This is a genomic window from Pseudomonas syringae pv. cilantro, assembly GCF_001293775.1.
GTDB classification, from domain to species: Bacteria; Pseudomonadota; Gammaproteobacteria; order Pseudomonadales; family Pseudomonadaceae; genus Aquipseudomonas; species Aquipseudomonas syringae_P.
The window spans coordinates 1-57,671 of record NZ_LGLN01000086.1 but is presented as its reverse complement, the minus strand read 5'-3'; the positions used below and the strand labels follow the sequence as shown (position 1 = coordinate 57,671).

38 protein-coding genes and 1 riboswitch (1 of these 39 running past the window's edge) are annotated in these 57,671 nt (G+C 60.6%); of the genes, 23 read left to right on the top strand and 15 right to left on the bottom strand.

Features of this window, described 5'->3' with window-relative positions:
* Positions 1-2,507: the 5' portion of a trifunctional transcriptional regulator/proline dehydrogenase/L-glutamate gamma-semialdehyde dehydrogenase gene (gene putA / locus ABJ99_RS24130; RefSeq protein WP_054087940.1), read on the bottom strand. Its footprint begins 1,447 nt before the window's first position; 2,507 of the gene's 3,954 nt are visible here — the first part of the coding sequence; the start codon lies at positions 2,505-2,507; its stop codon lies beyond the left edge, outside the window.
* 432 nt (positions 2,508-2,939) lie between these two features.
* On the opposite strand from putA, the gene putP reads away from it, so the two are divergent.
* Positions 2,940-4,427, top strand: coding sequence for a sodium/proline symporter PutP (gene putP, locus ABJ99_RS24125; protein WP_054087939.1), 1,488 nt, complete (start codon positions 2,940-2,942; stop codon positions 4,425-4,427).
* A gap of 82 nt (positions 4,428-4,509) precedes the next feature.
* Here putP and ABJ99_RS24120 read toward each other — a convergent pair whose 3' ends face one another.
* The gene (locus ABJ99_RS24120; protein ID WP_054087938.1) at positions 4,510-5,181 is read right to left on the bottom strand and encodes a polysaccharide lyase family 7 protein; all 672 of its coding nucleotides are present in this window, start codon (positions 5,179-5,181) and stop codon (positions 4,510-4,512) included.
* A gap of 319 nt (positions 5,182-5,500) precedes the next feature.
* On the opposite strand from ABJ99_RS24120, the gene ABJ99_RS24115 reads away from it, so the two are divergent.
* The 3 genes from ABJ99_RS24115 to ABJ99_RS24105 are packed head-to-tail and all read left to right on the top strand — an operon-like array spanning position 5,501 to position 8,541.
* Positions 5,501-7,639 (top strand): EAL domain-containing protein, encoded by a 2,139-nt coding sequence (locus tag ABJ99_RS24115; protein WP_054087937.1) that lies wholly within the window; start codon positions 5,501-5,503, stop codon positions 7,637-7,639.
* A 31-nt stretch (positions 7,640-7,670) separates the two neighbouring features.
* Positions 7,671-8,195 carry a M48 metallopeptidase family protein gene (locus tag ABJ99_RS24110; protein WP_054087936.1) on the top strand — a complete coding sequence of 175 codons (525 nt, stop codon included), beginning with the start codon at positions 7,671-7,673 and terminating at the stop codon, positions 8,193-8,195.
* 49 nt (positions 8,196-8,244) lie between these two features.
* The gene (locus tag ABJ99_RS24105) at positions 8,245-8,541 is read left to right on the top strand and encodes a winged helix-turn-helix domain-containing protein (RefSeq protein WP_054087935.1); all 297 of its coding nucleotides are present in this window, start codon (positions 8,245-8,247) and stop codon (positions 8,539-8,541) included.
* 121 nt (positions 8,542-8,662) lie between these two features.
* Here the strand turns inward: ABJ99_RS24105 and ABJ99_RS24100 are convergent, their stop codons facing one another.
* Positions 8,663-9,121, bottom strand: coding sequence for a GNAT family N-acetyltransferase (locus tag ABJ99_RS24100; RefSeq protein WP_007252006.1), 459 nt, complete (start codon positions 9,119-9,121; stop codon positions 8,663-8,665).
* A gap of 224 nt (positions 9,122-9,345) precedes the next feature.
* On the opposite strand from ABJ99_RS24100, the gene ABJ99_RS24095 reads away from it, so the two are divergent.
* Positions 9,346-10,101: a substrate-binding periplasmic protein gene (locus ABJ99_RS24095; RefSeq protein WP_054087934.1), complete on the top strand. Its 756-nt coding sequence runs from the start codon at positions 9,346-9,348 to the stop codon at positions 10,099-10,101.
* On the opposite strand, the gene yccS is transcribed toward ABJ99_RS24095, so the two are convergent.
* From yccS to aceE, 5 genes are all read right to left on the bottom strand, one after another.
* Positions 10,064-12,262 (bottom strand): YccS family putative transporter, encoded by a 2,199-nt coding sequence (gene yccS, locus ABJ99_RS24090; RefSeq protein ID WP_054087933.1) that lies wholly within the window; start codon positions 12,260-12,262, stop codon positions 10,064-10,066. The two genes, ABJ99_RS24095 and yccS, sit on opposite strands and share 38 nt — an antisense overlap.
* A 136-nt stretch (positions 12,263-12,398) precedes the next feature.
* On the bottom strand, positions 12,399-13,577 hold the full coding sequence (locus tag ABJ99_RS24085; RefSeq protein WP_054087932.1) for a BaiN/RdsA family NAD(P)/FAD-dependent oxidoreductase: 1,179 nt from the start codon (positions 13,575-13,577) through the stop codon (positions 12,399-12,401).
* A 296-nt stretch (positions 13,578-13,873) separates the two neighbouring features.
* A complete protein-coding gene (dbpA, locus tag ABJ99_RS24080; RefSeq protein WP_007252001.1) occupies positions 13,874-15,253 on the bottom strand; it encodes an ATP-dependent RNA helicase DbpA in 1,380 nt (459 codons plus the stop codon).
* 377 nt (positions 15,254-15,630) lie between these two features.
* On the bottom strand, positions 15,631-17,280 hold the full coding sequence (gene aceF / locus ABJ99_RS24075; protein WP_054087931.1) for a dihydrolipoyllysine-residue acetyltransferase: 1,650 nt from the start codon (positions 17,278-17,280) through the stop codon (positions 15,631-15,633).
* 142 nt (positions 17,281-17,422) lie between these two features.
* On the bottom strand, positions 17,423-20,068 hold the full coding sequence (aceE, locus tag ABJ99_RS24070; protein ID WP_054087930.1) for a pyruvate dehydrogenase (acetyl-transferring), homodimeric type: 2,646 nt from the start codon (positions 20,066-20,068) through the stop codon (positions 17,423-17,425).
* 384 nt (positions 20,069-20,452) lie between these two features.
* Here aceE and glnE point away from each other — a divergent pair, with 384 nt between their 5' ends.
* The 8 genes from glnE (at position 20,453) to ABJ99_RS24030 (ending at position 30,523) form a co-directional block, all read left to right on the top strand.
* On the top strand, positions 20,453-23,410 hold the full coding sequence (gene glnE, locus ABJ99_RS24065) for a bifunctional [glutamate--ammonia ligase]-adenylyl-L-tyrosine phosphorylase/[glutamate--ammonia-ligase] adenylyltransferase (RefSeq protein ID WP_054087929.1): 2,958 nt from the start codon (positions 20,453-20,455) through the stop codon (positions 23,408-23,410).
* 129 nt (positions 23,411-23,539) lie between these two features.
* A complete protein-coding gene (waaF, locus tag ABJ99_RS24060) occupies positions 23,540-24,574 on the top strand; it encodes a lipopolysaccharide heptosyltransferase II (RefSeq protein WP_054087928.1) in 1,035 nt (344 codons plus the stop codon).
* 2 nt (positions 24,575-24,576) lie between these two features.
* Positions 24,577-25,641, top strand: coding sequence for a lipopolysaccharide heptosyltransferase I (waaC, locus tag ABJ99_RS24055; RefSeq protein ID WP_054087927.1), 1,065 nt, complete (start codon positions 24,577-24,579; stop codon positions 25,639-25,641).
* Positions 25,641-26,762 carry a glycosyltransferase family 4 protein gene (locus tag ABJ99_RS24050; RefSeq protein ID WP_054087926.1) on the top strand — a complete coding sequence of 374 codons (1,122 nt, stop codon included), beginning with the start codon at positions 25,641-25,643 and terminating at the stop codon, positions 26,760-26,762. The genes waaC and ABJ99_RS24050 overlap by 1 nt, the downstream gene beginning before the upstream one ends.
* Positions 26,762-27,568 (top strand): lipopolysaccharide core heptose(I) kinase RfaP, encoded by an 807-nt coding sequence (rfaP, locus tag ABJ99_RS24045; protein WP_054087925.1) that lies wholly within the window; start codon positions 26,762-26,764, stop codon positions 27,566-27,568. The genes ABJ99_RS24050 and rfaP overlap by 1 nt, the downstream gene beginning before the upstream one ends.
* Positions 27,568-28,302, top strand: coding sequence for a lipopolysaccharide kinase InaA family protein (locus tag ABJ99_RS24040; RefSeq protein WP_054087924.1), 735 nt, complete (start codon positions 27,568-27,570; stop codon positions 28,300-28,302). Before rfaP ends, ABJ99_RS24040 begins: the two co-directional genes overlap by 1 nt.
* A complete protein-coding gene (locus ABJ99_RS24035; protein WP_054087923.1) occupies positions 28,299-29,078 on the top strand; it encodes a lipopolysaccharide kinase InaA family protein in 780 nt (259 codons plus the stop codon). The genes ABJ99_RS24040 and ABJ99_RS24035 overlap by 4 nt, the downstream gene beginning before the upstream one ends.
* Positions 29,078-30,523 (top strand): lipopolysaccharide kinase InaA family protein, encoded by a 1,446-nt coding sequence (locus ABJ99_RS24030; RefSeq protein WP_054087922.1) that lies wholly within the window; start codon positions 29,078-29,080, stop codon positions 30,521-30,523. The genes ABJ99_RS24035 and ABJ99_RS24030 overlap by 1 nt, the downstream gene beginning before the upstream one ends.
* 9 nt (positions 30,524-30,532) lie before the next feature.
* Here the strand turns inward: ABJ99_RS24030 and ABJ99_RS24025 are convergent, their stop codons facing one another.
* Positions 30,533-36,679, bottom strand: a complete 6,147-nt coding sequence (locus ABJ99_RS24025) for a membrane-targeted effector domain-containing toxin (RefSeq protein WP_054087921.1) — start codon at positions 36,677-36,679, stop codon at positions 30,533-30,535.
* Between the two features lie 301 nt (positions 36,680-36,980).
* Between ABJ99_RS24025 and ABJ99_RS24020 the strand changes: the two genes are divergently transcribed.
* Genes ABJ99_RS24020 through ABJ99_RS24010 form a run of 3 tightly spaced genes read left to right on the top strand, consistent with a single transcriptional unit; the run spans position 36,981 to position 40,948 of the window.
* On the top strand, positions 36,981-38,735 hold the full coding sequence (locus tag ABJ99_RS24020) for a carbamoyltransferase family protein (protein WP_054087920.1): 1,755 nt from the start codon (positions 36,981-36,983) through the stop codon (positions 38,733-38,735).
* Positions 38,728-39,633: a glycosyltransferase family 2 protein gene (locus ABJ99_RS24015; RefSeq protein WP_054087919.1), complete on the top strand. Its 906-nt coding sequence runs from the start codon at positions 38,728-38,730 to the stop codon at positions 39,631-39,633. The genes ABJ99_RS24020 and ABJ99_RS24015 overlap by 8 nt, the downstream gene beginning before the upstream one ends.
* Positions 39,634-39,646: 13 nt before the next feature.
* The gene (locus ABJ99_RS24010; RefSeq protein ID WP_080378301.1) at positions 39,647-40,948 is read left to right on the top strand and encodes a glycosyltransferase family protein; all 1,302 of its coding nucleotides are present in this window, start codon (positions 39,647-39,649) and stop codon (positions 40,946-40,948) included.
* Between the two features lie 17 nt (positions 40,949-40,965).
* Here the strand turns inward: ABJ99_RS24010 and ABJ99_RS24005 are convergent, their stop codons facing one another.
* Complete coding sequence (locus tag ABJ99_RS24005; RefSeq protein WP_054087918.1) at positions 40,966-41,595, bottom strand: BUD32 family EKC/KEOPS complex subunit; 630 nt, start codon at positions 41,593-41,595, stop codon at positions 40,966-40,968.
* 306 nt (positions 41,596-41,901) lie between these two features.
* On the opposite strand from ABJ99_RS24005, the gene ABJ99_RS24000 reads away from it, so the two are divergent.
* The 5 genes from ABJ99_RS24000 to hldE all read left to right on the top strand — a co-directional run bounded on the left by ABJ99_RS24000 (position 41,902) and on the right by hldE (position 48,842).
* The gene (locus tag ABJ99_RS24000) at positions 41,902-43,011 is read left to right on the top strand and encodes a capsular polysaccharide export protein, LipB/KpsS family (RefSeq protein ID WP_230081081.1); all 1,110 of its coding nucleotides are present in this window, start codon (positions 41,902-41,904) and stop codon (positions 43,009-43,011) included.
* 212 nt (positions 43,012-43,223) lie between these two features.
* Positions 43,224-45,020 (top strand): lipid A export permease/ATP-binding protein MsbA, encoded by a 1,797-nt coding sequence (msbA, locus tag ABJ99_RS23995; protein WP_054087916.1) that lies wholly within the window; start codon positions 43,224-43,226, stop codon positions 45,018-45,020.
* Complete coding sequence (locus ABJ99_RS23990) at positions 45,020-45,916, top strand: GNAT family N-acetyltransferase (protein ID WP_054088049.1); 897 nt, start codon at positions 45,020-45,022, stop codon at positions 45,914-45,916. Before msbA ends, ABJ99_RS23990 begins: the two co-directional genes overlap by 1 nt.
* Positions 45,917-45,932: 16 nt before the next feature.
* Positions 45,933-47,345 (top strand): PIG-L deacetylase family protein, encoded by a 1,413-nt coding sequence (locus ABJ99_RS23985; RefSeq protein WP_054087915.1) that lies wholly within the window; start codon positions 45,933-45,935, stop codon positions 47,343-47,345.
* Between the two features lie 75 nt (positions 47,346-47,420).
* Positions 47,421-48,842, top strand: a complete 1,422-nt coding sequence (gene hldE / locus ABJ99_RS23980) for a bifunctional D-glycero-beta-D-manno-heptose-7-phosphate kinase/D-glycero-beta-D-manno-heptose 1-phosphate adenylyltransferase HldE (RefSeq protein ID WP_054087914.1) — start codon at positions 47,421-47,423, stop codon at positions 48,840-48,842.
* 68 nt (positions 48,843-48,910) lie between these two features.
* Here the strand turns inward: hldE and ABJ99_RS23975 are convergent, their stop codons facing one another.
* The 4 genes from ABJ99_RS23975 to ABJ99_RS23960 are packed head-to-tail and all read right to left on the bottom strand — an operon-like array spanning position 48,911 to position 52,272.
* Positions 48,911-49,867 (bottom strand): hypothetical protein, encoded by a 957-nt coding sequence (locus tag ABJ99_RS23975; protein ID WP_054087913.1) that lies wholly within the window; start codon positions 49,865-49,867, stop codon positions 48,911-48,913.
* Positions 49,868-49,903: 36 nt separating this feature from the next.
* Positions 49,904-50,719 (bottom strand): aldo/keto reductase, encoded by an 816-nt coding sequence (locus ABJ99_RS23970; protein ID WP_054087912.1) that lies wholly within the window; start codon positions 50,717-50,719, stop codon positions 49,904-49,906.
* Positions 50,716-51,891 (bottom strand): NAD(P)/FAD-dependent oxidoreductase, encoded by a 1,176-nt coding sequence (locus ABJ99_RS23965; RefSeq protein ID WP_054087911.1) that lies wholly within the window; start codon positions 51,889-51,891, stop codon positions 50,716-50,718. Before ABJ99_RS23965 ends, ABJ99_RS23970 begins: the two co-directional genes overlap by 4 nt.
* Before the next feature lie 48 nt (positions 51,892-51,939).
* The gene (locus ABJ99_RS23960; RefSeq protein ID WP_007251975.1) at positions 51,940-52,272 is read right to left on the bottom strand and encodes an SMR family transporter; all 333 of its coding nucleotides are present in this window, start codon (positions 52,270-52,272) and stop codon (positions 51,940-51,942) included.
* Positions 52,273-52,341: 69 nt separating this feature from the next.
* Between ABJ99_RS23960 and waaA the strand changes: the two genes are divergently transcribed.
* Positions 52,342-53,622, top strand: coding sequence for a lipid IV(A) 3-deoxy-D-manno-octulosonic acid transferase (gene waaA, locus ABJ99_RS23955; protein ID WP_054087910.1), 1,281 nt, complete (start codon positions 52,342-52,344; stop codon positions 53,620-53,622).
* A 182-nt stretch (positions 53,623-53,804) separates the two neighbouring features.
* On the opposite strand, the gene ABJ99_RS23950 is transcribed toward waaA, so the two are convergent.
* Positions 53,805-55,244 (bottom strand): TolC family outer membrane protein, encoded by a 1,440-nt coding sequence (locus tag ABJ99_RS23950; RefSeq protein ID WP_054087909.1) that lies wholly within the window; start codon positions 55,242-55,244, stop codon positions 53,805-53,807.
* A 162-nt stretch (positions 55,245-55,406) separates the two neighbouring features.
* Positions 55,407-55,511, top strand: a riboswitch (TPP riboswitch).
* 155 nt (positions 55,512-55,666) lie between these two features.
* Between ABJ99_RS23950 and thiC the strand changes: the two genes are divergently transcribed.
* Positions 55,667-57,556, top strand: coding sequence for a phosphomethylpyrimidine synthase ThiC (gene thiC, locus ABJ99_RS23945; protein ID WP_054087908.1), 1,890 nt, complete (start codon positions 55,667-55,669; stop codon positions 57,554-57,556).
* Positions 57,557-57,671: the final 115 nt, after the last annotated feature.

The window sequence follows — 57,671 nt, the reverse complement described above, 5'->3', positions numbered from 1 at the left end:
ACGGTTTCGCCACGGCCCGGCAGCAGTTGCAGCACGCCTTCCGGAATCCCGGCTTCCAGCAACAGGCGCACGGCCTGGGCTGCGATCAATGGCGTTTGCTCGGCAGGCTTGGCCAGCACCGGGTTACCGGCGGCCAGTGCCGCAGCGACCTGACCACTGAAGATCGCCAGCGGGAAGTTCCATGGGCTGATGCACACCACCGGGCCCAATGGACGGTGGCCGTCGTTGGTAAAGTCGTTGCGTGCCTGCACCGCGTAGTAACGCAGGAAGTCCACGGCTTCACGCACTTCGGCGATGGCGTTGGCAAACGTCTTGCCCGCTTCACGCACCAGCAGGCCCATCAGCGGTTGAATCTCGGCTTCCATCAGGTCGGCCGCGCGCTCCAGAATCGCCGCGCGCTCGGCAGGCGGTGTGGCTTGCCAGATCGGGCCAGCGCTCAGGGCGCACTGAATGGCGTTATCGACATCTTGCAGCGAGGCTTCCTGCACATGGCCCACTACGTCACGCGAGTCCGACGGGTTCAACGCTGCTGTCAGGCTGCCTGCGCCGGCCGGGCAGCCAAGCATCGGCGCTGCTTTCCAGTCGTTGTGCGCGGTCGCCAGCAGCGCCGAAGACAGCGAAGCCAGACGGTGTTCGTTGGCCATGTCGATGCCGCTGGAGTTGGCGCGTTCTGTGCCATACAGGTCGCGCGGCAGCGGAATGCGCGGGTGCGGCAGGCCGAAACCGCCTTCCTGAGTCGCCATGCGTTCGATCTGGCTGACCGGATCGGCGACCAGTTCCTGAATGGAAATCGAGTGATCGGCAATGCGGTTGACGAACGAGGTGTTGGCGCCGTTTTCCAGCAGACGACGCACCAGATAGGCCAGCAGGGTTTCGTGAGTGCCGACCGGTGCGTACACGCGGCACGGACGATTCAGCTTTCCGTCGGCGACTTTGCCTACCACCTGCTCATAGAGAGGTTCGCCCATGCCGTGCAGGCACTGGAATTCGTACTGGCCGGGGTAATAGTTCTGCCCGGCGATCTGGTAGATGGCCGCCAGGGTGTGGGCGTTGTGTGTGGCGAACTGCGGATAGATGACTTCCGGCGCTGCCAGCAGCTTGCGGGCGCAAGCGATGTAGGAGACGTCTGTGTACACCTTGCGGGTGTAGACCGGATAGCCTTCCAGCCCTTCGACCTGAGCGCGCTTGATCTCGCTGTCCCAGTACGCGCCTTTTACCAGACGGATCATAAGGCGATGGCGACTGCGACGAGCGAGGTCGATGACGTAATCGATCACATACGGGCAGCGCTTCTGGTAAGCCTGAATTACGAAACCGATACCGTTCCAGCCGGTCAGCTGCGGCTCGAAGCACAGCCTTTCGAGCAGGTCCAGCGACAGCTCCAGGCGGTCGGCTTCTTCGGCGTCGATGTTCAGGCCGATGTCGTACTGTTTGGCCAGCAGCGTCAGCGACAGCAGGCGCGGGTAGAGCTCATCCATCACGCGCTCGTACTGGGCGCGGCTGTAGCGCGGATGCAGTGCCGACAGCTTGATCGAAATGCCCGGGCCTTCGTAGATGCCGCGGCCATGTGAGGCTTTGCCGATCGAGTGGATGGCCTGCTCGTAGGAGGCCAGGTATTTCTGTGCGTCGTGTTCGGTCAGCGCGGCCTCACCGAGCATGTCATAGGAGTAGCGGAAGCCTTTGGCCTCGAAGCGACTGGCGTTGGCCAGCGCTTCGCCGATGGTTTCGCCGGTGACGAACTGCTCGCCCATAAGGCGCATGGCCATGTCGACGCCTTTGCGGATCATCGGCTCGCCGCTTCTGCCTATGATGCGGCTCAGCGACGAGGTCAGGCCTGCTTCATTGTGCGTGGCGACCAGCTTGCCGGTCAGCAGCAGGCCCCAGGTTGCCGCGTTGACGAACAGCGACGGGCTGTTGCCCAGGTGCGGCTGCCAGTTACCGTTGCTGATCTTGTCGCGAATCAGTGCATCGCGCGTGCCCTTGTCGGGAATACGCAGCAGCGCTTCGGCCAGACACATCAGGGCGACGCCTTCCTGAGACGACAGCGAAAACTCTTGCAGCAGACCCTGGACGATACCGGCGCGGCCGCCAGCACTCTTCTGGTTACGCAGCTTTTCGGCAATCGACGCAGCCATCTTGTTGGTGGCTTCCGCCACTGGCGCAGTCAGGCGTGCCTGCTCAAGCAGCATCGGCACCACTTCCTGCTCCGGGCGACGGTAGGCGGACGTGATCGCTGCGCGCAACACCGATTGAGGCTGAATGCTTTCGGCGAAATCCAGGAAGCATTGCAGCCCGGCGTCTTCTGCCAGCTCGCCGCGGTCTTCGTTGTCCCGGGCGGCCGAACCGTCGAGTTCCAACAGGGTTGCACCACTCTCCAGCTTTTCCAGGTAATTGAAAATCGCCTGCTTGATCAACCAGTGCGGCGTACGGTCGATGGATTGGGCGGCGGCTTTCAATCGCTCGCGGGTCGGGTCGTCGAGCTTGACGCCCAGCGTGGTGGTGGCCATGTCTTGTCCTCGTTATAGCCACTCTCGGGTGGCATCGGCTTTGACGCAGATTAGCCGTGCAACGGGGTAAGGTGCAACCGAGTGCAACCCTGATTGCAGAATATTTTGTGACATAAGCGCCGAATGGCCGGGTAATACCGGACTATGCTCAAGGTTATTGCGCCTTTTTTTGTGGATCAGGTCAAATGCGCCCTAAAATAGGGCGAAAATGCACAAGCATCAGGTTTTTTGTAACAGGTGCAACTTGTGCAATGAAATGGGTTGCACCTTGTTCGGTTTGTTTCATAGGATTCGACCCTTCGGTGCAACCGTAACTGTCATTCGCTAGCGAATCAGTCAGCGCGGTGTCGGATGCATAGCAGCGGACGTACTGAATTCAGTGCGTCCTTGCGCATCAGGTGCCAACATAAAAACAATGCCAAGGCAGAACTCATGAGTGTCAGCAACCCTACCTTGATCACGTTCGTGATCTATATCGCAGCAATGGTCCTGATCGGCCTCATGGCTTATCGCTCGACCAATAACCTTTCGGATTACATTCTCGGCGGGCGCAGTCTGGGCAGTGTGGTCACTGCACTGTCGGCCGGTGCTTCGGACATGAGCGGCTGGCTGTTGATGGGTTTGCCAGGGGCGATTTACATGTCCGGCCTGTCGGAAAGCTGGATCGCCATCGGGCTGATCATCGGCGCCTACCTGAACTGGCTGTTCGTGGCTGGCCATCTGCGTGTGCAGACCGAGCACAACGGCGACGCGCTGACGCTGCCGGATTATTTCAGCAGCCGCTTCGAAGACAACAGTGGTGTGCTGCGCATCATTTCGGCTCTTGTGATTCTGGTGTTCTTCACCATTTACTGCGCTTCGGGCATCGTCGCAGGGGCGCGTCTGTTCGAAAGCACCTTCGGCATGTCGTATGAAACCGCCCTGTGGGCCGGTGCTGCGGCAACCATTGCCTACACGTTCGTCGGTGGCTTTCTGGCGGTCAGCTGGACAGACACCGTGCAGGCCACGCTGATGATTTTCGCCCTGATCCTGACGCCGATCATCGTTCTGCTGGCGACGGGCGGTGTTGATGCCACGTTCCTGGCGATCGAAGCGAAAGACCCGACCAGCTTCGACATGTTCAAGAACACCACCTTCATCGGCATCATTTCCCTGCTCGGCTGGGGGTTGGGCTACTTCGGCCAGCCACACATTCTGGCGCGCTTCATGGCGGCGGATTCGGTCAAGTCGATTGCCAACGCCCGTCGTATTTCCATGGCCTGGATGATCCTGTGCCTGGGCGGTACGGTGGCGGTAGGCTTCTTCGGCATCGCCTATTTCTCGGCGCACCCGGAGGTTGCCGGGCCAGTGACTGAAAACCCGGAGCGGGTGTTCATCGAGCTGGCCAAGTTGCTGTTCAATCCGTGGGTTGCCGGCGTGCTGCTCTCTGCGATTCTGGCTGCGGTCATGAGCACGTTGAGCTGTCAGTTGCTGGTGTGTTCCAGCGCGCTGACCGAAGACTTTTATAAAGCCTACCTGCGCAAGGGCGCTTCGCAGGTCGAGCTGGTCTGGGTCGGTCGTGCCATGGTGCTACTGATTGCCATCATCGCCATTCTGCTGGCTGCCAATCCTGAAAACCGCGTGCTGGGCCTGGTGAGTTACGCCTGGGCCGGTTTCGGCGCCGCGTTCGGCCCAGTGGTGCTGATTTCAGTACTGTGGAAAGGCATGACGCGCAACGGCGCATTGGCAGGGGTGATTGTCGGTGCTGCCACCGTGGTGTTATGGAAACAGTTCAGCACTATGGGCCTGTATGAAATCATCCCCGGTTTCATTCTGGCCAGTATCGCCATCGTCGCGTTCAGCCTGATCGGCAGGCCGGCATCGGCGTCGATGCAGGCCCGCTTCCTCGCGGCCGAGCAGGACTTCAAGGCCAATCGCTGATAGAGCTCCGCTGACATCAAAACGGCCCGCCTTCCAGTGAAGAGCGGGCCGTTTTCGTTTGAGCCTGAGTGCCGGGTGTCACTCAGCCTTTATTGTGGTCGATGTCCAGGTTGTAGAACGTGGCCTTGCCGCCTTCCGAGGTGTAGCCAGTATTGTCCTGGGTATAGACGCCGGCCTTGAAATACAGCGGCTTGTCGCTCCAGGTCTTGCTGATGCGCTTGCTCCAGTCGATATCGTTGATGCTGACGGTCAATTTGCCACCCTTGCTCAGGTGAATGACGTAATTGAAGGTCTCATTCAGCTTCACGCCTTTGGCAATCGTGTAGACCTTGCTGTCGTCGTCATCGTAGCGATTACGGACTTTGGCAACGATCTCGCCTGCCTTGGTGTCTTCACTGTATTGGTATTCGATTTTCAGGAGCGGCTCGGTACTTTCGTAGGCATGAATCTGCCCAATCACGATCTTGCCTGACGACGGCACCTGATCGACTTCCAGCTTGGCGTTCAGGTAATTATCCGCATCGGTGTAAAGCCAGTTGCGCACCGATCCGTCCGGCCAGGTTTCTCGTAGTTCTGTGCGCGAGTATTTAGCGTTTTCCGTCTTGGTCCCGGTAACCGGAGACCAGAACACAATAGCCTTGGACGTCGATTTGAAATATTTCCCGTCATAACCCTTGACCAGCTGAGAGGTTTCGATGGTCTTGGGTGGGGAGTCCACCGGGATGCTGAGATTCCAATATCCAAGATCAATCATTAGCGGTCCTTCCGTACATGTCTTTTGCCAGCGGGAGAGATCGCTGATGTGTTGCGAGAGTTTTCGCTCCTTTTATACGGCGTGTAGGACAATTTGTTAACGAAAAATTGTCGAACGAATGACGTCAAAGTGCTGTCACTTTTTCTGCAGGGCAGGGATTTAAAGGCCTGTAGAGAATGACCGTTAGTCGGTTAGATCGAACTTTTGCGGTGGGGAAGAGGGGCCTTGCTTCTGCTTTTGGCGAGACGGGGCTAGAGTTGGAACCAAAGTATGACGGTCGTCCTGAGACTCAGGCGTCATGCCCACACAGAGAAGCAGCATGGAACGCGTGCCACCCCAGCCAGACGATGGCTCTTCAGTTTTATTGGTTGTAGATGATTATCCGGAAAATCTGGTAACGATGTGCGCTGTTCTGCAGAGAACCGACTGGCGCATCGTGACCGCCAGCTCAGGTATCGAGGCACTGACGGTGCTTCTTGAGCAGGAAGTGGATCTGGTCTTGCTGGATGTGCAGATGCCGGGCATGGACGGCTTCGAAGTTGCACGTCTGATGCGCGGCAGCCAGCGCACCCGGCTGACGCCGATTATTTTTCTGACCGCCAACGAGCAGACTCAGGACGCCGTTCAGAAGGGCTATGCGAACGGCGCAACGGATTATCTGTTCAAACCCTTCGACCCCAATGTCCTCAAGCCCAAGGTACAGACGCTGCTGGAGCAGCAGCGCAATCGCCGTGCGCTGCAACAGCTCTCGCACGAGCTGGAATCGGCGCGGACCTTCAATGCATCGGTGCTGGCCAACGTGGCCGAAGGCATTCTGGTGGTTGATGAGTCGGGCCTGATCAGCTTCGCCAACCCCGCAATCTGCCAGTTGCTGAACGCGTCGGTCGATCAACTGTGCGGCACCCATGTGCTGGACTACGTCATCGAACCGTATGTCGGGGACTGGCTGGAGTCAGGTTTCTACAAGCACTACCGTAACGCCGACACCTATCGCGTGCATGATGCCGTTCTGCGCACCTTGCAGGGTTCGCAGTTACCGGTTGCGCTGTCCTGTGCCGCGTTGCCTCCCGAGCAGAAGGCCATGGTTCTGACCGTGCTCGATATGTCGGTGGTCCGCGACCTTTATCAGCAACTGGAAAAACAGGCCGTCACCGATGCGCTGACCGGCCTGCTCAATCGCCGTGGGTTATACCAGGCAGTTGAAGGCATGCTGCTGCGCAATGAGAAAGCGGACAAATACCTGGTCGTGCTGTTCATGGACCTCGATGGCTTCAAGCAAATCAATGACTCGCTTGGCCACGATGCCGGTGATCAGGTGTTGCTTTGGGTCGCCGAGCAGTTCAAGGAGTGCATGCGGCCTTATGATGTGCTGGCGCGTGTCGGGGGCGATGAATTCACCGTGGTCATCGATGGCCTGGACTACCCCGAACAGGCGGCAAAAATTGCCGAAAAGCTGATCGAGCGAGTGTCCAGCAAGCGTCAGGTCGACGGTGTCGATATCGCACTGGGTGCCAGCGTGGGGATTGCCACCTACCCGGACTGCGGTTCGAATCTGGACGGTTTGCTGCGTGCCGCAGACATCGCCATGTACGAGGCCAAGCGGGCCGGTCGCAAGCAATACCGTTTCTACGACCAGAACATGAATGGACGCGCGCGCTCGCGGTTGATGCTGGAAGAGAGCGTGCGCACGGCCATCGACGGCAAGGATTTTTCGGTGGTCTACCAGCCGCAGATTCATGTCGCTGACGGGCGGCTGCGCGGTTTCGAGGCTCTGCTGCGCTGGCAGCATCCTGCGGTTGGCGAAGTGCCTCCGGCGCTGTTCATCCCTTTGCTTGAAGAGACGCGGCTGATCAACCGGCTGGGCAGCTGGATTTTCGATCAGGGCGCCGAACAACGGCAGGCCTGGAGTCGGGTGTTTGCTTCTGATGTCGTGGTCAGCGTCTGTGTCAGCCCCACGCAGTTCTGCATGCCCAACCTGGCCTCGGAGCTCAAACGGGCCATGGATCGTTTCGAGCTGGCGCCGGGCCAGCTGGAAGTGGAAATCACTGAGAGCTCGCTGGTCAATAACCTCTCGCACAGCCATAAGCAACTGGCGCTGCTGCATGATGTGGGCGTGCGTGTCGCGCTGGACGATTTTGGCACCGGCGATTGCTCGCTGTCGCATCTGCGTAATCTGCAACTGGACACGCTCAAACTCGACCGGCGTTTTGTCGCCAATATCGTCGGCTCTAGGCGCGAGTCTGCACTGGCCAGCAGCATTATCGACCTGTGTCGTAATCTCGACATGCTGGTGATTGCCGAGGGGGTCGAGACCCGCGAGCAATACCAGTGGCTGGCCGATAATGGTTGCCAGGTCATGCAGGGGTTTTTGATCGCTCATCCGATGGTTGCCGAAGACGCGCTGGGTTTTCCGGGGCACGTGGAGATGTCGGCCTTGAAACACAATGGATTGCTGTAGAATGGCGTCTTTCTGAACAGTGTCAGGCGCTATGACCGCATCCAGCCGTGCCCCGCTCAAATACCTGCAAGCCTACCCGCAGGCCTTGCAGGATCAGGTGCAGCAGTTGATCGATCAGGGGCGACTGGCCGAGTATCTCGAGCAGCGCTATCCCGCGCGGCATCAGATCCAGAGCGACAAGGCGCTGTATGCCTACGCTCTGGCCCTGAAACAGGACCATCTGCGCAACGCCCCGGCCATCAGGAAAGTCTTGTTCGATAACCGTCTGGACCTGACCCATCGCGCGCTCGGGCTGCACACCAAGATATCCAGGGTGCAGGGCGGTAAGCTCAAGGCCAGTAACGAGATTCGTGTTGCGGCCCTGTTCAAGGAAGCGCCACCGGAGTTTCTGAAAATGATCGTCGTGCATGAACTGGCGCATTTTCGTGAGTCCGATCACAACAAAGCGTTTTACCAGCTGTGTGAACACATGCTGCCCGGCTATCACCAGCTGGAATTCGACCTGCGCGTCTATTTGACTTACAACGAGTTGCAAGCTTCAAGCGGTAAGTTTTGAGCTACAAGCTCAGAGCTGGACGTTGAATGCATTTAAAAAGGATTCATCGATGGAGATCAGTAAGACAAAAAGCAGCTTCTATCGTCGTCTGTATGTGGCGTACCTGATTGATTCAAAGCTCGCCTGCAGCGTACCGGAACTGATCGCAGTAACCGGCATGCCCCGCCGTACAGCGCAGGACACCATCAGCGCGCTATCCGACCTGAACATTGAGTGTGAATTCGAACAACAGGAAGGTGCCCGCAATCACGCAGGCGCTTATCGCATTCGCGACTGGGGCGCCATTGACAAGACCTGGATCGCCCGCAATCTGACCGGCATCAAAGACGTGCTCGGGTATCCCTGAGAAGCAGCCGTGAGCTTGCAGCTAGCCGCTGCCGCTAGGGTCTGTTCCCGTTTCATCGCGGCCGCGTCGGAGTCTGTTTTGCCGCGAGGCAAGGCAGGAGACACGANAACGGGAACAGACCCTAGTCCAGATCGCGACGCATGCCGATGTGGGGGATGTCGTCTTCCAGGTAGATCTCGCCAATCGGGTCAAAGCCGTAACGGCTGTAATAGCCTTGCAAATGGGCCTGAGCCGAGAGGTAAATCGGCTGATCCGGCCACTTGCGTTCGGCGTTTTCCAGTGCCTGAACCATCAGTTCATGGCCAATCCCGCGGCTGCGAATCGAAGGTGCTGTCACAACCCGGCCAATGGTCACGTCGCCGCCTTGCTGGATCGGGTCCAGCAAGCGCAGGTACGCGACCAGCTTGTCTGCCTGCCAGGCCATCAGGTGGCAGGTATCGCCTGTCAGGTCCTGCCCATCCACGTCCAGGTACACACATTTTTGCTCGACCACAAACACTTCGGCACGCAATTGCAATATCGCGTATAGCTGTTGAATGCTCAGCTCAGTGTGGTGTTTGCAGATCCATTCGATAGACATGTTGCAGACTCGCAGGGAAACCAGAAGCGAAGTCTAAACGTATCTTGCGCCATTCCCAATAAACACTGCGAAAGTCTGCCGGCGGCTGACAGAACATGTGCCCCGTGCATGTTGTCTATTGAGTGCTTCGGGCCTTCAATATAAGTTTTCTTGCACGCTAATGAATGGCGGTTTTGCGGCCGATAGGTTGGAATCGGGCATGCCGCCCTGTCAGGAACCTGAGCATGACGCAGTGGCTTCGAGCAGTTGGCTTGCTGGTTTTTTTGCTGATGGCTTCTGCCAGCGCAGCGGAGAGGCTGCGGCTTGTCGCTGATCCCTGGCCTCCGTTCACTGATGAGTTGCTGCTCAATGGTGGCCTGGCGACCGATATCGTCAGCACCGCCCTGCGTCGCGCCGGCTATGTGACGCTGTATGAACAGGTGCCATGGGCGCGGGCTCTGCTGGGGTTGAGTGAAGGCCGACACGATGTGCTGATCAATGCGTGGTTCAGCGAAGAACGCACCAAAGTCGGCCAGTTTTCTGCGGAGTACCTGCTCAATCGCATTCGCTTCATCAAGCGCAAGGATTCGACCATCAGCAGCTTGTCCCACGAGCAGTTGCATCAATACATGATCGCCGTGGTACGTGGTTACGCTTATTCGCCGGCGTTCGACAGCGACAAACTACTGAAGAAAGTCCCCGTACAGAACTTCTCTACGGCGGTGCGCATGCTGGCTGCCGCACGGGTCGACCTCACGCTGGAAGACGAATACGTCGCCCGTTACAACCTCGCGCTGGAAACTGACGAGGTTCGCAACCGGGTCGAATTCATTCCCGGTTCATTGAGCGAGAACAGCCTGCACATTCTGGTCAGCCTGAAAAATCCGCTTCACGAAAAGATCGTCGCCGATTTCGACCGTGAAATCGCTGCCATGAAAGCTGATGGCAGCTACGAAGAGTTACTCAGACTGCACGGTCTGCAACAGTCTCCGGAGCTTTGATCAGGTGTGCGGCGAGGGTCCGTAGCGGCGCCAGCTGACGACAGATCAGCGCTAGCTGCGCCTGCACCAGACGCTGACTCTCATCCATTTCTTCCGGCAATTGCTCCAGCTCGGCGGCCAGGGCTTCTTCCGCATCACTATGCACGGCAACCGGCTGTTTCTCGGCCAGGCTCTGGGCGATCTCGTCGATACTGGCCGCCAGTGTTGCGCCGGCGCCATCGATCAGGTGCTCGTGGACGTCACTCGGCAACTGCGTGTCGCGGTGTGCGCCCAGGCCTGACAGATAGCTCAACAGCGTGTGCGACAGCACCAGAAAGCGAAAGCCGACGTCGGCCTCCTTGCGGAAGTGTCCGGGCTCCATAAGCATGTTGGCCAGCGTGGTCGACAGTGCGGCATCGGCGTTGTGTGCATTGCGTCGTGCCAGGCGATAAGCCAGATCATCACTCTTGCCCTTGGCGTATTGCTGCATGATCTGGCGCAGATAGATGCTGTTGCACGTCAATGTGTTGGCCAGCACTTTGTTCAGGCGCCGTCCCTGCCAGTCCGGCAGGAACAGGAACACCGCGAGGCCTGCGATCAGGCTGCCCAGCAGGGTGTCGAACAGGCGCGGCAGAAACAGGCCGTAACCGTCGCCGACCTGATTGAAGCAAAACAGCACCATCACCGTGATAGCGGCGGTCGACAGGGTGTAGCGCGTGGTGCGGTTGACGAAAAACACCACCCCGGCGAGCACCGCGCACATCGATTGCAGAATCGGGCTGGTGACCAGATCGAACAGCACCCAGCCCACCGTCAGGCCAATCGCCGTACCGATGATCCGCTGCCCGAGCTTGCGCCGGGTCGCGCCATAGCTGGGCTGACAGACGAATACCGTGGTCAGGATGATCCAGTAGCCTTGCGACGGGTGAATCAGGTGCACCATCGCGTAACCGATGCTCAGTGCCAGTGGCAGGCGCAGGGCGTGACGGAACAGCAGCGAGGTCGGCGTCATTTGCAGGCGCAGGCGCGTCCAGACATCCTTGAGGTTGCGCGGCGAGCGGTCCAGCAGGCTGCTGTCGGTGGCGTCGGCGACGGCGTCCGGGTTACTGGCGTCGCTGATCAACCGGTCCAGCGTGCCGAGGTTGGTCGCCAGGGCGCGCAATGAGCGCAGCAAGCCACGCCACGCCGGGTTGCTCTGGATGCGCAGGTGCTCCAGCGAGGCCTGCAGGTCCTCCATGGCTTCGGCGAAGCTTGGGTCATACACGAACGGCTGCCGCAGCTGGATGGACTCTGAGAGCGCCTGACAGGCCACACCTTGCTGACGCAGCAGGCGCTGGCAACGGAACAGCACGTCGCTGTGGAAAAACGCATCGGCCAGCGAGTTGTAAGGGTAGTGCGACGAGCTGGCGCGCTCGTGAATGTCCTGAGCGATGAAATACAGCTTCAGGTAGCGGCTGACTTTGGAGCCGGGGCGGCCGCTGCCGACGCGGTGCAGGATGATTTCCTTGGTAGAGTTCAGCGCGGCGACCACTTTGCCGTTCTGCTGCGCCAGTTCCAGACGACGGGCCTCCACGTTGAGCGTGCGAATCGGTTCAAACAGGGTCGACTTGAGTTTCAGGTACTGGCCCAGCTCACGAAACAGCCGCGCCAGCGCCTGCTGCACCGGCTGGTTGGAAAACAGCATCTGCCACAGCACCGACAGCAGGCCATACCACGCGGCCCCGGCGACCAGCAGCATCGGCTCGTGCCAGAAGTCAGTAACCTCACCGCCGCGCTGATCGACACCAATCATGGTGTACACCGACAGAATCAGCGTGCCATAGGCAATCGCGCCATAGCGTTCGCCCAGCGCGCCGAGCATGGTCAGGCCAAAGCTGGCCAGCGCCAGTGAGCAGACGAACAGCCAGGGGTAGGGGAATAACAGTTCGACGGCGAGGGCGGCGATGCTGAAACACACCAGCGTCACGGCCAGCGCGTTGAGTCGGCCCTGCCAGCTGTCGTCGGTTTCCGCCAGGGCGCAGGCGATAATCCCCAGAAACAGCGGGATCAGCAGGGCCATCTCGTTTTGATACCAACACAGCAGCATGCTGCCGGTCAGTGCGATGAAGACCCGAACGCTATAGCTGAATTTATCCAGCGCCCACAATCGACGGAATGTATGACGGAGAGATTTCGATGCCATGGATAAGCTGTCGGCCCTGTTCGCAATTGATCGATCGTGCAGGAGGATATGTACAGCCCAAATGGCTGGCTGTACATCGGCCTCGCAAAAATTTTCTACGGTTCGCTGTGTCGCGATGTTATTTCACGTGGTTACGTCAGACGTATTGCGCGGCTGCGTAAGCCGATGCCCAGGCCCACTGAAAATTGAAACCGCCCAGATGACCGCTGACGTCCAGCACTTCGCCCACGAAGTAAAGGCCGGGTGATTTCAGCGATTCCATGGTCTTGGAGGACACTTCACGGGTGTCGATGCCGCCCAGTGTCACCTCGGCCGTGCGATAGCCCTCGGTGCCTGCCGGAACCACCTGCCAGCTCGCCAGCTTTTCGGCGATCTCGGCCAGTTCGGCGTGGGTGTACTGCTTCATGGGTTTCGACGCAAACCAGTGTTCGGCGATCAGGTTGGCCATTTTCTTGGTGAAAATCTCGCCCAGCAGGGTTTTCAGCTCACTGTTGGGGCGCTCGGCTTGTTGCTGGGCGAGCCAGGCGGGCACGTCGTGATCGGGCAGCAAGTTGATTTCGACGGTGTCGCCGGGCTGCCAGAACGAGGAAATCTGCAAAATGGCCGGGCCACTGAGACCGCGATGGGTGAACAGGATGTTTTCCCGGAAGCTGGTGTCGTTGCACGTGACCAGACAATCCACCGAGGTGCCCGAAAGTTCGGTGCACAGGTCCTTGAGCTGATCGGTGATGGTGAACGGCACCAGCCCGGCGCGGGTCGGCAGCAGCGTGTGGCCGAACTGCTTGCCGACCTGATAACCAAAGCCGGTCGCGCCCAGCGTCGGAATCGACAGCCCTCCGGTGGCAATGACCAGTGATTGGCAGTTCAACGGGCCGAGCGTGGTGTGCAGGCTGTAGCCGGCGTCGGTTTTTTCGATCTGCTGCACCGAGGTGTCCATGTGCAGGCTGACACCGGCCTGCCGGCATTCTTCCAGGAGCATTTCCAGAATGTCACTGGACTTGTTGTCGCAGAACAACTGCCCCAGCTTTTTCTCGTGATACGGCACGCCATGTTTGGCAACCATCGCGATGAAATCCCACTGGGTGTAACGGGCCAGTGCCGATTTGCAGAAATGCGGGTTCTGCGACAGGAAATTGGCCGGTTCGGTGTACATATTGGTGAAGTTGCAACGCCCGCCACCGGACATAAGGATCTTCTTGCCGGGCTTGTTGGCGTGGTCGATCAACATCACCTTGCGCCCGCGAGCAGCGGCGGTGAACGCACACATCAAACCTGCGGCGCCAGCGCCAATGATTACAACGTCAGTAACGGGCACAGCGTGTTTCCTCGATCTGTAGGTCACGATCGTTCCCATGCTCCGCGCTAAGCTATACACAAGCCTGTTTTTGATTCTGGCCGAAGGCCGTGGGAGCGAACTTGTTCGCGAAAGGGCCGGTATGTTCTCCGAAGATTTATCGTCTGAACTACCGTCTTCGCGAACAGGCGAAGCGTCGCCCGGTCCGCTCCCACGCCCTGCGGGCAGAAGCCTGAAAACCGCTTTTTCGGGCCCTTCGGGGCCTGTATATGACGCTCGGCGCGGAGTGTAGGGACTATCAGGGTCAATGATAAACTTTACAAAATCCGCACGCGCAACGACTTGCCTTTGATCTTGCCGTTGTTCAGACGCTCCAGCGCCTGTTTGGCCATGCTGCGTTCGACGGCGACATAGGCCTGGAAGTCAAAGATCGCGATTTTGCCGACCTGGGTGCCCGGAATGCCGGCTTCGCCGGTCAGTGCGCCAAGGATATCGCCCGGACGCAGTTTGTCCTTGCGGCCCGAGCCGATGCACAGCGTCGTCATGGCCGGCAGCAGTTTGCCGCCTTCCTTGATGCTCAGGTTGTCGTACTGCTGCCAGTTCAACGGGGCTTTCTGTAATTCTTCGATGGCGCGGGCGCGCTGGCTTTCCGACGGCGCCACGAGGCTGACCGCGATGCCTTTCTCGCCAGCACGACCGGTACGGCCGACGCGGTGAATGTGGATTTCCGAATCACGCGCCAGCTCGACATTGATCACCATGTCCAGCGCATCAATGTCCAGACCACGTGCGGCCACATCGGTGGCGACCAGTACCGAGGTGCTGCGGTTGGCGAACATCGCCAGCACCTGATCACGATCACGCTGTTCCAGATCGCCATGCAGACCGACTGCAGACATGCCCTTGGCGGTCAGGTGATCGACCACTTCCTGAACCTGCTGCTTGGTGAAGCAGAACGCCACGCAAGACGTCGGGCGGAAATGGCCAAGCACCTTGACCACGGCTTCCAGACGCTGCTCCGGGGAAATTTCGTAGAAAATCTGCTCGATCTGGCTGTCGGCATGCAGCGCTTCGACTTTCACGGTTTGCGGATCGCGCATGAACTTCGACGACAGCTGCTTGATGCCGACCGGGTAGGTGGCCGAGAACAGCAGGGTCTGACGACGTTGCGGGGTCTGCTCGATAATGTCGGCGATGGAATCGTAGAAACCCATGTCCAGCATGCGGTCGGCTTCATCGAGAATCAGCGTGTTCAGACCGTCCAGCACCAGCGAGCCTTTGCGCAAATGCTGCTGAATACGGCCGGGCGTGCCGACGATGATGTGCGCGCCGTGTTCCAGTGAGCCGATTTGCGGGCCGAAAGACACGCCGCCGCAGAGGGTCAGCACCTTGATGTTGTCTTCCGAGCGCGCCAGCCGACGGATTTCCTTGGCCACCTGATCCGCCAGCTCGCGGGTCGGGCACATGACCAGTGCCTGGCAGCCGAAGAAACGCGGGTTGATCGGGTTGAGCAGGCCGATACCGAAGGCCGCCGTCTTGCCGCTACCGGTCTTGGCTTGCGCGATCAGGTCCATGCCCTTGAGGATCACCGGCAGGCTCTGCGCCTGAATCGGCGTCATCTCGGCATAACCAAGCGACTCCAGGTTAGCCAGCATGGCAGCGGACAGGGGCAGAGAATTGAAAGCGGTGTTAGTCACGACGGTGGACCTGCAAAACAAAAATGTCGCGCAGTGTATCACCCGTCAGCCAGACCTGGCACCGACCGCTCGTAATCGTACGCAGAGTGGCCTGAACGGCATGCCCACGCCGTAATACAGGAGTCCTGAAATTCTTGAAAGCGAGGCCTCTGCCCGAAGGGCGTGGGAGCGGACCGGGCNCGATGCATTTTCGGCGAGCAGAACGACCCTTTCGCGAACAAGTTCGCTCCCACGGCCTTCGGCCAGAATCAAAAGAGGACTTGATGCAACGACAGGTCCAGACAAAAAAATCCCCGCTGGAGGGCGGGGTTGAGGTTCGAGCGTGGCAGCTCGCAAAGGGGTATTGCCAGGCCCGCCGTGTGGCGGGCCTGGCTGGCTTACAGCAGGATTGTGCGGATGTCCGCGAGCAATTCGCTCAAGCGCTTGGTGAAGCGGGCAGCGGCTGCGCCGTTGATCACGCGGTGATCGTAGGACAGCGACAGGGGCAGCATCAGTTTCGGCTGGAAGGCTTTGCCGTCCCAGACGGGCTGGATGGTTGCCTTGGAAACACCGAGGATCGCCACTTCCGGCGCGTTGACGATCGGCGTGAAGCCGGTGCCGCCAATGTGGCCGAGGCTGGAGATGGTGAAGCACGCGCCCTGCATGTCGTTTGCGGTCAGCTTCTTGTTACGCGCTTTTTCAGCCAGTGCGGCGGCTTCGGCTGCCAGTTGCAACAGGCTCTTCTGATCGACGTCGCGGATGACCGGGACCAGCAGACCGTCCGGGGTGTCCACGGCAAAACCGATGTGCACATACTTCTTGCGGATCACGGCCTTGCCGCTGGGTGCCAGCGATGCATTGAAGTCCGGCAGTTCCTTGAGCAGATGTGCGCAGGATTTGAGCAGCAGCGGCAGCACGGTCAGCTTGACGCCAGCTTTCTCGGCAGCACCTTTCTGCGCGACACGGAAAGCTTCCAGGTCAGTGATATCAGCCTGGTCGAATTGCGTGACGTGCGGAATGTTCAGCCAACTGCGGTGCAGACCCGAGGCGCCCAGTTGCATCAGGCGAGTCATCGGCACTTCTTCGATTTCACCGAAACGGCTGAAGTCGACTTCCGGGATCGGCGGGATGCCAGAGCCGCCGCTTGCGCCGCCAGCTGGAGCTTCTTTGGCCTTCTGCATCATGGCTTTGACGTAAACCTGAACGTCTTCTTTCAGCACTCGACCGTGCGGGCCTGTGGCGCTGACCGCGCTCAGCTCGACGCCGAATTCGCGGGCCAGCTGACGAACCGCCGGGCCTGCATGAACCTTGGCGCCGTCTTTGGCCGGTGCGGCCGGAGCCGGTGCAGCGTCGGCTTTCGGCGCAGGAGCAGCGGCCGGAGCAGCCGCTTCAGCCTTGGCCGGTGCGGCCGCCGGTGCGCTGGTGGCTGGAGCCGGGGCAGCAGCAGGCGCAGCGCCTTCGACTTTCAGCTTCAAAATCAGGTCGCCGGTGCCGACTTCCTGATCCAGTTTGACTTCGATGCTTTCCACAACGCCTGCGGCCGGAGACGGGATCTCCATGCTGGCCTTGTCGGACTCCAGCGTGATCAGCGACTGATCAGCCTGAATGGAATCGCCGACCTTGACCATCAGTTCGATGATCTTGGCCTTGCCCGACGAACCGATGTCCGGAACATGAATGTCCTGAACGGTCGCGGCAGCCGCCGGAGCGGGCTCGGCTGCAGGAGCCGGAGCGGCTTCGGCAGGCTTTTCAGCAGCGGCAGGAGCAGCTGCTGCGGCCGGTTCGGCAGCAGGAGCGGGCGCGGCAGCGGCTTCGCCTTCCACTTCCAGCTCGAACAGCTCGTCGCCTTCTTTCAGGCGGTCGCCCAGCTTGACCTTCATGGCCTTGATGACGCCAGCCTTGGGAGCCGGGATTTCCATGCTCGCCTTGTCCGACTCAAGGGTCAGAACACTCTGGTCGGCTTCGATACGATCGCCAACCTTGACCATCAATTCAATGACTTCACCTTCACCGTTGCCGATGTCGGGTACGCGAATTAACTCACTCACTATGTCTCTCCTTAGGAGAACCTGTTCACTCACGAATACGCTGGTTCAGTTACAACGAAACAGCGTTGGATGCTCATTTACGCTGAGTAAATTCCGCATCCTCGGCTGTTTACGCTCTGATCAGCGCTCTTGAAGCAGACTCTTAGCAGTCCAGTGGATTGCGTTTTTCAGGATCGATGCCGAACTTGAGGATGGCTTCCGCCACGACTTTAGGTTCGATATCGCCACGATCAGCCAAGGCTTCCAGGGCTGCCAGCACCACGAAGTGACGATCGACTTCAAAGAAGTGACGCAGCTTCTTGCGGCTGTCGCTACGGCCGAAACCGTCGGTGCCCAGGACTTTGTATTCCTTGGTCGGAACCCACTGACGAATCTGGTCAGCGAACAGTTTCATGTAGTCCGTCGAAGCGATGACCGGGCCTTTGCGACCGTTGAGGCACTGCTCGACGTAGCTCAGCTCCGGCTTCTGGCCAGGGTGCAGGCGATTGTTGCGCTCTACCGCCAGACCGTCGCGGCGCAGTTCGTTGAAGCTGGTCACGCTCCACACGTCAGCGCCGATGTTGAACTCGTCACGGAGAATCTTCGCCGCTTCGCGAACTTCACGCAGGATGGTGCCCGAGCCCAGCAACTGGACGTGGTGCGCCGCTTCCTTGGTGTCTTCTTCGAGCAGGTACATGCCCTTGACGATGCCTTCTTCCACACCGGCCGGCATGGCGGGCTGGGCGTAGGATTCGTTCATCACGGTCAGGTAGTAGAAAACGTCCTGCTGTTCTTCGAACATCCGGCGCATGCCGTCCTGGATGATCACTGCCAGTTCGTAACCGTACGTCGGGTCGAAGGTGCGGCAGTTCGGGATGGTCGACGCCAGGATATGGCTGTGACCGTCTTCGTGCTGCAGACCTTCGCCGTTCAGCGTGGTACGGCCGGCGGTGCCGCCAATCAGGAAGCCACGGGTGCGGCTGTCGCCAGCGGCCCACGCCAGGTCACCGATACGCTGGAAACCGAACATCGAGTAGAAGATGTAGAACGGAATCATCGGCTGGTTGTGGCTGGAGTACGACGTACCGGCAGCGATGAAGGAGGACATGGCGCCCGCTTCGTTGATGCCTTCTTCGAGAATCTGGCCTTTCTTGTCTTCGCGGTAGAACATCACTTGTTCTTTATCGACTGGCTCATAGAGCTGGCCGACCGACGAGTAGATGCCCAACTGGCGGAACATGCCTTCCATGCCGAAGGTACGGGCTTCATCCGGAATGATCGGTACGATGCGCTGACCGATTTCCTTGTCCTTGACCAGTTGCGTCAGGATGCGCACGAACGCCATGGTGGTGGAAATTTCACGGTCGCCCGAGCCATCGAGGATGGCCTTGAGGGTGTCGAGCGGCGGGGTCGGCAGGCTGAAGCTCTGCGCGCGACGCTGTGGCACGAAGCCACCCAGCGCAGCACGACGCTCGCTCAGGTAACGGGCTTCGGCGCTGCCTTCTTCCGGCTTGTAGAACGGCAGGGATTCGAGCTCGGCGTCCTTGACCGGAATGTCGAAACGGTCACGGAAGTGCCGCAGGCTGTCGACATCGACCTTCTTGGTGTTGTGCGCAGTGTTTTTCGCTTCGCCAGCCCCGGTGCCATAACCTTTGATGGTCTTGGCCAGAACCACGGTCGGTTGACCCTTGTGGTTGACGGCTTCGTGATACGCCGCGTAGACCTTGTACGGGTCGTGGCCGCCACGGTTGAGTTTCCAGATCTCGTCGTCCGACAGATCGGCAACCATCGCCTTGAGTTCAGGCGAATTGAAGAAGTGCTCGCGGACGAACGCGCCGTCCTTGGCCTTGTAGTTCTGGTATTCGCCGTCGATGACTTCGTCCATACGACGTTGCAGGATACCGTCGACGTCCTTGGCCAGCAGCGGGTCCCAGAACCGGCCCCAGATGACTTTGGTGACGTTCCATTGTGCGCCGCGGAACACGCCTTCCAGTTCCTGGATGATCTTGGCGTTGCCGCGAACCGGACCGTCGAGACGTTGCAGGTTGCAGTTGACGACGAAGATCAGGTTGTCGAGCTTCTCGCGACCGGCCAGGGCGATGGCGCCCAGTGATTCCGGCTCGTCGGTCTCGCCGTCGCCCAGGAAGCACCAGACTTTCTGCTTGCCTTCCGGGATGTAACCGCGGTGCTCCAGGTACTTCATGAAGCGTGCCTGGTAGATCGCCTGGATCGGGCCCAGACCCATGGAAACAGTCGGGAACTGCCAGAAATCCTTCATCAACCACGGGTGCGGGTAAGAAGACAGGCCGTTACCGTCGACTTCCTGACGGAAGTTGTTCATCTGGTCTTCAGTGATGCGGCCTTCGAGGAACGCACGGGCGTAGACGCCTGGCGATGCGTGACCCTGGAAGTAGATCAGGTCGCCGCCGTGTTCGTCGGTCGGGGCCTGGAAGAAATAGTTGAAGCCGATGTCATACAGGGTAGCGCTGGAGGCGAAGCTGGAGATGTGGCCGCCCAGATCCGGGTCGCCGATGTTGGTTTTGACAACCATGGCCAATGCGTTCCAGCGCACCAGCGAGCGAATGCGGCGTTCCATGAACAGGTCGCCAGGCATGCGTGCTTCGTGGGTGACAGGAATCGTGTTGCGGTATGGCGTGGTGATGGCGTACGGCAGCTGCGAACCACTACGGGTGGCCAGCTCGCCCAGACGGGTCATCAGGTAGTGAGCGCGGTCTTCGCCTTCTTTGTCGAGAACCGATTCCAGGGCGTCCAGCCATTCCTGGGTTTCGACGGGATCGAGGTCTTGCATGGCTTGCTCCAGGGCGGAAAGGCTTCCAGAATCGGTTGCCTGAGTTTGCGACTGGCCTTGTGGGCAGACGACATAAATTCTTGGATTACCGGTAGGTGGGATCCGGCGGCGTGTAGTTTTACTACAAATCGACGACGATTTCAGCCCTCCGGATAACTGACCCAGTAGTAAAACTACAGAGAAGCGTCTTAAACGCTCCTGTCGTGTTGTAACTTAAAACGTTACTGTTAACCGCTATTGAATATCTTGCAGGTAAAAAGCGAATTTTTATGCTTCTAATTTGATTTTTCCAGCAATTTATAACCTTTGTTCGACAAGCGGTGCTGGCAGACGCGTCTCGCATTCACGACGAGCGGCCGTTTGCACGCCGATCAAGGATAGATCATGAGCCTACCTTCACTGGCCGAATTTCCGGCCATTCTGCTGCCATTGATCACTCGCGCCCGGCAATCCTTCCGGACTGCACTGGCCGACGTGTCGGACGAAGCGCTGGCATCGTTCGAGGCCTGGCCCGACGCGCGGCGCAAGGCATTCGACCGGGTCTGCGCCGCCAGCGATTTTGTCGCCGAACACGTCTGCCGTGACCCGCAGATGCTGCTGCAACTGGCCGAAGCGGGCGAGCTGGAGCGTAGCTTCTCTGCCGGTGAGCTGCGTGGGCAAATTGCCGAAGCATTGCACAACACAGTCAGCGACGACGAGTTGGGGCGTAATCTACGTCGACAGCGCACACGCCAGCAAGTCCGGATTATCTGGCGCGACCTGACGCGTCAGGCCGACCTGATCGAAACCTGCCGTGATCTCTCGGAAATGGCTGATGCGTCGATCGATCTCGCCTATCAGTGGCTTTATCTGCGCCATTGCCAACAATTCGGCACGCCGACCGGGCGTCATTCCGGGTCGCCGCAGCACATGGTTATCCTCGGCATGGGCAAGCTCGGCGCGGTCGAATTGAACCTGTCGTCGGACATCGACCTGATCTTCGCCTACCCGGAGGGTGGCGAGACGCAAGGCACCAAGCGTGCGCTGGATAATCAGGAGTTTTTCATTCGTCTGGGCCAGCGGCTGATCAAGGCGCTGGACCCGGTGACCGTCGATGGTTTTGTGTTCCGCGTCGACATGCGCTTGCGGCCCTACGGTTCATCCGGGGCGCTGGTGCTCAGCTTCAATGCGCTGGAGCAGTATTACCAGGATCAGGGCCGCGACTGGGAACGCTACGCGATGATCAAAGCACGGGTGGTCGGTGGCGATCAGGCGGCGGGTGCCGAATTGCTGGAAATGCTGCGCCCGTTCGTCTACCGCCGTTATCTGGACTTCTCGGCCATCGAAGCGCTGCGCACCATGAAGCAGCTGATTCAACAGGAAGTGAAGCGCAAGGGCATGGCGGAAAACATCAAGCTGGGTGCCGGAGGCATCCGCGAAGTGGAATTCATCGCCCAGGCCTTCCAGTTGATCCACGGCGGCCGTGACCTGAGCCTGCAACAGCGTCCGCTGTTCAAAGTGCTCAAGACGCTCGAAGGGCAGGGCTATCTGCCCACGGCGGTGACCGAGGAGCTGCGTGAAGGCTATGAATTCCTGCGTTACACCGAGCATGCGATCCAGGCCATCGCCGACCGTCAGACCCAAATGCTGCCCGACAATGAGCAGGATCAGGCGCGTATCGCGTTGATCATGGGTTTTGGCAACTGGGCCAGCTTCCACGAGCGGCTGATGTATTGGCGCGGCCGGGTGTCCTGGCATTTCCGTCAGGTCATTGCCGACCCGGACTCTGATCCTGACGACGAGCAAGAGGACGACAGCGAAGTGGTGGTCGGCGGCGAGTGGTTGCCGCTGTGGGAAGAGTCGCAGAACGAACAGGCCGCTGGCCGTCAGTTGCAGCAGGCCGGTTTCGTCAATGCCGACAAAGCGCTCAAAGGCCTGGCCAGTCTGCGCAGCAGCCCGAGTCTGCGCTCGATGCAGCGCCTCAGTCGTGAGCGTCTGGACGCGTTTATCCCAAGGTTGCTGGCGCAGGCGGTAGAGCATGAAAAGCCCGATCTGGTCCTTGAGCGCGTGCTGCCACTGGTCGAAGCGGTCGCGCGGCGCTCGGCGTATCTGGTGCTGCTGACCGAAAACCCCGATGCATTGCGGCAATTGCTGACCCTGTGCGCGGCGAGCCCGTGGATCGCGGAGCAGATCGCGCGCTTCCCGCTGTTGCTCGATGAGCTGCTCAACGAAGGTCGTCTGTTCAGCCCGCCCATGGCTCCGGAACTGGCCGCTGAGCTGCGTGAGCGGCTGATCCGTATTCCCGAGGACGACCTCGAGCAGCAAATGGAAGCCCTGCGGCATTTCAAACTGGCTCACAGCCTGCGGGTGGCGGCTTCGGAAATTTCCGGCAGCCTGCCGTTGATGAAAGTCAGTGATTACCTGACCTGGCTGGCCGAAGCGATTCTGGATCAGGTGCTGGCGCTGGCCTGGCGCTACAGCGTGGCGCGTCATGGCACGCCGTTGCGCCCGGACGGAACACTGTGCGATCCGGGCTTCGTGATTGTCGGTTACGGCAAGGTTGGCGGCATCGAACTGGGGCATGGTTCCGACCTGGACCTGGTGTTCATTCATGACGGTGATCTGCAGGCCGAAACCGACGGTGCCAGGCCCATCGACAGTGCGCAGTTTTTCACCCGGCTCGGGCAGCGAGTGATTCATTTGCTGACCACCCAGACCAACTCCGGTCAGTTATATGACGTCGACATGCGCCTGCGACCCTCCGGCGCTTCCGGGCTGCTGGTCAGCTCGCTCGGCGCGTTTGCGCGCTATCAGTCCAATGAAGCCTGGACCTGGGAGCATCAGGCGCTGGTGCGCGCCCGGGTACTGACCGGCAGCCCGGATGTCGGTCGTGAATTCGAGAAAGTCCGCGCTGCGGTATTGGGCCGCGAGCGCGATCTGGACACATTACGTGCCGAAGTCAGCGAGATGCGCGCCAAGATGCGCGATAACCTTGGCACCCGGGCGACAGCGGCGGGCAGGGCGGTCAATGCCTTCGAGGCGTCGATGCCGTTCGACCTCAAGCAGGATGCCGGAGGTATCGTCGATATCGAATTTATGGTGCAATACGCCGCCTTGGCGTGGTCGAGAGAGCATCCCGCGCTGCTGCAATACACCGACAACATCCGGATTCTTGAAGGGCTGGAGGATGCGGGGCTGTTGCACGATGCGGATGCCAGCCTGTTGCGCGAGGCCTACAAGGCCTATCGTTCGGCGGCACACCGTCAGGCTCTGCAGAAGCAGGCCGGAGTGGTCAGCGGCGATCAGTTTCACACCCAGCGGCGTGAAGTGATGCGGATCTGGACGCAGATGGGGTTGAGCTGAGCCTCGAGGCAACGCTCTGTGTCAGTGCAACGTTCTATAAAGCTATGACAGGGAGGCGACAGATTGTGTGGGAATGTCACGCAGTCTGATCGGCCTCCCTGATCGTTTCTGGTCGTTTTTGGATGGAACATGAAAATTCTGATCGTTGGGCCTAGCTGGGTCGGTGACATGGTGATGGCGCAAACGCTGTTCCAGTGCCTGAAGCAGCGTCATCCCGAGTGCGAAATCGACGTGCTGGCCCCTGAATGGAGTCGTCCGATCCTGGAGCGCATGCCCGAGGTGCGCGCAGCGCTCAGCTTTCCGCTCGGCCATGGGGCGCTCGAACTGGCGACCCGCCGCCGGATCGGCAAGTCGCTGGCTGGCCAGTACGATCAGGCCATCTTGTTGCCCAACTCGCTGAAATCGGCGCTGGTGCCGTTTTTTGCCGGTATCCCGAAACGCACCGGCTGGCGCGGCGAATTCCGTTATGGCTTGCTCAACGACGTGCGCACCCTCGACAAACAGCGCTACCCGCTGATGATCGAGCGCTTCATGGCGCTGGCCTTCGACAAGGGCGCTGAATTGCCGCGCCCCTATCCCAGGCCCGATCTGCGCATCGACCCCGCGACACGCGACGCTGCCTTGAGCAAGTTCGGCCTGACCCTCGACCGTCCGGTACTGGCGCTGTGCCCCGGTGCCGAGTTTGGCGAGTCCAAGCGCTGGCCGGCCGAGCATTACGCGCAAGTGGCTGAAGCCAGCATTCGCGAAGGCTGGCAGGTCTGGCTGTTCGGTTCGAAGAAGGATCATCCGGTTGGCGAAAGCATTCGTCAGGAATTGATTCCCGGCCTGCGCGAAGAGTCCGTCAACCTCAGTGGCGAAACCTCGCTCGCCGAAGCCATTGACCTGCTGTCCTGCGCCGACGCGGTGGTGTCCAACGATTCCGGCCTGATGCACGTCGCGGCGGCGCTCAACCGGCCACTGGTGGCGGTGTATGGCTCGACCTCGCCGGGCTTCACGCCGCCGTTGGCCGATGAAGTCGAAGTGGTCCGCCTCGGGCTTGAATGCAGCCCGTGCTTTGAGCGCACCTGCCGTTTCGGCCATTACAACTGCATGCGTCTGCTTGAGCCGGACGCCGTGATTCAGGCGCTGACCCGCCTGAACATCACCCCGGTGGAGGTTGCCTGATTTTGCGGGTACTGCTGATCAAGACTTCCTCGCTGGGTGATGTCATCCACGCCTTGCCCGCGCTGACCGATGCGGCGCGGGCGCTGCCCGGTATTCGCTTCGACTGGGTGGTGGAAGAAGGTTTTGCCGAAATTCCCGCCTGGCACCCGGCGGTCGATAGAGTGATCCCGGTGGCGATCCGCCGTTGGCGCAAGCACCTCTGGCAGACGTTTCGCTCGGGCGAATGGCGGCGCTTCAAGGATCGGCTGCGCGAGCAGCGTTACGACCTGGTGATCGATGCTCAAGGGCTGTTCAAGAGTGCCTGGCTGACGCGCTACATCGACGCGCCAGTGGCCGGTCTGGACCGTGATTCGGCGCGCGAGCCGCTTGCCAGCCGCTTTTATGACCGCGTCTTGCCGGTGGCACGCGGGCAGCATGCCGTCGAACGGCTGCGCCAGTTGTTCGCGCAGGCGCTGGGTTATCCGTTGCCGGTTGGCGTGGGCGATTACGGTCTCAAGCCACTCGCTGCGCTTGACGATGCGCCGCAAGCACCTTTTGTGCTGTTCTTGCACGGCACGACCTGGGACACCAAACACTGGCCCGAGACGTATTGGCGACAGCTGGCCGAATTGATGGCTGCGCGCGGTTTTCAGGTACGGCTGCCGTGGGGAAATCCGACAGAGAAAGCCCGCGCCGAGCGCATTGCCGACGGCCTCGACAGCGCGCATGTGCTGCCGAAGCTGAATCTGGCGGGGGTGGCGCGTGTATTGGCCAGTGCCCAGGCCTGCGTCGCGGTCGATACCGGCATCGGGCACCTGGCTGCGGCGCTGGATGTACCGACCATTTCCCTGTTCGGCCCGACCAATCCGGGGCTGACCGGGGCTTACGGCAAGTCTCAGGTGCATTTGGCCAGCGACTATCCGGGCTGTGCGCCCTGCCTGCAGAAGAAATGCACGTACCAACCGACCGCCGATGATCAGCGCCGGTTCGACCTTAAACGCGAGTGGCCATTGTGCTTCACTCGTTTGAATCCCGAGCGAGTAGCGAGCCAACTGGGCGCGCTGTTGCTGGCAAAGGAACCTGGCTGATGCAACTGGCTTTCGTACTTTACAAATATTTCCCGTTTGGCGGCCTGCAACGCGATTTCATGCGCATCGCGCTGGAATGCCAGCAGCGTGGCCATCAGATTCGCGTCTACACGCTGATCTGGGAAGGCGAGGTGCCGCCCGGCTTCGAAGTGCTGGTCGCGCCGGTCAAGGCATTCTTCAATCATCGGCGTAACGAAAAGCTTACTGCCTGGATGGAAGCGGATCTGGCCCGGCGCCCGGTCGACCGTCTGATCGGCTTCAACAAGATGCCGGGGCTGGATGTGTATTACGCCGCCGACGGTTGTTTCGAAGACAAGGCGCAGAACCTGCGCAGCCCGCTGTATCGCAAGTGGGGGCGTTATCGCCATTTTGCCGATTACGAGCGCGCGGTGTTCGCCAGGGAATCGAACACCCAGGTACTGATGATTTCCGAAGTGCAGCAGCCGTTGTTCATCAAGCACTACGACACGCCGCTATCACGTTTCCATCTGCTGCCGCCGGGCATTTCCCAGGATCGTCGCGCGCCGCCGGACGCGGCGCAGATTCGTGCCGAATTTCGCAAGGAATTCGGTCTGGCCGACGATGCGCTGCTATTGGTGCAGATCGGCTCCGGTTTCAAGACGAAGGGCGTCGATCGTAGCCTTAAAGCGCTGGCGTCGTTGCCTGCGGAACTGAAGAAGCGAACCCGTCTGTTTGTAATCGGTCAGGACGACCCCAAAGTATTCCAGCTGCAGAGCGCCACGCTCGGTCTGGGCGATCAGGTGACCTTCATGAAAGGGCGTAGCGACATTCCGCGTTTTCTGCTCGGTGCCGACCTGCTGATTCATCCGGCCTACAACGAAAACACCGGCACTGTGCTGCTCGAAGCGCTGGTGGCGGGGTTGCCGGTGCTGGTCAGCGCGGTCTGCGGTTATGCCCACTACATTGCCGAAGCCGATTGCGGTCGGGTCCTGGACGAGCCGTTCGATCAGGCTCAGCTCAATCGCTATCTGGCCAGCATGCTGTCGGACGACACCGCGCGCAGCGCCTGGCGTCGCAACGGCCTGGCATTCGCTGACACGGCGGACCTTTACAGCATGCCGCAACACGCTGCGGATGTGATTCTGGCGGAGCACTATTGATGAAGCTGTTCCTTGCTGAACCGTTCAAGAGCCTGTGGGCCGGGCGCGATGCGTTCGCCGAGGTCGAGGGCCTGAGCGGTGAGGTGTACCGCGAGCTGGAAGGGCGTCGCACGCTGCGCACTGAAGTCGACGGGCGCGGTTACTTCGTCAAGATCCACCGCGGCATCGGCTGGGGCGAGATCGCCAAGAACCTGGCAACGGCCAAGCTGCCGGTGCTGGGCGCGGGCAAAGAGTGGGACGCCATCGAGCGCCTGCACGAAGTCGGGGTGCCAACCATGACCGCCGTGGCCTACGGCGAGCGCGGCAGCAATCCTGCCGCGCAGCATTCTTTCATCGTCACCGAAGAGCTGGCACCGACCATCAGCCTTGAGGACGTCAGCCTCAACTGGCGCAGCGAGCCGCCCGAGCCACGCCTGAAAAGGGCGTTCATTGCCGAAGTGGCGCGACTGGTCGGGATGATGCACCGGGCAGGTGTCAATCATCGCGACTGTTACATCTGCCATTTCCTGTTGCACACCGACAAACCGGTGACGGCTGATGATTTCAGGCTGTCGGTCATCGACCTGCACCGCGCCCAGACCCGGTGGGCGATCACGCCGCGCTGGCGCAACAAGGACCTGGCCGCGCTGTATTTTTCAGCTCTGGACATCGGCCTGACCCGGCGTGACAAACTGCGCTTTCTCAAGGACTACTTTCAGAAGCCGTTGCGGGAAATACTGCTCAAGGAAGCGTCGTTGCTGACCTGGCTGGATAAAAAAGCCGACAAGCTGTATCAACGTAAAGTGCGATATGGAGATGCGCTCTGATGGCAGGCTGGAAGCTCGAACCCGAATACGCGTTCCTTGATCGCGACTTCGGCAGCCTGGACGCGGTGTTCGCCCTGGAAGGCCAGCGCCTGACCCGCGACCCGCTGTCCGAAGTCATCCGCGTCGAGCGCGCCGGGGTCAATTATTACGTCAAGCGCTACGTCAGCGCCGGTAAGGGCCTGCGTCGCTACATGGGCAGGCCACGGGTCAAATCCGAGTGGCAGAACCTCAGGCGTTTCGCCACCTGGGGCATTCCCACGGCCGAGGTAGTGGCCTGGGGGCTGGAGCGCAACGGGGCGGCCTATGACCGCGGTGCGCTGATCACCCGTGAACTGCCTAACACCGTGGATTTGTCAGTGCTGGCCAAGCGCAAGGACCCGCTGCTGGCCGACCGGCAGTGGGTCGACGGTGTCAGCCGCCAGCTGGCGGCCTATACGCGCATCATGCACGACAGGCATTTCACGCATAACGACCTTAAATGGCGCAACCTGCTGGTCGATAATCTGGGCAAGCTGTTTTTCATCGATTGCCCCAACGGTGCATTCTGGTGGAGCTTTCTGCTGCGCTACCGGATCACCAAGGATCTGGCGTGTCTGGACAAGGTTGCCAAGTATCATCTGTCGGCCACCCAGCGCCTGCGCTTTTATTTGCAGTACCGCCAGCGAGCGCGTTTGAACGCCTCCGACAAAAAACGTATTCGACACATCGTCAGCTTTTTCGAGGGCCGTGAATGAGCGTATTTATTGCCAGTGCCGATCGGCCCTTACTGGAGCGCCACGGCCTGGTTGATTTTGAATCGCTATGGAATCTTCAGCTTGACGCGGTCGACGAACCCAATACCGGGCGCGGCGGCTGGAGCAGCGTGTTCCGTCTTGATCTGGACGACAGAAGCTTTTACCTCAAGCGTCAGAGCAATTATCTGACTCACACGCTGCACTACCCGCTGGGCGAGCCCTCGTTCTGCCGGGAATTTCGTAATATCCGCCGCTATCAGAAGCTGGGTATTCCGGCGTTGCAGGCAGCCTTTTATGGTGAGCGCCGTTTCAACGGCGAGCGTCAGGCGATCCTGATGACCCGGGCCCTGGATGGCTGGACGGAGCTGTACACGCTGTTGCTGGAATGGTCCGGGCTGCCTGCCGCCGAGCGCAGCGCAATCCTTTACGCCTGCGGCCGGCTGGCGCGCACCTTGCACAAGGCCGGGCAGATGCACGGCTGCTTCTATCCCAAGCACATCTTTCTGCAGGCTCAAGGTGATGTGTATCAAGCGCAGTTGATCGATCTGGAAAAGACCCGCCCGGTGCTGTTCGGCAAGCGCGACCTGATCAAGGATCTGGAGCCGTTGCTGCGTCGCTGCCATGTGTGGAGTGATGACGAACAGCGTGAATTTCTGGCTGCCTACCTGAAGGCTGCGATCGACAGTCCCCAGGTTGAGACCTGGAGCGTGTTGCTGGGTAGACGCGGCCTGCATAAACGTATCGTCCAACACCGTGACCAGAATGAGATCCACTGATGCGCTTGTCTGAACTCAAGAACGCCGGGCGCACCCCCGAGTTACCGATGAGCCTTTCTCTGGCGGATGCTGCGGGCACGGCTGAACTGCAATTATTGACACTGCTGCGGGTACTGCCGGGCCAGCGCTACGTCGGCGCGGGCGTATGGCGTGGCCGCTCGGTACTGGCCAAACTGCTGGTCGGCGACAAGGCCGCCCGGCACTTTCAGCGTGAACTGACGGGCGTGCGGTTGCTGGCCGGACAAGGCCTGAAAACCCCGTTGTTGCTGGCCGACGGCTTGCAGGAAGGCGAGGGCGGCTGGCTGCTGTTCGAATTTCTGCAGCCAGCCCCCAGCCTGGGCGATGCCTGGGCCAACGTGCAGGACCTGCCGCCGCTGGCCGACGAACAGCAAGCGGTCCTCGGCGAAGCACTGACGGCTATTGCGCTGCAACATGCCAAGGGCTTGTGGCAGGAAGACCTGCACCTGGATAACCTGTTGCGCCATAACGGGCACCTGTACCTGATCGACGGCGCGGGCATTCGTGCCGAACAGGCCGGAAAGCCTCTGTCCCGGCAGAAAGTGCTGGAAAACCTCGGCGTGTTCTTTGCGCAATTGCCCAGAGCGTTCGAACCGTTCACCGAAGAGCTGCTGGTGCATTATCTGTTGAGCAACGCCGAGCACGGTCTGCCCATGGAACCGCTGCAAAAGCAGATCGACAAGGTTCGTGGCTGGCGACTCAGGGATTTCATGAGCAAGACGGTGCGCGATTGCAGCCTGTTCAGCGTCAAGGACACGGCTTCGGTGTTTCGTGCGATTCGCCGTAACGAAGAGGCCGCCATGCTGCCGGTGCTGGAGCAGGCGGATGCGTTGCTCGACAAGGGCCACCTGTACAAGACCGGTGGCGCTGCGAGCGTAGGCCGGGTCGACGTCAGTGGCCACACGCTGGTTATCAAACGCTACAACATCAAGAATTTCACCCACTGGCTCAAGCGTTTCTGGCGCCCCAGCCGCGCCTGGCATTCCTGGCGCGAGAGCAACCGGCTGAGGTTTCTGGGCATCGCCACGCCAAAACCGCTGGCGGTGCAGGAGCAGCGTTTTCTGGGCTTGCGCAGCAAGGCCTGGCTGGTGACCGAATTTCTCGACGGGCCGGACATCATCGAACGCTTCGCGCCTCATGTGCAAAGCGGCGATGCGCCAGAGGACGAATTGTTGGCGCTGGATACGCTGTTCAGCCAGCTCATTCGCGAGCGCATCAGTCATGGCGATCTGAAGGGGCATAACCTGTTCTGGCATCAGAATCGCTGGGCGCTGATTGATCTGGACGCCATGCAGCAGCACAGTTCGCAAGCGTCTTTCGCGTCGGCCTATGCCCGTGACCGGGCGCGCTTCATGCGCAACTGGCCGCCAGGCAGTGCGCTGCACCAGTTGCTGGAGCACCGCCTGCCAAAGATCACGCCAGCCTGAGCCCGCGCGTCAGGCGATCCGGGTCAGATTCATCTCCTCCAGCGCTTTCACCAACGCGTCCATGTCATCGAACGGGATGAGATGGATGCGTGGCCACCTCACGCGCTCCAGATACAGTTTGCCCTCGGCATTGACCAGCACCGGGGTACGGTGAATCCAGGTGTCGCGAGCGCGATGGACAATGGTTTGCAAATTGTCTTTGCCCTGCTCCACGAGAAACATTCCCGGTCTGGCCAGCCGTTGCTCAAGGGTGAGCGGTTGAGGCGGCCGAACGGCATTTCTTACACGCAACACCTCCATTTCTACCCGATAATCGCCTTTGATATGGACCCTGGTGGCCCCGATGTTGCCCGAAACAAGCTCTCCCGGATCCAGCGTGACACCCCCTGAGTGTCCTGGTGCTACATCGATGACCCGCAGACCGATGCCGCCCTCCAGCTCGGCAATGCCTGGCACGACGCCCTGATAGACATTGGAATGACTGTTGCCAACCAGCGCGATCCATTTGTGCGAGCCCATGACCTCCTGATGCTTGCGCATCGTGCGCGACGCAAAATAATTCATCATTTGCTGGCGGGTGAGGGAATCTTCGCTGGCGATGTCATCGAGGTGGTAACTGGCTGCGCAGTCGATGGCCCTGACTTCGACGCCCTGCTGTCGCGCCTTGATGACCAGTTGCTCGAACGTGTAGATCTTGTCCGGGTCGGTGCGATGCCCACGGTCAAGTACCTTCAGGTCGTGAAGCAGGTTTTTGCTCATCTGGCCGGTTTCGAAGAAGCGGTCCAGATCCGCCTGATGCAGATCGGTCAGCAAGTGCTCCATGTACAGCGTCTTGACGTTTTGCTGCGCGAGCAGCGGCAGGTTGTCGATGATCATTTTCTTGCTGGCGACGGAAAAGTGCGACTCGCCGATCACGATGCCGTCGGTGTGGCTATAAAGCGTTTCAAACAGCTCAGGCAGACTCGTCTGAGGGTTGACGGCAGGCAAGGTCGGGCGCGGCGGCAGTTGAATAGCGCTGATCGCGGCGGCGTCGGTTTGCAGCTTTTTGCGGCGCGAGGCGAAGGTGTGACGCACGGCGTCCAGTTCAGGGTCGTCGAAAAAATAATTCATATCGAGCCCTTTCTTTTCGAAGTTCGCCAGCCTGTGCAGGTTCGTCCGGGTATCCAGTGGCATTTCATAGACCGCGTCGGCCAGCGATTGCTGGATCGCGGTCACTGAATTCTCGACACTCCAGTCTTCGGGAACGACACGCGCCCAGATGCCTGATTCTCCCTGGACGAAACCGTACTGACCTGCCCAGTGCTCGCCATCGGCGCTGGCGGATGAGCCTTTCAGTTCTCGCCGCAACAGGTCGTCCAGACGTGTGGGCGACGGCAGTGGGGCGGTGGGCACAATCAGCGTCGGATCGGAAAACGCGATGGTGAAGTCGCTGCGGGCCGGCATGTGCTGACCGGGCAATCCGCTGTTGCCTTGGGTAATCCGCGTCGGGCGACCGGCAGGGACGTCCTGAACGTGCACGCTGACCACGCCCTGCAGGTCGGCAATGCCGGGAACCTCATCGGTTGCAGTGGCCAGTTTCTGATCGAGCAGGGCGACCCAGCGCCTTGACGGAGCGGATGCGATGTCTCTGTTGATAAGTGTATGGCCGAAGAAGTTGCTCATTTTTTGCGCAGCAACAGGGTCGTTGACTGCGCCCGCCACCGGATGGCCGTTGAACGGGTAGCTGATCGACGAACTGAACGGCCGCACCTCGATGCCATAGCGATGGGCAGCCTTGATCACATGGTAGTAATCGTAATCTGTGCTCGAATTGTTCAATGCGCCACGGTTGAGATCGTTCAGGTAATGTTTGATTTCGTGAGAACCGGAACGACTCTTTTTGCCCAGATGACGATACCTGGCCAGTTTGGTCAGATGCTTGTCGGTCAGCAGGTGTTCAATGTACAGAACCTCGACGCGCTGCTCGGCCAACAGCGGCATACTGAGGAGCAACAATCGTTTGCTGGCGACTGACTTTGGCGCCTCACTGAAGATCAGGCCGTTGCCATGTGCGAAGACATGCTCGATCAGGTTGTCGACAGCCACCGGTTGCGGCAGTGGAGGTAACTGCGGCCTGGGTGGCGCAGTGAATTCGGCGAGAAATGTCCGGGCGTCCTGATAGAGTTTTTCCCGACGGGCCACGAAGCTCTGCCGCAGCTCGTCAAAATAGCTTTCGAAATAGGTCTCCATGCCGATCCCGGTCGGGTCATAGGGCTTGTTGCTCAGTACAACCTCCAGGCCCGCCTGCATGGCGGGCGGCATTTCGTATTCGCCCGGAATCGAACCGGTTCTGGATCCCGGCAGTTCATCCGGCAGGATGGCGTAGTTCGAGTCGCCGATGCCGCCACCACGCAGGCGCCGGCGTTCGACAAGCTGCCATTGTCCTTGTTGATCGAGGCGAATCGGCTGATTGCCGAAGAAGGCGAACGGATTCTGCGGATCAATGATCTGCCAGCCGCGCAACTGCGTGTTGTACTGCACCTGGAACGTGCTGCCGGACAGCTCGACATAATGTCTGCCGTTGACCACGCACACGCCTGTTGCATGGCCGGCAGTGATGCGCGGTACGTCGCGCAACGACAGGTCGACCGCCAGCTCGGTGCGCAGGCCAGAGGGCGCTCGGGGCCTGGCTTCAGGCAAGGAAAGCAGCGGCTGCCAGGCACCGCCGGCGCGTTGCACGGCAAACTGACCGGTTGCCCTCGGAGGGGCAGACGCGACAGTGGGTGCGTGGAACACCGGGGCGTGTCCGTTGACGTTGGGCTTGCCGAGCAGAAAGACCTGCTCTTGCAGTTCTGCCGGGTACAGATCCTCGTAGCGCGGCAGGGAAGACTGGTGCTGAAACGAGCGCAGCACCGGCGCTGATTCACGGCTTTGCTCAAGGTTATGCAGCACGCCGCCAAAACCTTTCAGGCCGTTGAGCAGATCGCCCCCTGCGCCGAGGCCATTGAACAGTGCCGACACGATGTAAGCCGCAGCGCGGCCATGTTCGCCTTCCGTCAAGGCGGCAATTGCCCGGCCGCTGTCGTGCAACGTCAGCAGGGTGCCGACCGCAAAGCTGGCCGGCGGGAAGGGCAGGGTCAGCGCCGTGGCGATGATCTCGACACTGGTCCAGATCAGTTGGGACAACATGTCGTTGCGGCCGGTGGTGGTCTCTTCCACGTCACGCAACCTGCGTTCGAGAGGGCGGTTGTAACAGGTGTCGGCAACGTCGGAAATGAACGCCTTGGGAATGACGGGCGGCTTGTTGGCATTGCCTTGCTGCATGTCGCGCAGGAAAAACGACAGGGTTCGGCGCGCCTTGATGCGGCAGCGATCCTTGTAATAATCGATCATGCCGTCGGTGCTCAGCGAGCGCACGAAGTCGCCGAACAGACGGAACTCGATGCCGTCAGGTGCCTGCGGCGTATAGAGCAATGCCGCGTGGCGAATCTGCGTCGGCAGGATCACCAGGCACCCCTGCACGGTTTCAATGTGGGTGAGCAGCGGGGTCGGAATGACCAGTTGATCGATGTCGCTCAGCCCGGAGGCGATCAGCGGTTTGTCGATGTGGATTTGCAGCGGATAGAGCGGATACTCCCCGCGAGAGGCCGTGTCGTTCAGGTGCATGGCGTCCAGCGATTGTTTCAGCCAGGTGTATTGCGCCGCCTCGATGTGGCCTTTCAGAACACTGCGCAGTGCGGCGGCCTTCATCTGCAATTGAGTGATCAGCACGCTGGCCTGACGACGCTCGGCATAACCGGCATGTTCAGTGTTCAGCAGGGTATTCCTGACCTGCGCAATATAGCCGTCCGCCAGCCATTGGCCGCGTACCGAGCCTGCCACCGCCGCGGGCGACAGCGCGCTCAGATCGACGCCTTGCGGGCCGCTGAAGGTGGCCTGGGTGTCGGCGGAGCTGCGAAATGGATCAATGCTGTCGTCGTAGCCGTTGAGCAGCATGTCGGTGTACGTCAGTGTTTCGCGCTCGCTGGTGATCACCACCAAGTCCGGGTTCACCGCGCCGACCGGGACATTCAGCAGTCTGGCGATCTGCTCGCTGGCACGCTGATGAACGTAGTGCTTGAATGGCTGAACCCGAGCATGGGGCAGTGCCTGGTAGTTGCCGAGTGCGCCTTCAATGGTTTCCTCAAGGGCCAGCAACTCACGGCGCTGTTCACGACTGGCGCGCAGATACCAGTCCGGGGTATGGCTGGCCTGCCCGGAAAGCATCACTTGCGTCTGTTCGTCGGTAAAGCTGCGCAGGGCCGCGTCGCTGTCCGGGTGATCGATGAACTGCAGGAAGTCTTTCGCGGGTTGCGGTTTCTGCTTGAGGGCTTCCAGTAGCTGTGCCAGTTCAGGGCGGGCAGCGGCATGCACCTGATCGAGCAGCCAGGCAGTCATCGCGGGCGAGGCTGTCCAGCCGACCACTTCATGGAGCAGTTGGGTTTCACTGTCGAACGCCTTGAACGGCTGGCCCGGAGCGTCCAGCGCGACCATGATCAGTCGTTCTGTCCGGCCTTGCGCGTCCTGCCTGCGAAACACCAATAGTCGGGCCATCACGTTATGCCCGTTCAGACGCACCTGTTGCACGCGCAGTGCGGGGTCTGGTGTGTCCTGTGTCGACGCTGCAACGATGACGAAGTCCTCGGGACGAATATGCCCCTGCATCTTCGCCGCCCAGGCCAGTGCACTCAGTCGGGTGCGCGCCAGCATGCGCAGCAGCTGCTGGTTGTGTTCCCGTTGATAGGCCGTTCGCTGAAACTCGCCAAAGGTCGTGCGCAGCTCCAGCCCGATGATCAGGCTCGCCAGATACGCCGGGGTGATCGTCGAGTACGTCTCAGGCAACGGCGCGTCATTCAGGCGGATGACGGTGTGCTCGAGGAAGTCCGAACCGGCGAGCTCGTCATCCGGGTGCAGGCCGTAGAGCGCCAGTTGAACCAGCGAGCGGCTTATGCGGTAAGTTTCGTGGCTCAACGGCAGCGTGCGAAGCGTGTCGACGGTCAGGGCGTGCGGGTCAAGATCGTGGCCCAGATCGTCCGCCAGGCGCCTGCGCAGGTGCGCTTCGGCAAATTGTTCAGGTGGCGCCGCGCTGCCCATCACGCTGAGCATGGCTGCATGCGCATCGTCATAACTGCGCAGGTAACCGGCGTAGGTCTTGAGGTCGGCCTCGCTGGCGATCTTCATCCAGTTCGGCAGGTTTCGCAGGTACTGACGCTGCCGGTTGGCGAGTTCTCGCAGCTCCAGCAGGGCGGCGGGGCCCAGCAGGCCTTGAAGGTTGATGGCTTGCTGAATCAACGCCTGACGCTGCTGCGGGTCTGTGATATCAGCTCGCTCGCAGGCGTAGCGAATGTCTTTGCGCTGCTTGTTCAGCAGGCGATCCAGCGCCTGCCCGAACGGGTCAGTAGTCAGGTGCTGCAACTGCACGTCGGCAGCAGTGAAGGGCTCCAGATACAGGTCGGCGTCCTGAGTGATCTCGTTCAGGCGTTCCTGCTGCTGGCGTTCGACCGTGTTCAAAAGCCCGCCTTGCAGCGTCGGCGTGTTGAGCCAGCGTGCCAGCGTGTGCCCCATCAGGGCCTGACTGGCGAAACCCATGATGCCGAGTCCTGGCAGGACCAGCACCGTGCGGTCCTGGCCTTGCGATATTGCCAGCGCGCCGGCCAGCTCCAGTTGCTCATCGTCATGCAGTTGTATCGTCAGCGAGTAGTAACTGAGTGGCTGCTCTTGCGGCTCGTCGGGCGCGGCGGGCAGGCAGGCAAGGTAGCCACTTTCAAGATCGCGTTCGTGAACCCTGACGCTCGCTTCATCACGCAGGGAGCGCTGCAAGGCAGGCACCAGCCGGTCGCGACGGCGCTCGCCGGTTTCACCGGTTGCGCTCCAGTAATCATCGATCTGTTGCAGCAGGCTGGCAATCTCCTGCTCTCGCTGAGGCAGGTTGGCTGTGTTGATGGCCGTCAGCAAGCCTTCGCCGGGGGTGGGCAGCGCTTGCAGTTCGCTGGTCAGCAAGATGCGCAGCTCGTCGAGTCTGCCCAAGGCCGCCGATGCGACGGGCCAGGTATCGGCAGGGGTCAGAGGGACCGGGGTAAGAGCAATAGGAGTGAGAGCAGCAGGGTTGAGAACAACAGGGGGCAGTGTTTGTGTCATGAAAACTTCCCGTTGCGCCTTCAGGCGCTGAGGTTTGAACGGCAGCCACAGGGCTGCCAGTTGATGGGCCTCAATTAATCAGAAGCAGCGGGCAGCACGTCGTAGATAGTTATCGAGCACCGCGAAAGAGACGTTTCCGACACTGTTTGACGAGCGCTCTGCGGGACATTTCAGGCCGTCGAGCCAATCCTCGGTCATTACGTTATAATCCCGCCCTTTAGCTGCCCTCAGCCCGCTGTGCGGGGGCACACCTTTTCTCGGGCGCGATGCGCCTGTGTGCAGACAAAGAGGCTAGACCCCAGTGGCATTGACGATCCTTGGCCTGTCCGGCGCCCTTAGCCATGATCCTTCCGCAGCGCTGTACATCGATGGCAAGCTGATCGCAGCGGCCGAAGAAGAGCGCTTCGTTCGCGACAAGCACGCAAAGAACCGCATGCCCTACGAGTCGGCGAAGTTCTGTCTGGAGCAGGCAGGCATCAAGCCATCGGACGTCGATGTGGTCGCCATTCCGTTCGCGCCTATCAGCCTGTTCGGCAAGGCGCGCTGGCACTATGCCAAGCGTTACTGGTACGCGCCGGATCGTGCACTCGACGCGCTGCTGATGGGCAACCGCCGTTACAAGCGCTACCGCAACAAGATTGTCTGGTGTCTCGAGCAGTTGGGCTTCGATCCGAAAAAAATCAGGATCGAGCCGGTCGAGCATCACCTGGCCCACGCTTCCAGCGCTTACCACTGCTCCGGTTTCACCGAGAAAACCGCGATCATGGGCATCGACGGCAAGGGCGAGTACGCGACCACCTTTTTCGGCTACGGCGAAAACGGCAAGATCCACAAGATCAAGGAATTCTTCGATCCGGACTCGCTGGGCGGCCTGTACGGCGCTATCACCGAATTCCTCGGTTTCGAAATGCTCGACGGCGAGTTCAAGGTCATGGGCATGGCGCCGTATGGTGATGCCGGCAAGTACGATTTTTCGCGTCTGGCGACCTTCGAGAATGGCGAGCTGATCATCAATACCGAACTGGCCAACGTCATCGGTCTGCGTCGCTATAAAGAGAACGGCAAGGGCTTCTACTTCTCGCCGAAGCTTATCGAATGGCTCGGGCCGAAGCGTGTCGGCGATGTAGCCGACGAGCCGTATATCCATTACGCGGCCAGCATGCAGGCGCTGTTCGAAAAGCTCGCGTTGCAGATGATGGATCACTACCTGGGCGACATTCTCAAGGAAACCGGCAAGATTGCCTTCGCCGGTGGCTGTGCGCTGAACGTCAAGCTCAACCAGCGCATCATCGCCCGCCCGGAGGTGAAGGAATTGTTCGTCCAGCCTGCGTCCGGTGATGCCGGTACGGCGGTGGGCGCGGCGGCTTATGTGTCGCATGCCCGTGGTGTGCCGGTCGAGAAGATGGAGCACGTCTACCTCGGTCCCGCGTACAGCAACGAAGATGTGATCGCGGCCTGTGCGCGCCACCCGAGCAAGCCGGTCTGGCGCCAGATCGACAACACGCCGCAGCGGATCGCCGAAATCATGGTCAAGGGCAACCCGGTTGCCTGGTTCCAGGGGCGCATGGAATTCGGTCCGCGCGCGCTGGGCGGTCGTTCGATCATCGGTTGCCCGAGCGTGACCGGGGTGGCCGACCGCATCAACCACCAGATCAAGTTCCGCGAGCGCTGGAGGCCTTTCTGTCCATCGATGCTCGACACCGTCGCACCGCAGATGATCAAGATCGATCACCCTGCGCCGTTCATGACCTTCACCTTCGAAGTCGCCGAAGAATGGAAAACCCGCGTGCCGGAAGTCGTCCATGAAGACGGCACTTCGCGTGCCCAGGTGCTCAAGCGCGAGTACAACCCGCGCTACTACGACATGATGAAAGCGCTGGAAGACCTGACCGGTAACGGCGTGTCGCTGAACACCTCGCTGAACCGTCGTGGCGAACCAATGATCTGCTCGCCGACCGATGCCTTGAACATGTTCTTCGGTTCGGACCTGGAGTACCTGATCATGGAAGACATTCTCGTCGTGAAAGAGGGTGTGGAAGGGCTGAGCCTTGACTGAGTTGCAGATCAGCGTCGTCATTCCGGCCTACAACTACGCCAGCACCTTGCCCCGCGCGGTCAATTCGGTGCTGGCGCAACTGGATCAGGCCAGTGCCGAACTATGGGTGATCGATGATGGCTCGACCGACGCCACGCCGCAGGTGCTGGAGCAGTTGCAGGCCGATAACCCGGGGCGTTTCAAGGTATTGCGCAAGCCCAATGGCGGACTGTCGTCGGTGCGCAATCGCGGCATACAAGAGGCGCAGGGCCAGTTTCTGGTGTTTCTGGACGCCGATGACGAAATGGCCGCTGATGCGTTGCAGGCGTTACTGCAACATATTGCCAGCCACCCTGACAGTCGGCTGATTATTGGCGGGCACTGGTCGGCGTTCGACGATGGCCGCCGCGTCCTGCACACCCCCAAACCGCTGCCGGCCGATGCAGAGCAACGCGTGCGCGGCTATCTGCTGGACAAGACCGTGTCGCTGTCCAACGGGGCCTGCGCGATGCATCGTGAGGTGTTCAAACCGGGGCTGTACCCGGAACAGTTGCGCAACGCCGAAGACATTCCGGTGTTCGCCCAGGTGCTGGCGCGCTTCCCGTGCAGTGTCGTGGAAGCGCCGCTGGCGATCATCCACAAGCATGCCGACAGCATGCGGCATGACCTCAAGCAGAGTCTGGCTTCCGGGCTGAAAGTGGTCGACGAAGCCTTCTCGCCCGAGCGCATGCCTGCCGAGCTGCAACACCTGCGTCAGCCTTTTCTTGCTCAGCGCTGCCTGTCGCTGTTCCGTGATTGCTACAGTGCCGGTGATTACGCCAACGCGAAGATGTTTTATGCCAGAGCATTGCGCGCGGACTGGCGCTCGCTCGCACGTTGGTCGTATACCCGCAAGGCTGCGCGGCTGCTGTTCAAGTGAGGGGCGTGGTCCGTTGAGCAAATCTTCCGCCCTGGAGCAAGCGGGTCAGGCTGAAGCCAGTTGGGCTCTTCGGGCTCGTCAACTGGATCGCTATCGCTGGAAGATGCTGCGCGAGCGTCACGGTTTGCCGGGCAGTTTTCTGCGCATGGCGCGCGACGCGCTGGTGGATTTCGCGGTCGGTGTACGGGCGCGAATCTGTCTCGGTTTTTCCGGCAGCGGCGTGCTGGCCGATACACTGCCCTGCGACACGCTGTTGTTGCACTCGGCGCCTAAATCCATGGCCTTGCAGCGCAAGAACATCCTGATCGATGCCGTGCGCGCGCGCGGCTGGCATCTGCAGGAGGCTGCGCTGCTGTCACCGTCCCTCGCTTGCGCCAAAGGTCAACTGCTGGCCCCAGCGCAAGCCGTGCCGTTGCGCTATCTGGCTTATGCCGCCCACGCGCAGTGGCTGGTGGCCCGCTATACCCCGCGCGTGTTGATCAACGAGCGCAACGGCAGTTATCACACCCCGTTTCTGCGTCTTGCTCTGGCAGCGCGCGATGCCCGGCTGTTGCACCTGGCGCACGCGACCACGCTTGAGTCGTCGCGGCGTCTGGGCATGAACGATTACGACTATTACGGCGTTTTCGGGCACAGCTCGCTGGTGGCGTTACAGGAGCGAGCGTTGCGTTTCGGCACGTCGACCGTGGTGCTGCTCGGTTCTTATCTGGCTGACGAAACCTACGATTTGCCGGTCGCCGACCCCGCGATCAAAACCCTGTTGGTGTTGGGCGTCGGGCCTGATCGGGAAAAGGAACCGGGCTACCTGCGTACCTATGAACTGTTGAGCGACTGGGCGCAACGGCACCCGGAGTACCGCATGCTGTTCAAGCGCCATCCGCGCAGTCGCGCCCGCTTCTGGAGCGATGCGGCTGAGCGGCTGAACAATGTCGAGTTGCTGGACACTGGCTGCACGCTGGCCGAGGCTTTTGCGCAAGCCAGCGTGGTGATCAACATCATGTCCAACGCGGGCATCGAGTCCGGTCTGGCGGGACGTCCGGTGATTCACGTCAATGCCGGCAACGACGTGGATATCTTTTCCCACGCGCAGTTTTTCGGCCCGCAGGTGCGCGACGGCGAAGAGTTTTCCCGGCAGTTGCAGGCGCTTGAGCAGGATTACCGCAAACACGTCGAGCAGGCGCGGCGCTTTGCCGACTTTCACCTGGTGTACGGCTCTCAGGGCCTGGCCAAAACCACGCAGCTGATCGACGATCTGTTGCGCGGTCATGATCCTGAACGTGACTTCGAGACCTTCGAATTGCCCGCCGCAGGCTGAACGCTATCGCGGCAGGCTCAGGCCTTCAGCGCCAGCGCCATGTCCGCTTCATCGCAGGCGCGCTGATGGCTCAGGTACTGCTCCAGAAACTGGCGATCCTGCAACAACCATTCACGGTCTGCGCGATACCGCAGCATGTGACTGAAGTTGCGCAGTCGCAGACCTTTGCGAAGCGGCCCTGAATAGAGACGCAAGTCAGCGATGTCGATCAGGCCCAGCGTGCCTTTCGGAGTCAGCACCACATTGCCCAGATGGGCGGAGCGAAAGTAGATGCCTTTCTCGTGCAGCAGGGCGATGAATTCGCCCAGTGCTGCGCGTAAATCATCCCTGGGTTCGGCCAGTAATTGTCGCAAAGTGTGACCGGGCAGCGGGTCGTAATGGACGGCGTCGCGCTCGATGCCGGGAATGCGATAGACCTGACGGACTACCGGGCAGTCGATGCCGCGCGCGCGCAGCGCCTGGCAGTTGTCGGCGAAGCGCTGGGCGTAAGGAGCCCAGATGGCGGAGCTCAGCAGGCGTTTGCGGCGGAACAGCTTGAGCATCGTGCCGTCGGACAGGCGCAGAACCTTGTCTCCCTTACGGTCGGATTCAAGCACCTCGGCACCTTCACGCATGTCGAGGTAGGCAGTGTGGTCGAGCTTTTGCATCAAGGTTCCATTGCAGGGCTGACGAGTGTGCGAGCGGCATGTTACCGCAGTGCGGGTGCCGCAAAAAATCGTTGTGCTACAATCGCGCCAAATTTTTTAGATGCGCACCGCCGCTTTGCGGACGGGCCGTCCCCCGCTGGTCAGGTTTTCATACTGTTTTCACCGAGCTGCGCCGCACTGTTTTTATGTTGAGCTTGTCCTTCCGGTCACGAAGCAACGCAGTGTAAGGCCCTCGGATCTACAGGGCTGTTGCGTGTATTCACGTGCACCCCGGCGGGTGGCTGCATCCTTTTCGGACTCACCACGATGACAATGCTGTTCCTGTCGATGGCCCGACATCAGGGTCTCTATTTCAACCGTTTGCTCAACGAGACCGAACTGAGTGGGCGCGTGGTCACGTCGCTCAACATATCGTGGCCGCGTGCATCCCGTATGGCTGCCACGCTGTCCCGCATCGACTTCGACGCGCTGGTCGACGAGAAGTGTGAAGAGCGAGTGATCAAGAACAAGAGCGCCGGCTACCTGTATCGTCGGTTACTGCGTCTTGAACTGACCTGGGCCGCTTTGCGTATTCAGGCCCTGCTCGATCGCGAACGTCCGGATGCGGTCGGTGTATGGAACGGCGCCCATCGCTACTGCCGCCTGCTCATCGCGCTGGCCCCTCCGGAATGCAAGACCTTCTTCTTCGAAAACGGCCTGTTGCCCAACACGACGACCGTAGACCCGAAGGGTGTGAACTACCTCAATTCCATGCCCCGCGACCCCGCTTTCTACCTCGATTACCCGTATCCCGTCGCCGAGCGCGCGCCCGCTGCGGTGCTGGTTCCGCGCAAGCCGCGCAGTCGCGGCCCGGCACCGATCAAGCTGCCCGAGCGGTTCATCTTCATTCCGTTTCAGGATGATCGAGACACGCAGGTGCGCCTGTTCTCGCCGTGGGTCGGCAACATGCGCGAGATGTTCGCAGTCGGCGAGCGTCTGGCGGCGGAAACCGGCATGACGGTCGTGTTCAAAGAGCATCCATCGAGTCGCGAGAGCTACCCTGATCTCCACAAGCGGGCGTCGAAAAACGTGCTGTTTGCCAACGGTAACGCCACGCAACAATTGATCGAGGCCAGCCAGTTCGTCGTCACGCTGAATTCGACGGTGGGCCTGGAAAGCTTGCTGCTGGGCAAGCCGGTGATGACGCTTGGCAAAGCCTTTTACAACATCGACGGGCTGGTGCGGCACGCCGAAGATGTTGACCAGGCTGTCGCGCATGCGCGCGTGTTCCCGGACTGGTCGCTCGATGAGCGGTTGCGGCGCAATTTTCTGCATTACCTGTCCGAGCACTACTGCATCAAGGGTGACTGGAAGACGGCCGACAGGTCACAACTGCGCCGCGTCGCCAACCGCTTGCTGGGCAAGTCCGGATGCTGAGCACAGTGTCGGGAGTGATTCAGGCGTCTTTCCTCATTATCTTCAAGCCATGTTCAAGGTGCCCGAGTGTATGCTCCCCGGCAATCTGATGGCGGCAAGTGCCGCTGTCCCATGATGCAGGGCCACCGGTGGCGCGCCGTCGTTTGTGCGCTGCCAGTCTTGTAACGGGTTCACTGGTACAATCACTGTTTTATACGCACGAGGCGCGCCGAATGGCCAATTCCAACCAGCAATCGAGCATGAAGATCTATCTGAGGTTGCTGAAATACGTACTCCCGTACTGGGGCGCTTTCGCGGTCAGTATCGTGGGTTTCGTGTTGTTCGCCTCCAGCCAGCCGATGCTGGCCGATATGCTCAAGCACTTTCTGGATGCCCTGCAAAAGCCCGATGACACCAAGTTCCTCGGCTTTTCACTGGTGTTCGGCGTGCCGCTGCTGGTTGTGTTGATTGCCGTTTATCAAGGCATCGGTTCGTTCCTTGGCAACTACTACCTGGCCAAGGTTGCACGCGGTGTGGTTCACGACCTGCGCTGCGCGTTGTTCGATAACCTGCTGACGCTGCCTAATCGCTATTTCGACAACCACAACTCGGGTCATCTGATCTCGCGTATCACCTACAACGTGACCATGGTCACCGGTGCTGCCACCGATGCGATCAAAGTGGTTATCCGTGAGGGGCTTACCGTTGTTTTCCTGTTCGGCTATCTGCTGTACAGCAACTGGAAAATGACCTTGGTATTGCTGGCGATTCTGCCGTTCATTGCCGTGCTGGTCAGCAGCGCAAGCAAGAAATTTCGCAAGCAGAGCAAGAAGATTCAGGTGGCGATGGGCGATGTAACTCACGTTGCCTCGGAAACCATTCAGGGCTACCGCGTGGTGCGCAGCTTTGGCGGCGAGACCTACGAAACCGAGCGTTTTCACAAGGCCAGCGCCGATAACATGAACCGCAGTCTGGGCATGACGCGTACCCAGTCCATCTACACGCCGGTCCTGCAACTGGTGATCTACATCGGCATGGCGGTGCTGATGTATCTGGTTCTGTACCTTCGTGGTGATGCATCGGCGGGCGAACTGATTGCCTACATCACCGCTGCGGGTCTGCTGCCCAAGCCTATCCGTCAATTGTCCGAAGTCAGCGCCACCATCCAGAAAGGCCTGGCGGGTGCCGAAAGCATCTTCGAACAGCTTGATGAAGCACCGGAAATCGACACGGGCACCCAGACCCGGGAGCGCGTCAGCGGTCGCCTTGAGGTGCGTAATCTGAGCTTCCAGTATCCCGGCACCGAGAAGCGGGTGCTTGACGACATTTCCTTTACCGCCGAGTCGGGCCAGATGGTCGCGCTGGTCGGCCGCTCAGGCAGCGGCAAGTCGACCCTGGCGAACCTGATCCCGCGCTTCTATCACCACGACAAGGGCCAGATACTGCTCGACGGCATCGACGTCGAAGACTACAAGCTGGTTAATCTGCGCCGCCACATCGCGCTGGTGACCCAGCAGGTCACGCTGTTCAACGACACGGTGACCAATAACATCGCCTATGGCGATCTGGCCGGTGCGCCGATCGAAGATGTGCGCAAGGCGTCCGAAGATGCCTACGCCGCCGAGTTCGTCGAGCAGATGCCGCAGGGCTACGACACACTGGTCGGCGAAAACGGCGTGCTGCTTTCCGGCGGTCAGCGTCAGCGTCTGGCGATTGCCCGTGCGCTGCTCAAGAACGCACCGCTGCTGATTCTTGACGAAGCCACATCGGCACTGGATACCGAGTCCGAGCGCCATATCCAGGCGGCTCTTGATCAAGTCATGAAAGGCCGCACCACGCTGGTGATCGCGCATCGCCTGTCGACCATCGAGAAGGCCGATCTGATTCTGTTGATGGACAAGGGGCGCATTGTCGAACGCGGCACTCACGACGAGTTGCTGGCCCTCAATGGCCTGTACGCACGTTTGCACGAAAAAGACTTTATCGAGGTAACAGGCCAGGTCGCGACGGCGGCGGAGTCCGACGTTTGATTCTGAGTCACTGGCGATCCTGGCGTGAGCGAGGCTGGACCCCGATTGATGCAGGCGCCTATGCCGACGCCTGGCACAGGCTGGGCGGAAGCGTTGCCACCCACCCGGATGTTGTCGGGCGGCTGTCGGAACTGGCGGCTATTCCGGTGCAGTACCTGGGCTGGTTCGCCGACGGCCGGTTGTTGGCGGCAATGCCTGTCTGGGGCCGCTATCTGGCGCTGTCCAAAGACGTGCTCAAGCGAGAGGGCAAGCGTGGCCTGTTCGATCTGGGTAACGCCGAAATCATCCTGCCTGTCGCCGAAGAGGCAAAAATCAGCCTGCGCCACAAGGTGCGGTATGTGTCCGAACTCAATGTCGGCAGTATTGCCGGTCTGCGCGAGCAGTCCGAAGGGCTGGCCATGGCCCGCGAGCCGGAGGCGTACAGCAAGAAGTTTCGTTACAACCAGCGTCGCGAGCAGCGCCTGCTGGAAGAGGCGGGCGGCAGCATCCGGGCCATGTCTGAGCTGAGTGCCAGCGAGCAGGCGACGATCTATGCCGACCTGTTCCAGCGCCGCTGGAACTTCGAGGTGCCGGGCAAGGCGCATCTGGCCGAGGTGTTCAGCCTGCTGCGCGAGTTCATGACCGGCGCGCTGATCTACCTGAACGACGAGCCTGTTGCCATCCAGATTCTCTACCGGGTAGAAGCACCCAAGTGGGTCAGCCTGGAATACGTCAACGGCGGGGTTGACCCGCAGAACCGCGAATTCAGCCCGGGCAGCGTACTCAGTTTCGTCAATACCCAGACGGCCTGGGAGCAGGCGCGTGCCATGGGCAAACCGCTGCGCTACTCGTTCGGCCGCGCCGACCGGGAATACAAGGACCGCTGGTGCCACCGGGTCCCGGTCTACCAGATTTGAGCGAGATCACGCCGTCATGAGTGGACGCAAGCAACATTTGCTTAAACGTCATCGCCAGCGCAAGCGGGTGATACTAATCGGCGCGGCGCTGATGGCCGTGCTGTTCGGGGTATGGGTTGCCTGGTGGCCGCTGCCGCTGTTCCTGCTGTTCGGCTGGCTCGCCCACGAGGCGTGGTTCGCCGATCACCTGTTCTATGCGCCCTCCGACGATTACCGTTATGACTTTCCCGAGGGCGCGGTTCACTGTCCGGTCACCCTGCAAAACGGCAAGCTGACCGTTGTGGGTGACGTCGTCGCGACCCAGACGCTGGTGCTCAAGGTGCACGTCAAAAGCCACTGGCTGGGGCGTTTTCTCGATCCGCAGGTGTGGATTGGCGACGACCGTCAGGACATGGAACGTGGTGTCGATGGCGAGCGTTTTCTCAACCTCTCCGGGCAAGGTCCGGCACTGGTGGACGGAAGCCTGACGCTGCGCGGGCGCTTTTGCAGCCTCGCTTCGCAGGCCACTCTGTACGCACTGGATAACCCGGATTTCGCCGCGCAGCGTCTGCTGATCGTCGCGCCGCACGCCGACGACGCCGAACTGGCGGCCTTCGGTCTTTACAGCCGTGCGCCCGAAGTGTCGATCGTGACCCTCACTCAGGGTGAAATCGAAGCCGACAACTACCGTGATATGGGCCTGGACGCTGCCGAGGCCGCACGGCTTAAAGGCCGCCTGCGCAGTTGGGACAGCCTCGCCGTGCCGCTGTGGGGCGGAGTCGCGCAACAGCACTGTTTCCAGCTGGGGTATTTTTGCCTGAGGCTAGGCGAGATGGCCCGTAGCCCGGAGCAGGCTTTCGGTTCTCGTGAGTCTGGAGAAACCGATATCCGTACGGTGCGTCGGCATAACAGCCTGAGCCTGCCGGGTGATGCCGACGGCCAGCCGCACTGGAACAATCTGGTGGCCGATCTGGCCCGGCTGCTGGAGCATCAGCGCCCGGAAGTGGTGCTGACACCGCATCCGGAACTCGATCCGCACGACGACCATGTCGCCGGTACCCGCGCGCTGATGGAAGCCATCGAGCTCAGCGCGTGGCGGCCTCGGACATTGCTGCTGTATGCCAACCATCTTCACGACAACGATCGCTGGCCCATGGGGCCAGCGGAGTATGGCATCGCCTTGCCGCCCATGGTCGAGCCGCTGCCGGCCGACGGGCTGTGGAGCCCGTCACTGGATTCCGCTGCGCGCATGGACAAGGCGATGGCCTTGGGCATGCAACACGATTTGCAGGGCCGACCACCGCTGAAACGCCGCATCCGCCGAGTGATCCAGCGCCTGCTGGCCGGTCGACGCTGGCCACGTACGGGCGAGGATGAGTTCTTCCGCAAGGCCGTGCGCCGCCACGAGATTTTCTGGGTGCGGCCATTGCCACCCGATGACGCCCGCTGAGCCAGCCCGCGCATCGCTGATGCGTGCTTTCTCTATGTTATTATTTTCGTCGCTTTTATCGCTCCCGGAGTTTTCATGAAGCTATCCATGCCGCGCTTTGATCAGGCCCCTGTCCTGGTGGTCGGTGATGTCATGCTCGACAGATACTGGCATGGTGGTACCTCGCGTATTTCCCCTGAAGCGCCGGTGCCTGTGGTCAAGGTCGATCAGATCGAGGACCGTCCGGGCGGTGCTGCGAACGTTGCCTTGAACATCGCTGCGCTGGGCGCCCCTGCATCGCTGGTCGGCGTGACTGGTGACGACGAGGCAGCAGACAGCCTGTCCAACAGCCTGAAAGCTGCGGGCGTATTGGCGCGCTTTCAGCGCATTGCCGATCAGCCGACCATCGTCAAACTGCGCGTAATGAGCCGCCATCAGCAATTGCTGCGTATCGACTTCGAAGAACCGTTCAACACCGATCCGCTGGCCTTGAGCGCAGAAGTTTACAGCCTGCTGGACGGCATCAAGGTGCTGGTCCTGTCCGATTACGGCAAAGGCGCGTTGAAAAACCATCAGGCATTGATTCAGGCTGCCCGCAAGCGCGGCATTCCGGTGCTGGCCGACCCGAAGGGCAAGGATTTCGCGATTTATCGCGGCGCCAGCCTGATCACGCCGAACCTCAGCGAGTTCGAAGCCATCGTCGGGCATTGTGAAGACGAGGCGCAACTGGTCACCAAAGGTGCGCAGTTGATGCAGGAACTGGATCTGGGGGCGTTGCTGGTCACCCGTGGCGAACACGGCATGACTCTGTTGCGTCCTGATCAACAGGCGTTGCACTTGCCAGCCCGTGCTCGCGAAGTGTTTGATGTGACCGGTGCGGGCGATACAGTCATTTCCACCTTGGCAGCGGCGATTGCGGCGGGCGAGGAGCTGCCACATGCCGTTGCCCTGGCCAATCTGGCGGCAGGCATTGTGGTCGGCAAACTGGGTACGGCAGCGATCAGCGCCCCGGAACTGCGTCGCGCCATCCAGCGTGAAGAAGGTTCCGAGCGCGGCGTGCTGGGGCTGGAGCAATTGCTGCTGGCCGTCGACGATGCGCGCGCGCACAAGGAAAAAATCGTCTTCACCAATGGTTGCTTCGACATCCTGCATGCCGGGCATGTGACCTATCTGGAACAGGCGCGCGCGCTGGGTGATCGTCTGATCGTTGCGGTCAACGACGACGCTTCGGTCAGCCGCCTGAAAGGGCCGGGCCGTCCGATCAATAGCGTCGACCGGCGCATGGCTGTACTGGCCGGGCTGGGCGCGGTGGACTGGGTGATCAGCTTCCCCGAAGGCACCCCGGAAAACCTGCTGACCCACGTCAAACCGGACGTGCTGGTCAAAGGCGGTGACTACGGAATCGATCAAGTGGTCGGCGCCGACATCGTCCAGGCCTACGGCGGCGAAGTGCGCGTGTTAGGGCTGGTGGAAAACAGCTCGACAACAGCGATTGTCGAGAAGATTCGGAGTCAGTAGGTTTAAGCTGCAAGCCTCAAGCTGTAAGTTACAAGCTAAAGCAAATCAAAAGGCTTGAAGCTTGCAGCTCAAAGCTTCCCGCTAATTGCGTGTAGCAGTTCCCGGGCCTTGCCGGTCAGGCGTTTGAGGCCGGTCTTTTTCGGCGGTGGGGTCATGCCCTGCTGACGCAACCAGTCCTTCCAGCGAATGCGTTCCTCGCGCACCACCCAGCCATCCTGCGCCGCAAAGCTTTCCGCCAGATACAGGCCTCGGGTCGGCGCCGGGATCAGCTTGTCGCGCTTGAGCGTGTACAGCTCGGGCAGCGGCGATCCGTTCTCCAGCGGCATCAGGTACAGGTCCGGCTTGCTGCGGTTGAGGCGGGCGACCAGTTGATCGTTTTCCAGCGCTTCATCGACGTGAAACAAACTGATCGGGCGTGCCTCCTTGGGGATTTCCAGGCGCATGTCATAGATCAATTGCAGTGACGATGTCGGCAAATGCACATAGGCCCGCGGCCGTTCCAGAAGTGTCAGGTTGCCACTGCGCACCGGTCGCGCTGCGCCGGACAGCGGGCTCAGGCGAAAGGGCATGGCTTCGCGATAATGCAACGCGGCGGCGTAGGGCGCCGGCAGCCAGGTGTCCTTGAAACGCCCGCTGAGCCAGCCTTGGGGCGTTTCGATCAGGCACTCTTCGGCCACTTCCTGAATCGCCGTGTGCAGCGGCAGGCTCAGCTCGTGGGCTGGCACGTAGCCGGAGATCAGCTTGAGCACCACGTCGCCACGGTCCTGACGCCGCTGGCGGACCAGCACCCAGTAATCGCGGTTCTGCCAACTGACGGTCAGACGCACGGACACGCCCAGATTGGCCAGTTCGGTGGCGAACCGCTCGGTGTCCGGCACCTCGATCTTGCGCCGCCGCTGCAGAGTCTGGGAGAAGTTCATCGGCATGCCGACGCTCTGATAACTCAGGCTTTCCGGAGTGGCTTCGACGAACAGCGGCAGGGTCTTGAAGTTGCTGGGGTTCTTCCGGATCAGTGTTCGCGGCATAACGGCTCCTTCTTGCGTTGGGGTCGGCCGCCTCAATCAGGCTTGACGGCAAATCACGGCAGCGGCAGTGGCGACGTTGTGGGCCAGGTGCAACGGGTTGATGGTGCCGACAATAGCACTGGCAACCCCCGGGTGTTGAAACAGTAGCTGGAAGCTGGCCTGCACCGGGTCTGTGCCCGGCGTCAGGCAGACATGACCACTGGCCAGCGCTTTCTTGACCAGGATGCCTTTGCTGTGCGCGGCAGCGTAGTCGAGAACCGGTTTTTCAGCCTGCTCGTCGAGGTTGTAGGTGACCATCGCGCAGTCCCCTTCGTGCAGCGCCAGCAGGCCGCCTTCGACAGTCTTGCCGGAAAAGCCAAAGCCCCGGATCTTGCCTTCGCGCTTGAGCTCGGCGAGCGTCTGATACACCTCGGCGTCGTTGAGAATGGCCAGGTCGTTGCCGTCCGAATGCACTAAAACCAGGTCGAGAAAGTCGGTTTCAAGACGTTTCAGGCTGCGCTCCACCGACCTGCGCGTGTGCTTGGCGCTGAAGTCATGGCTCGACTGACCGTTGTCGAATTCTTCGCCGACCTTGCTGACGATCACCCAATCCTGACGCTGCCCGCGCAACAGCGGGCCGAGGCGTTCTTCGCTGGTGCCGTAGGCCGGCGCGGTGTCGATCAGGTTGATGCCCATGTCGCGGGCCATGCGCAGCAGCATTTGCGCCTGCTGGTCGTCGGGAATCTTGAAACCGCTGGGGTATTTGACGCCCACGTCGCGGCCCAGTTTGACGGTGCCCAGCCCCAGCGGTGAAACGCTCAGGCCAGTGCTACCAAGCGGGCGGTGCAGGTCGTGCAGGGTTTTCAGGCTCATGGCAGCAGTTCATCCCAGACAGGTACGGCCATTGGCGGCCTTGGCACATCAACCAGCGGTGCTTGCGGTGTCGGATGGATGCCGTCTCTCGACAACTGCGACAGGACCCGGTCAGCGAAGTCCGGTGCCAGTGCCAGCTTGGTCGGCCAGCCGATCATCAGGCGTTGCTGGCTGTCGAGAAAGGCGTTGTCCGGGCGCACCAGCCCCGATTGGGCTGGCTCGGCGCGATCCACCCGCAGGGTTGCCCACTGCGCCTGGCTCAGGTCGACCCACGGCAGCAGGGCTTCGAGTTCCTTGCGGGCGACGGCAATCTGCGCATCCGGCTCGCGCGCCACGCCATCGGTTTCGGCCAGATCGCCACCCAGGTACCACACCCACTGGCCGTCAGCGGCTGGATGCGTGGTCACCGTGATGCGCGGCTTCGGCCCGCCGCCCAGGCAGTGGGCGAACAACGGTTTCAGGGTCGGCCCCTTGACCAGCACCATGTGCAGCGGGCGGCGCTGCATCTGCGGTTGTGAAGCGCCAAGCGCGTTCAGCAGGTCGGCATTGCCGCCGCCCGCGCTGAGTACGATGCGCTGGGCATGGATATCGCGGCCGTCGACGCGCAGACCGATCAATTCATCCGCCTCGTAGAGCGGCTCGATTTTCTGCCCGGCCAGCAGGCTGTCGCCGGCCAGTTCTGCGAGGCGCTCGATCAGGCTTGGCACGTCGACCACCAGTTCAGCCAACCGATAGACCTTGCCTTTGAATTTCGGGTTTTGCAGGGCGGGTGGCAGTTGCTCGCCCTTGACCTGATCCACGCGACCGCGCACCGCCTTGCTGGCGAAAAAGCTGGTCAGGTTGCCGGCGATAGTGCCAGGCGACCACAGGTAATGGGCTTCGGACAACAGGCGCACGCCGGACAGGTCCAGTTCGCCCTTGCCGTCGAGTGCCTCACGCCAGCGACGCGGCATGTCGGCGATGGCCTCGGACGCACCGGATAGCGCGCCATGCAGCGCGTACTTGGCGCCGCCGTGGATGATTCCCTGCGACTTGAGGCTCTGCCCGCCACCCAGGCTGGCGCGCTCTACCAGAACTGTCGAGAACCCTTGACGACGCAACCGGGCATTGAGCCAGAGACCGGCTACGCCAGCCCCGACAATCAGCACGTCAGTGGAAATAACCGATGGCATGAGCACCTCAGTGAGCAAAAAGTACCAGCATTATAAGGGATCAGGTTTTCAATGCCCGGCGGTTTTCGAGAACAGCTGAATGACCGCCACACCGGCCACGATCATCCCCATGCCCAGCAGCGCAGGCAGGTCGAGTTTCTGGCCGTAGATAAAGAACGCCGCGATGCTCACCATGACGATGCCCATGCCTGACCAGATGGCGTAGGTGATGCCGACCGGAATCGTGCGCATCACCAGGATCAGCATCCAGAACGCAATCGCGTAGCCGGTGATCAGCAGTATCAGCGGTAGGGGCGTGCTGAATCCTTTGACGGCTTTCATTGAAGTCGTGGCAATGACTTCCGCGCAAACGGCGATGGCCAATAGATAGTAAGCGTTCATGGTGGATTCCTTTTCGTCAGGCTGCGCATTCTAGCGACTTGTGATGGCGGGCTGATAAACTCCGCGCCCATGAATAGAACTCTTTATACCGTGCTGTTTCATCTCGGCCTGCCACTGGTCGCGCTGCGCCTGTGGCTGCGGGCGCGCAAGGCTCCGGCGTATCGTCAGCGCATCGGCGAGCGCTTCGCCAGCGGCCTGCCCGCCATGCAGCGCGGCGGGATCTGGGTGCATGCGGTGTCGGTCGGCGAGAGCATCGCCGCCGCACCGATGATTCGTGCCCTGCTGGCGCAGTATCCGCAGTTGCCGATCACTGTGACTTGCATGACGCCCACAGGTTCGGAGCGAATCAAGGCGATGTTCGCCAGTGAGCCGCGCATTCAGCACTGTTACCTGCCGTATGACCTGCCATGGGCTGCCGGGCGTTTTCTTGATCATGTGCAGCCGCGGCTGGGCATCATCATGGAAACCGAGTTGTGGCCCAATCACATTCATCAATGTGCGAAACGCAGAATCCCTGTAGTGCTGGCCAATGCGCGGTTGTCGGAACGTTCTGCACGAGGTTATGCACGTTTCGCGAAGCTGACGCGGCCGATGCTGGCGGAAATGGCCTGGTTTGCGGTGCAGACTGACGTGGAAGCGCAGCGCTTTCGTGATTTGGGTGCGCGTCCCGAGAGCGTTGCGGTGACCGGCTCGATCAAGTTCGACCTGAGCGTCGACCCGCAATTGCTGGAGCGCGCTGTGCAGCTGCGTGAACAATGGCAGGCGACACAGCGCCCGGTGTGGATTGCGGCAAGCACGCACGCAGGCGAAGACGAAATCGTACTGGTGGCGCATCGCACTCTGCTGGCAGCCCATCCCGATGCCCTGTTGATTCTGGTGCCGCGTCATCCCGAACGCTTCGACAGTGTGCATGCGCTGTGTCAGCAGCAGGGTTTTGCGACGGTTCGACGCTCAGCGGCTCAGGCCGTCACACCAGAGGTTTCGGTGCTGCTGGGCGATACGATGGGCGAATTGCTGTTCCTTTATGCACTGGCTGACATTGCCTTCGTCGGCGGCAGCCTGGTGCCCAACGGCGGGCACAACCTGCTGGAGCCTGCGGCACTGGCCAAGCCCGTACTGAGCGGCCCGCACCTGTTCAACTTCCTCGAAATCGCCGCAATGCTGCGCAAAGCGAGTGCTTTGCAAGAGGTCAGCGATGCGACTGCACTAGCCGCCGCCGTCCAGCGCCTGATCGGCCAGCCACAGCAGGCTCGCAGCATGGCCGATGCCGGGCTCGCCGTTATGCAGGCTAATCAGGGAGCTTTGCAGCGCTTGCTGGACGGGATCGGGCAGTTGATGACCAGGCGCTGAATAAGCTTAAGGTCGGATGGAGAGAGTCCGGAATACGGAGCGTTCAGGCTTCTGCCCTCCGCTCCCACGCCCTCCGGGCAGAAGCCTGTTTTTCGAGCTCATTGAGGTTTATGTAGGGCGCTGTACTCCTGCGGGGACTGCCCTTCGTGATGCTCTGCATTACAAGTCTCTAGTCAGCAACCTCAACGCTGTGCAGGCCGCTCGAAGTTCTTCTGCGCTGCCGTCGCCAAATCCGGTGGCAGGAAATCCTTGTCCGGGTTGTAGTCCGGTTTGAGGTAGCGGGACAGGTCCTGCAGGTCGCCGGGGTTCAGGGTGCCGGCGGCCTGCTTGAGGCGCAGGTTATCGAGGATGTAGTCATAGCGCGTGTTGTTGTAATCACGCACCGAGGCATACAGCTGGCGTTGCGCATCGAGCACGTCGACGATGTTGCGGGTGCCGACCTGGTAGCCGATTTCCGTGGCCTCCAACGCACTCTGGTTGGAGATGATCGACTGCTTGCGCGCCTGCACCTGTTCCACATCAGTGTTCACCGCGCGGTGCAGGTTGCGGGTGTTTTCCACTACCTGACGGCGCAGGCTTTCGCGGCGCTGCTCGCTCTGGCTCAGGCGCGAATAAGCTTCGCGCACCTGCGAGCTGGTCAGGCCACCGCTGTAGATCGGGATGTTCAACTGCACGCCAATGCTGCGCTGCTCGACGCCACCGCTGTAATTGCGACCGGTGTAGTTGGGGTTGTTGAACCCCAGTGCATCGTTGTCGCCACGCTGGTAAGTCGCCACGGCATCGAGGGTCGGCGCATGCCCGGCCTTGCGCTGGCGCAGGGTTTCTTCGGCAGCGCTAACCGCATAGTTGCTGGCCAGCAGGTTGAGGTTCTGTTGCGCAGCAGTGTCGACCCAGGCCTTGGCGTCATTCGGCGTCGGCGCGAGCACCGGCAAGGTGTGCACGATGCCTTCGATGGAGTTGTATTCGCGATTGGTCAGCGTCACCAGTGCCTGAAAGGCATCGTCCACCTGACGCTGAGCGAGCAGCCGGCTGGCGCGGGAGGTGTCATAGCTGGCTTGGGCCTGCAGCACATCGGTCTTGTCCGACAGGCCGACATCGAAACGCTCTCTGGCCTGATCCAGCTGGCGTTTGAAGGCCGCTTCCTCGGCTTTGGTAGACGCGAGGTTGTCCTGCGTACGCAATACGCTGAAATAGCTTTGTGCCGATTGCAGAATCAGATTCTGTTCGGTGGCCGAGAGCTCCAGCGCCGCCTGTTCGTTGACCGCCTCGGCTGCCTGCAACTGGAACCAGCGATCGGCCCGAAAGATCGGCTGGCTCAGGGTTGCCTGATACACCGTGCCGCTGCGGGTCGCCACGGCTCGGGGCTGATCAATGCTGGTGCGAGTGTTGCTGTTCTGGACGCTGCCGGAAATATTCGGCAGCAGGCCGGCACGCGCCTGCGGTACAACTTCCTTGCGGGCATCGTAATCGGCGCGCGAGGCGGCAAGATCGGCGTTGTTGTCCACCGCCTGCTGGTAGACATTCAGCAAGCCGGTCTTGATCGGCATTGGCAGGTCGGCTGCCCAGGTCAGCCCGCTGGACGCAAACGAAACAGCCACGACCCACGAAAGTTTGCGTAACATGAGGCATTCCCTGTTCATGAAGAAAGTAATCACGGTTTGCAGAGAAACCGGGCTAGCGAGTGTAGAGCCAGACGCTTTTGGCAACAATCGTCGATTTATGCCATTTATCGAGGTCTGTGCAAATAGGCTGGCGCTGCGGTAGCGCGCCGTCATAGACTGAACGCGTTCTTGTCGGGGTGCCTTGCTATGAGGCTGAGATCGGTTAAACCGGATCCCGTTGAACCTGATCAGGTTAGCGCCTGCGTAGGGAACAAGATTTCTCGTCTCCCGGCGAGTCCTCTTGAGTGTCGTCCGGGGTCGATTGTTCGAATAACGAACAGTTCGCCTCCTTTCGATACTCAGCACCAGCACTGGTGCACCCGTCCGTCATAATCAGGTTACTCCGACAACAAATCCGCAACCGGATGTCTGGAGAGCCCGTGATGAGTACAAAACCAAAAAACGCAGCCCATTTGAGCGAGTCGGCGCAGGTCGATTCCGGATCGGTGCAGCCGTTTACCCGTTCGCAGAAAATCTACGTTCAGGGCTCACGCCCGGACATCCGCGTGCCGATGCGCGAAATCACCCTGGATGTCACGCCGACGGATTTTGGCGGTGAAATCAACGCCCCCGTCACTGTCTATGACACCTCTGGCCCGTACACCGACCCCAACGTGATCATCGATGTGCGCAAAGGCCTGGCCGATGTTCGCTCGCCGTGGATCGACTCGCGCAACGACACCGAACGCCTGCCTGGCTTGAGTTCCAACTTCGGCCAGCAACGCCTGAGCGACGCCGAACTGACCGCGCTGCGCTTTGCCCATGTACGCAACCCGCGCCGCGCCAAGGCCGGTGCCAATGTCAGCCAGATGCATTACGCGCGTCAGGGCATCATCACGGCCGAGATGGAATACGTCGCCATCCGCGAAAACATGAAGCTGCAGGAGGCCCGCGCAGCCGGCCTCCTGACCCAACAGCATGCCGGGCACAGCTTCGGTGCCAGCATCCCGAAGGAAATCACTGCCGAGTTCGTGCGTGAAGAGATCGCCCGTGGTCGCGCGATCATCCCGGCCAACATCAACCACGTCGAGCTGGAACCGATGATCATCGGCCGTAACTTCCTGGTGAAGATCAACGGCAACATCGGCAACAGCGCGCTGGGTTCTTCCATCGAAGAAGAAGTCGCCAAACTGACCTGGGGCATTCGCTGGGGTTCGGATACGGTCATGGACCTGTCCACCGGCAAGCACATTCACGAAACCCGCGAATGGATCATCCGTAACTCGCCGGTGCCGATCGGTACGGTGCCGATCTATCAGGCGCTGGAAAAAGTCGGCGGCGCGGCCGAGGACCTGACCTGGGAGCTGTTCCGCGACACGCTGATCGAGCAGGCCGAGCAGGGCGTCGATTACTTCACCATTCACGCCGGTGTATTGCTGCGTTATGTGCCGCTGACCGCCAAGCGCGTGACCGGCATCGTCAGCCGTGGCGGTTCGATCATGGCCAAGTGGTGCCTGGCGCATCATCAGGAAAACTTCCTGTACACCCATTTCGAAGACATCTGCGAAATCATGAAGGCCTACGACGTCAGCTTCTCGCTGGGCGATGGCCTGCGTCCGGGCTCGATTGCCGATGCCAACGACGCGGCGCAATTCGGCGAGCTGGAAACCCTGGGCGAGCTGACCAAGATTGCCTGGAAGCATGACGTGCAAACCATGATCGAAGGCCCCGGCCACGTGCCGATGCAGTTGATCAAGGAGAACATGGACAAACAGCTGGAATGCTGCGATGAAGCGCCGTTCTACACCCTCGGCCCGCTGACCACTGATATTGCGCCGGGTTACGACCACATCACGTCGGGCATCGGTGCGGCGATGATCGGCTGGTTCGGTTGCGCGATGCTGTGCTATGTCACGCCCAAGGAGCATTTGGGGCTGCCGAACAAGGATGATGTGAAGACCGGGATCATCACCTACAAGATCGCGGCCCACGCAGCGGACCTGGCCAAAGGGCATCCGGGCGCGCAGATTCGCGACAATGCGTTGAGCAAGGCGCGTTTCGAGTTTCGCTGGGAAGACCAGTTCAACCTCGGTCTGGACCCGGACACCGCACGTTCGTACCACGACGAAACCCTGCCCAAGGATTCGGCCAAGGTCGCGCACTTCTGCTCCATGTGCGGACCGAAATTCTGCTCGATGAAAATCACCCAGGAAGTGCGCGAGTACGCAGCCAATCAGCGCATTGAAGCGGTAGACGTCGACGTCGCCAAAGGCCTGGCCGAACAGGCCGAGCGCTTCAAGCAGGAAGGCAGCCAGTTGTACAAGAAGGTGTAGGGAGCGACAGCCCACTCAGGGTTCAGAGTTGCACACAAGTCTGCTTTGATTCTGCCCGAAGGGCGTGGGAGCTTGCTCGCGAAGACGGACACACATCAGCATAAATCTTCGGCGG

What these genes read in the sequence shown, in the direction of transcription:
- ABJ99_RS24000 (WP_230081081.1), top strand. Translation starts at nt 41,902, where the DNA reads ATGACAATGCTGTTCCTGTCGATGGCCCGACATCAGGGTCTCTATTTC.
- yccS (WP_054087933.1), bottom strand. Translation starts at nt 12,262, where the DNA reads ATGGCATCGAAATCTCTCCGTCATACATTCCGTCGATTGTGGGCGCTG.
- ABJ99_RS24100 (WP_007252006.1), bottom strand. Translation starts at nt 9,121, where the DNA reads ATGTCTATCGAATGGATCTGCAAACACCACACTGAGCTGAGCATTCAA.
- hldE (WP_054087914.1), top strand. Translation starts at nt 47,421, where the DNA reads ATGAAGCTATCCATGCCGCGCTTTGATCAGGCCCCTGTCCTGGTGGTC.
- ABJ99_RS24120 (WP_054087938.1), bottom strand. Translation starts at nt 5,181, where the DNA reads ATGATTGATCTTGGATATTGGAATCTCAGCATCCCGGTGGACTCCCCA.
- ABJ99_RS23965 (WP_054087911.1), bottom strand. Translation starts at nt 51,891, where the DNA reads ATGCCATCGGTTATTTCCACTGACGTGCTGATTGTCGGGGCTGGCGTA.
- waaF (WP_054087928.1), top strand. Translation starts at nt 23,540, where the DNA reads ATGAAAATTCTGATCGTTGGGCCTAGCTGGGTCGGTGACATGGTGATG.
- thiC (WP_054087908.1), top strand. Translation starts at nt 55,667, where the DNA reads ATGAGTACAAAACCAAAAAACGCAGCCCATTTGAGCGAGTCGGCGCAG.
- ABJ99_RS23985 (WP_054087915.1), top strand. Translation starts at nt 45,933, where the DNA reads ATGAGTGGACGCAAGCAACATTTGCTTAAACGTCATCGCCAGCGCAAG.
- ABJ99_RS24040 (WP_054087924.1), top strand. Translation starts at nt 27,568, where the DNA reads ATGGCAGGCTGGAAGCTCGAACCCGAATACGCGTTCCTTGATCGCGAC.
- rfaP (WP_054087925.1), top strand. Translation starts at nt 26,762, where the DNA reads ATGAAGCTGTTCCTTGCTGAACCGTTCAAGAGCCTGTGGGCCGGGCGC.
- ABJ99_RS24095 (WP_054087934.1), top strand. Translation starts at nt 9,346, where the DNA reads ATGACGCAGTGGCTTCGAGCAGTTGGCTTGCTGGTTTTTTTGCTGATG.
- ABJ99_RS24105 (WP_054087935.1), top strand. Translation starts at nt 8,245, where the DNA reads ATGGAGATCAGTAAGACAAAAAGCAGCTTCTATCGTCGTCTGTATGTG.
- waaA (WP_054087910.1), top strand. Translation starts at nt 52,342, where the DNA reads ATGAATAGAACTCTTTATACCGTGCTGTTTCATCTCGGCCTGCCACTG.
- ABJ99_RS23970 (WP_054087912.1), bottom strand. Translation starts at nt 50,719, where the DNA reads ATGAGCCTGAAAACCCTGCACGACCTGCACCGCCCGCTTGGTAGCACT.
- ABJ99_RS23950 (WP_054087909.1), bottom strand. Translation starts at nt 55,244, where the DNA reads ATGTTACGCAAACTTTCGTGGGTCGTGGCTGTTTCGTTTGCGTCCAGC.
- ABJ99_RS23975 (WP_054087913.1), bottom strand. Translation starts at nt 49,867, where the DNA reads ATGCCGCGAACACTGATCCGGAAGAACCCCAGCAACTTCAAGACCCTG.
- ABJ99_RS24005 (WP_054087918.1), bottom strand. Translation starts at nt 41,595, where the DNA reads ATGCAAAAGCTCGACCACACTGCCTACCTCGACATGCGTGAAGGTGCC.
- ABJ99_RS24110 (WP_054087936.1), top strand. Translation starts at nt 7,671, where the DNA reads ATGACCGCATCCAGCCGTGCCCCGCTCAAATACCTGCAAGCCTACCCG.
- msbA (WP_054087916.1), top strand. Translation starts at nt 43,224, where the DNA reads ATGGCCAATTCCAACCAGCAATCGAGCATGAAGATCTATCTGAGGTTG.
- glnE (WP_054087929.1), top strand. Translation starts at nt 20,453, where the DNA reads ATGAGCCTACCTTCACTGGCCGAATTTCCGGCCATTCTGCTGCCATTG.
- ABJ99_RS24050 (WP_054087926.1), top strand. Translation starts at nt 25,641, where the DNA reads ATGCAACTGGCTTTCGTACTTTACAAATATTTCCCGTTTGGCGGCCTG.
- ABJ99_RS24025 (WP_054087921.1), bottom strand. Translation starts at nt 36,679, where the DNA reads ATGACACAAACACTGCCCCCTGTTGTTCTCAACCCTGCTGCTCTCACT.
- putP (WP_054087939.1), top strand. Translation starts at nt 2,940, where the DNA reads ATGAGTGTCAGCAACCCTACCTTGATCACGTTCGTGATCTATATCGCA.
- ABJ99_RS24035 (WP_054087923.1), top strand. Translation starts at nt 28,299, where the DNA reads ATGAGCGTATTTATTGCCAGTGCCGATCGGCCCTTACTGGAGCGCCAC.
- ABJ99_RS24115 (WP_054087937.1), top strand. Translation starts at nt 5,501, where the DNA reads ATGGAACGCGTGCCACCCCAGCCAGACGATGGCTCTTCAGTTTTATTG.
- aceE (WP_054087930.1), bottom strand. Translation starts at nt 20,068, where the DNA reads ATGCAAGACCTCGATCCCGTCGAAACCCAGGAATGGCTGGACGCCCTG.
- ABJ99_RS24030 (WP_054087922.1), top strand. Translation starts at nt 29,078, where the DNA reads ATGCGCTTGTCTGAACTCAAGAACGCCGGGCGCACCCCCGAGTTACCG.
- ABJ99_RS23960 (WP_007251975.1), bottom strand. Translation starts at nt 52,272, where the DNA reads ATGAACGCTTACTATCTATTGGCCATCGCCGTTTGCGCGGAAGTCATT.